Origin of the sequence: Candidatus Tisiphia endosymbiont of Dioctria linearis, from assembly GCF_964026545.1 — a bacterium.
GTDB lineage: Bacteria > Pseudomonadota > Alphaproteobacteria > Rickettsiales > Rickettsiaceae > Tisiphia.
Genome location: NZ_OZ032156.1, coordinates 576,715 through 634,385, shown reverse-complemented (window position 1 = coordinate 634,385; position 57,671 = coordinate 576,715). Strand labels below are relative to the sequence as shown.

The following is a 57,671-nucleotide window of genomic DNA, read 5'->3' as shown; positions in this document are numbered from 1 at the left end:
ATCTCAATGAAGCGATCACCATCTTGCTCTTGCGTTCCTGGCAACCCGCCTTGTATCTGCTCTCCATGATCATAAAAAATTTCTGAACATGGTCCACAAGGTCCAGTATCTCCCATTGACCAAAAATTATCAGTGGTTTTTATTTTTATAATTCGCTCATCGCTTAAATTAGCAATTTTTTTCCAATATGTAGCTGCTTCTTCATCAGTATGATAAACCGTTACATATAGTTTTTCTTTAGCTATAGCAAATTCCTTGGTTAAAAGATTCCAAGCATGATATATTGCTTCTTCCTTAAAATAATCACCAAAAGAAAAATTGCCCAACATTTCAAAGAATGTATGATGTCTTGCAGTATAACCAACATTCTCAAGATCATTATGCTTGCCACCAGCCCGTAGTGATTTCTGACTAGTAACCGCTCTTTGATAATTTCTATTTTCTTGACCGGTAAAAACGTTTTTAAATTGTACCATCCCAGAATTAACAAACATTAAACTAGGATCATTATGAGGAATAAGAGAACTAGCTGGAACGTGTACATGATTATTTTCAACAAAATAACTTATAAATTTACTTCTAATTTCTTCAGTGGTAAGTTTAGTCATGAGTAAATGATCCTTGGAAAAATATTTTGTCAACAGAACCTAATATATATACTGAAAAATCTGTATTTTTCAAATTATGTGATGTCCTGCATTGTCACATATTAAGTATATCTGTGAGCATTCACGGAAAAAAGTACAAGACGTCATTGCGAGACTACGTAGTAGTCGAAGTAATCCATTCCTGATCATTTTTTGGATTGCCACGTCGTCACAAAGCGACTCCTCGCAATGACACTTGGCAAATAGATTTTTTATTCATCATAAAAAAACAGCAAAAAAACTGTGAATGCTCACGTATATCTTATCTTTTTTAACAATGCTTTCTTCTGAAAAATTATAGGCTACCAGCGTACCTCTGGAGGCAGAGACATTAATATTGCTTCAACATTACCGTCTGTCATTAAACCAAATAATGTACCACGATCATATAGTAAGTTAAACTCAACATATCTACCTCGACGTACTAATTGATAATCTCTTTGTTCCTTGCTCCAGGGTAGAAGCATTTTTGTTCTAACAATTTCAGGATATACTGTTAAAAATGCTTGTCCTACATCTTTAGTAAAAGAAAAATCATTGTTAAAATCTCCGGTATTTAAATAATCATAAAATATACCTCCTACTCCCCTTGGTTCATTCCGATGTTTTAAGTAAAAATATTCATCGCATTGTTTTGTAAATTTAGGATAATAACTTGGATCATATTTATTACAAGCTTGTTTAAAAGCAGTGTGAAATCTTGCCGTCTCATTTTTATCAGGATAAAATGGCGTTAGGTCTCCACCACCGCCAAACCAACGATTAGCAGTTTCAATATAGCGGGTGTTGAAATGTACTGCTGGCACTAATGGAGAAGTAAGGTGAGCAACGATAGAAATACCAGTAGCAAAAAATTTCCTACTATTTTCCGTACCCAGTATATTTTTACTAAATTCTGAAGATAATTCTCCAAAAACTGTAGAAATATTTACCCCAACTTTCTCAAATAAGTTGCCACGCATTATAGACATTACTCCACCACCACCGCTTTTTCTATCCCAGGGGGATTGTATGAATTTTGCGGGTGCTAAACCTCTTGCTTTGCTATACTCAAGCTCAATTTTCTCTAATTCGCTACATACTTGATCACGTAAATTTGTGAACCATATTGCCGCCTTTTTTTTATTAGTTGTCATAATTTTTCAAACCATGTTAGAGTATACTCCAAAAATTTCTTCCACTAAGACTTTTTTAAAAAATAATTTCTTTATATAGCTAACCTATTAATGTTTTAGATATTCCAGGCATCATTGCGAGGAGTCACTTGGCAACAGCTGTCATTGCGAGGAGCTAGCTTAGTAGCGACGAAGCATCCACGAAAGTAACTAGAACTAGATTGCTTCGTCGACCTTACGGTCTCCTCGCAATGACGAGTTATAGATGTATACGTCATTGCGAGCGAACGTACGTGAGTGCGGCAATCCATGAAACTTATCCTATAGATTATTTCGTCGTGCGGTTTTCACACTCCTCTCTAATAGATGCCTTATACTTTTATGCAATTTTTAAATATCTCTCTTGTAGCTATTAGCCTTAATTAATCGTCTTATTTCATTCCTCATAAAATAAATGATAACTAAAAATATACTATAAATAGTTATAATATAAAAGGCAGGAGCATAAAACAAGCCTGTTTCTTCAACAAGCCAACGCGAAATAACACTAGAAGTGCCACCAAACATGGCAATACCCAAATTGTAACTAAAAGCTACCCCAGAAAATTTTTGTTCAGGAGAAAATAACACTATAATGACACTATAGGCTGTTCCAGCTATTGACCCACCAAGAATACCCCAGATAGTTAGAGCAAAAATTTGTTGCCATATGGACGGTAATGACATAGATAATAGAGTAGGTAAAATTAGTATTAAGCCTGCTATACTTACTAAAACTAGCACCTTAATTTTTCCCATAATATCAGTTAATCCACCAAATAATGGCATAGATATCATTGCTATAAAGTTGGCATATAATAAATAAATAAGGGCAGTTGTATTATCAAAATGCATAACATCGCGGTAATACACATTGGTATAAGTTTTTATTAAATATGTGATACTACTAGCAACTGCCCCAATACAAAATGTTAAAAACATTGCCTTCCAAGCTGTCCTTACTACGTTGATAAAAGGAGCTTTTAAAGTTTTTTTCTGTTCAGCTAACATTTTAAAAATGGGAGTCTCTGATACACGAAGGCGTAAATAAAAGCCAACTAACCCCAGAACTCCACCTAATAAAAACGCGAAACGCCAGGCAAAGTCAAGATGATGAAAATATTGCTCAATAATAATTCCTACAAGAGTAGCAATTAATGTACCAGCAATGTTTGAACCATTTACTAAACCAGCCGTAAAACCTGGGCGTAAATTTTGATGATGCTCTAGAATAAAAATAGCCGTTCCAGCACCTTCGCCACTAATACATAAACCTTGTAAGAGACGCATTATAATCAATATTATAGGTGCACAAATTCCTATACTAGAATAAGAAGGGATTAACCCCATAGTGAATGTTGGTATAGTCATACCAAGCATAGAAATAATCAAGGAGATACGACGACCATATTTATCTGCAACATAACCAAAAAATATGCCACCTATTGGTCTAGTAACAAATCCTACTGCGAATACACAGAGACTTAACATTATTTGTATAAATTCTGAATTTCCAGGAAAAAACGTACGACCAATCGTTAGTGAGAATACTGAGTATACTGTAAAATCGTAATATTCTAGTATATTTCCTGAAATTGCTGATAAAAAAACGGACTTAGGTTTGCTCATCTATATCTTATCAATAAATTTAATTAAATCGGATTATAGACAACTTAACAAACTTATAAAGCGTAAAATAATTTTATTTTCTTGTGGTAAGTATCTTTAAAAAAATCTACACAACCAATTATATCATAACCTTATTTACCATATTATTGCAGTTTTGTCAACCTTTAGTTTCGTAGTAACGTAATTGTTACTATATAATTAATTTTTATCTAATAATTAGCAACTTATTTTATCTATTGCTTGATCTTTTTTTGTAAAATCATTACTATAAATCTAAGTAAAATCTAGTATTCTATGTAATCTATATAACATATGGAGTTATTTTATGGTTAAAAAAAGTTCTATAACCAAAGAGGCAGAGAGTCATTTGCCTTCTTCTACGAATTCTGTAGGCACGATGCTTGCTCTCTCAGGTGGTGGGGTCAAGGGAGTTATGCAGTTGGAGATGCTTGCAGAAATGGAAAGCCAAACGGGTATGCCTGTATCTAAAATGTTTCAAACTTCTACTGGTACTAGTGTTGGTGGATTAATTGCAGTCTTATTAGCAATCCCTAAAGAACCTGGATCAACAGAACCGCGTTTTTCAGCGGCAGAAGCTTTAGAACTATTTGAAAATACTACCACTGATATTTTCCCTCAACACTGGTATCATGTAGGAAAAATGGGGCAAATATTTAGTCATAAATATAGCCAAAAACCTCTTAAGGCACTATTGGACAAATATTTAGGTGATATGAAGCTTGAGGATCTTCTAGGTCGTGTTCTTATAACGACTTTTGACTTAAATGCAAAAGAATCTATTAAGATTTTTGATAGTCATAATGCTCCTGGTGTTAAAGCAAAAGATGTAATCCTCGCTACTACAGCAGCTCCTAGCTATTTTAAAAGTGTGAAGTTTGACGATGAGAACGGTGTAAGTCGTGTTCTTGTTGATGGGGGGGTAGGTTATAATCGTCCAGCGGCAGAAGCTATAAAATATCTTAAAACTGGGTTAAATCGTGATCAACAAGGAGAGATGTTAGATGACATGACGCTTGTTGCCCTTAACTTTAAATCACCCAATGAAAAAAAAGATCCTCTACCACCTCACCTTGATGGTCTATTACCTCAGATGGCTAATGGGCTAGTGGGTGACATAATGAAAGCTGCTCAAGACGCTGCTACAGCAGAAGTTAAACGAGACTTAGCAGAAGATGGGCAATTTACAGAATTTTTACTTCCTGTACCAAAAGGGTCTACGAAATTAGATAATTCTAAACCAGAGAATATGGCTAAATTAAAAAAGGCTGCTGAGAAATATGTAGAAGATAATAAAGAATTGATTGAAAAACTATGCACAACATTGGTTAAGAATGTTCAAGCTAGAGAGGAAAACTTAAAACTTCATGATGCACAAAGTGTTGAGGAGTCTAGTGTTCTTAGCGAGGATAAAAAGAGCGATAATATTGACAAAAAAGGACAAGATAAGGATACTGTTAATACTCACGTAATATCAGAAGAATTTGAAGCAAAATTAGCGATAAACTTAACTGAGAAGCAAGTTGATTCTTTAAAAGAAGGCTTGATGAAATTATCACCCAAAGAATATGATGTTCTGCAAGTATTCTTAAAAGGATTAAATGATGTACAGCTTGTATCTTTGTCCAAGCATCTTCCTTTCATTGCTGATGGTAATTTTGCAAATACCAATATATCTGAGTTTACCACTTTTCAGAATAAATTTCTTAAATTTTTTAGCTCAATGTTTGAGCATGAAGATAATATTATTAATGATACTATTCTCAGCTGTACTCAAGAATACCATAATGAAGTAGCTTGTGATGGAAGGGGGTCAGAGGTAGCACATTATGTTGATATGGTGTATTAATTGAGCTGTAAGTGGGTTGTAGTAAAGTACGATATCTCATAGCACCATACATTAACCCTCAACCGTCATTGCGAGGAGGCGTGAGCAGACGGAGCAATCCAATAAATGTGGGTTGCCACGACCTACTTGCGTGGTCTCGCAATGACACATATAGAGATTATGTTTAACAAAATAACCACTGGGGAAATATTAACTATAGGAAGTCAACAGCAACATTGAGTCAATTATGAGTACATTAGTTCAAGAAAATACCAGGATTATTCCTAACCGGCAAATCAACCTTACAAAAGAACAAAAAGAAGCAGTTGGGCTGCTGTCAATAGGAACGTTACTTGAATATTTTGACTTGATGCTCTACATTCATATGGCAGTATTGTTGAATGAGTTATTTTTTCCAAAAACTGATCCGCACACTGCTACTCTGTTGTCGGCTTTTGCTTTCTGTGCTACTTTTGTTTTTCGACCAATTGGTGCTTTGCTATTTGGTTGGATGGGTGATAAAGTAGGTCGTAAAGCTACACTAGTTGTCACAACTTTCATGATGGCATGTTCTTGTTTGATGATGTTTATTTTGCCGACTTATGCCCAAATTGGCATTACCGCTTCGGTATTAATCACCATTTGTCGGATATTTCAAGGTATATCATCCTTGGGAGAAGTAATAGGGGCAGAATTATATTTAACGGAAATGACTAAACCACCTTTACAATACCCTGTTGTTGGTGTCATTTCAATATTTGCTGATCTAGGTGGAGTATTTGCTATAGGTATCGCAGCACTGATTACTGCATATAGCTTTAATTGGCGATATGCTTTTTTATTTGGTGTAGTGATTGCCTTGGTGGGAGGTATAGCAAGAACACGACTGAGAGAAACACCAGAATTTGCTGATGCAACCAGAAGGCTAGTAAATAAACTTAAAACTTTTGGTCTAGAAAAAAAAGATATTACTAATCAAGAAATGTTAAATGAGAAAGTTAGCATAAAAACTATATTAGCTTATTTGTCAATTGAATCGACTGGACCAATTTGGTTTTATTTCGTATATATGCATTGTGCTACTATACTGAAAATCACCTTCAATTATAGTGCTGAACAAATTATTAGCCACAATTTCATTGTTGTAGTAGCGAGATTCATTACTGCTATTCTATATGCTTATTTGAGTTATAAAATATGTCCACTAAAAATTTTAAAAATGAAATTAGTAATTTGTGCTAGTATTATTATATTTGTGCCATATATATTAACTAGCATCCCATCGCCTTTTTATTTATTATTATTGCAGTTTTTTATATTGCTATTTAAAACTGGAATATTTCCAGCTGCTCCAATAATTTATAAACAGTTTCCTGTATTTAAACGTTTTAGATGTGTTAGTATCTCATTTGCTGTGATACGGGCAACAATGTATATTGTTACGTCTTTTGGGCTAATCTATTTGATAGATTCTTTTGGTAATTGGGGCATAGTAATATTATTTGTACCCTTCCTTGTGGCATATGGATTTGCCTTGCGTCATTTTGAAATATTGGAGAAGTTACGCAATGTTTAATAATTTAATAAGTAATTTCTAGCTTATTTGTTATATTCTCTACATATAGAATTATAGCATAATTCATACAAATGGTTCTCCAATTTTATATAGCCAAAATAAGTGCATACTGCTAGAAAACTCTGTACTGTTTCACCAACTATCTTCTTAATCTTCTCAGGAGATTTTGCACCAATAGTTTGCATATTATGAATTCGATCAAATAGTTTTATTATTAAGATATCTTTCTTATTTTGAGAATATAATATACTCATTGTCTCTGCCGCACTAATCTTCCCATAAGATTTTACCCGAGTCAAATCTACCACTTGATTAGCAATTTGCTCACCAAAATCCCTAGCAATCATATCTTCGGTAAGAGTTGTGTCTTCAATAGTATCGTGCAGTAAACTAGTAATAATCATGTCAGTTCTGTAATATTTTGGCATATTTAGTGCGCTATATTCGGCAACCATGTACGCTACCTCTATTGGATGGGAGTAATATGGAACGCCGGATTGTCGCATTTGGCTGCCATGATATTATTTGGCATAATAGATACCTTTTTTAACCTCATCCATATTTACTGGTATAGTTACTTGTTGGTTCAGTTCGGATAATTTATTTACTAACCTCTCAGAATATTTACAATTTACATACTTTGTTTCCCAATTATTAATATCTTCCATTTTAATACCTATGTTATTTTAATTATAAAGTATACTAAACTAAAAATTAAAATACTAGCAAATAATATATTATATGCTTCTTAAAATAATAAGTATTCTGTTATATTTAAGTTACATCCTTCTATATTGAGACCGTGATATTGTTACAACTAGACATTTGTTATTTCAGCTTAATCTATAATTATTTTTTTAGATCACTTAGTGAAACCATAAAATATTATATACTAAGCATATTAATGTAAAATGTAAGTAAGTTTAGTACGATTAAGTCAACTATGAATAAATTAGTTCAAGAAAACACCAGGAGCAGGGTAAGAAAAAATGAAGATGCTAAATTCTGGGTGCAAGTAGTTACTGAGTTAAAAAATCGAGGAGTAGAACAAATATATGTTGCTTGTGTTGATGGGTTAAAGGGCTTTCCAGAAGTAATAAGCAGCATATTTCCAAACACTATAGTGCAGTTATGTATAGTTCATAGCAGAAGAGTATACCGTTTACACTCCATGACGTTGTATTATTTGGCTTTTTATTTCTGCAATAGCTTTAGCTGGATTTAAACCTTTTGGACAAGTTTTGGTACAGTTCATAATTGTATGACAACGATATAGCTTAAACGGATCTTCTAAAGCATCTAAACGCTCTCCAGTATACTCATCCCTAGAATCAGCAATCCACCGATAAGCTTGTAGTAAAATTGCAGGACCTAAATATTTATCACCATTCCACCAATAGCTTGGGCAGGAGGTGGAACAACATGCACATAATATACATTCATATAGCCCATCTAATTTTTCTCTATCCTTAAGCGACTGTAATCTTTCACTATTGGAAGGAGGAAGAGTATCAGTTTTTAACCAAGGTTCTATCGATTCATATTGAGCATAAAAATGCGACATATCAGGTACTAAATCTTTTACTACTTTCATATGTGGTAAGGGATATATCTTAATATCACCACAAATTTCTTCAATAGGCTTAATGCAGGCAAGTGTATTAGTTCCATCTATATTCATTGCACAACTACCACAAATCCCCTCACGACAAGAGCGTCTGAAAGTCAAAGTAGAATCTATTTCATTTTTTATTTTAATTAAGGCATCTAGAACCATGGGGCCTGTTTTGTCTAGATCTAACTCGTAAATATCAATTCTAGGGTTTTCCTCAGAATCTGGATCATATCTATAAATCCTAACATTACGTAACTTAGCCGATTTCCCAGAATATTTATGTACTATACCTTTACCGACTTTAGAATTAGGTGGTAATCTAAGTTCTGCCATATCTATTCCCCACTCTACAAGTCTTTTTTCCGGCTTGGTTTTTTAATTTTTATAGTACCATTATCATCATTGCTCATTGGAAATAAATTTGCCTCTTCTGAATTCATAGCTCTGCCACTAAGCAAGTTTTTAATCTGTTGCCCTGACAATGTTTCATGCTCAATTAATATTTTGGCTAATAGATGGAGTTCACTAATATGCTCAGTTAGTATATTTTTTGCTAAATCGTAACCTTTCTCAACAAAATTTTTCACTTCCCTATCAATTAATTCTGCGGTATGTACAGAAGTATGACCTTCCCCCCTACCACTAGCATACATATCTTCATTGCTCGAGCCATGATATACAGGTCCTATTGCATCACTTAGCCCCCAATCGGTTACCATAGCTCTAGCCATTCTGGTTGCCATTTTAATATCAGAAGAAGCACCAGAAGTAACTTTGTCTTTACCAAAAATAAGCTCTTCAGCTACTCTGCCTGCCATTGCTACCGCTATGTCAGCTTCCATTTTATCACGCTGTATAGAAAACCGATCATTTTCAGGTAATCTCATTACCATACCAAGTGCTTTACCTCTTGGAATAATAGTTGCTTTATGAATTGGATCAGAAGCTGGGCAGTAAAGCCCAACTAATGCATGCCCACCTTCATGATAGGCAGTTAGTTTTTTCTGCTCATCTGACATAATCATAGAACGTCTTTCCACGCCCATTAACACCTTATCTTTTGCTTCCTCTAACTCCAGCATATTAACTTCTTTCTTGCCTTTACGAGCAGCAATTAATGCCGATTCGTTGACAAGATTAGCAAGCTCTGCCCCTGAGAATCCAGGAGTTCCTCTAGCTATGGTTCTAGGTATTATATTCTTAGCACATTTTATCTTCTTCAAATGTACTTGTAAAATTTGTTCTCTACCATCAATATCTGGATTAGGTACAGTAATTTGACGATCAAACCTTCCGGGTCTTAGTAAGGCAGTGTCAAGTACATCAGGTCTGTTAGTTGCCGCAATAATCACTACTCCTTCATTATCTTCAAACCCATCCATTTCAACTAACATCTGATTCAATGTTTGTTCACGCTCATCGTTACCACCTCCCATGCCAATACCTCTGTGACGACCTACAGCATCTATTTCGTCAATAAAGATTATGCAAGGGGCATTACGCTTTCCTTGTTCGAACATATCACGTACACGGCTTGCCCCCACACCAACAAACATTTCAACAAAATCAGAACCAGAAATACTAAAGAACGGAACATTTGCCTCACCTGCTATAGCTCTTGCTAACAGAGTTTTACCTGTTCCAGGTGATCCTATTAACAAACAGCCTTTGGGGATTTTACCACCAAGTTTCTGGAATTTGCTTGGATCTCTAAGAAAATCAACAATTTCAGTTAATTCTTCTTTAGCTTCATCAATACCAGCAACATCTTTAAAAGTAACTTTTGGCCCCTTATCTGAAACTAGCTTGGCTTTAGATTTGCCAAAGCCCATAGCTTTTCCACCGCCTTGCATTTGACGCATGAAAAATATCCAGCCACCTATCAACAAAATCATTGGAAACCACGAAATGAATATGCTAAACAACAGGTTCATTTTGGTATCAGGAGGTATTACTTCAATATATACACCGTTACTACTTAGGCGATTTATTAAATCTGGATAGTCAGGAGCATAAGTTGAAAAAGCTGTTCCATCACTTAGATTTCCATCGATTATTCTACCCTGAATTTTAACAGAACTAACTGCTTTTTCATCAATTTTGGTTAAAAAATCTGAGAAAGAAATATTACTCTTTCCTCCAATAAAACCATCATTTTGAAATGCATGAAAAACAAGTACCATTAAAACAAAAATCGATACCCAAATTAGAACATTCTTACCTTGATTATTCATCTACAACTCACCTAACAGAAATGCGTAAAACGCGATACAAAATTTGGAGAAAAAGAAACATCAAGCCCCTTACTCAACTCCTCATCATTATAGTAGGATATATGGGGTATGGCTATAACTTTTTCAAGTATCTTGACTACTGGTAGAGTGAATAAAATAGCAACATGGTTATTGAAACTTGTCTCTTTTAGTATTGTTAAATCTAAATCTTTTCTTATTTTACTATAATCTTTGATCGTTAAATTACTTACTAAGTAGCCTGAATTATTTGCAAAGCTTCCTGTAAAACGGAATCTACCATCCCAAATATCTATATTGTTAAGTTTAATGTCCATCGGCAAACTTCTGCCAAATTCCCGGCAAATTATTAAATTATTATTAATTTTTTTTATCACACAACCATGTAATGTTTTAGTAAAATTCATTTGTTGTTGTAATAATGTCACTATTATCCTTATTGACTCTGATCTACTACTACGATTTTTACCACTAATAATGATAAGGACAAAACTAATTAACTGTAGTATTATTTCGCTAGCAAATCCTGTAATCTGTAATAAATTTATAGTAGCAAAACCGAATTGATAAATTTTTACTGATTCGGCAATGCAAGCGATTAATTCAGGTTGCAATTTTTCTTCTACTAATTGGTTAATTGTAGATTGCTGGGAAATTATTTGATTTTTTACATATTCTCCTTCTTGAGCTAGTTTTTTTCTAATAATATTTCGTTGGTATTTGTCGGATTTATTCGATTCATCTTCAAACCATTTTATATTATTGGCAATTAAATACGTTACTAACCGTTGTTTTGGTATGTTAAACAATGGTCTCACTATTTTAACATTATTATACCAATTAATAGGGCTACCACTAAGTCCAAATATGCTACTTTTTTTTTCTAATCTCAGACAATAATTTTCTATATAATCATCCAAATGATGGGCTGTCAAAATTGTCAATATATCTAATTTTTTACATAAATCGGTCATTAATTGATAACGCCCTTCTCTTGCCCTTGCTTGTAAATTAGAAAAATTATTTTGGTGATCGAAGTGAAGTAGATGGTAGTCATACCCCAATTTACGGCTTAAATCCCGAACATACTCATGCTCTAGCTTAGATTGTTCCCGCAAATGATGGTCAACTAACATCACAACCATACTAATATTTTCATTAATACTATTAGTGCTGACCCATTTATGTGTTAACATTAAAAGGGCTATGGAATCAGCCCCCCCAGAAACAGCTAAGGCAACAGACCTCTGATGAGGTCTATTGCCAATTAGCTGCTCAATATTCTGCTGAAATTGTTGATAAAGCATTATTTTTTTTCAGTAGAGCTAGGATTTTCTTGATCTTTTTTCAAATCTGAAATTCTTTTTTTATATTCTCGTTCTTTAGCAAGATATTTTTGAGCTTCTTGTGAGATTTTTTTATATAATTCGCGTTTATGACTGTTAATTTTAGCAACTTCTATTCGATATTGTTTTATTTCTTCCCTCAATTCTGCTGAAATTCCTGCAGCATAAGAACCGAACTCATCAATAATTTTTTGTAATTCATTATCGCTATTAACCATAGTTTTACTGGAATTTGACGTTACAGGTGGTGTGGTATTTGCTATACTATTTGAACTTAATAACAGCAGCCCTATTATAGTAGTAATTAATCTCTTTTTTTTTTATCATTTATACACTCCTAAAATATTTTTATATAACTTTTAAAATTTAATTGCTAAATGTGAAAACTAGCAAAATAAATATACATTATTATCTTTCTTAACACTAATCATAAATTATATGATATACAAAAAGAATTAATCTATTTTATTTGACTTTTTGTACATAAACCTATATAAGTGCACTGATTATATAATGATAATAAAGCAGTATGGATAAGGTAAAAAATAATAGTTATTTCTCAGAAATAAGAAGAGTGGTTTGGTCAATTGAAGGGCATGAAAATAAGAAGTTTCTGCCTATGGCAGCTATGATGTTTTGCATTTTGCTCAACTATTCCACCCTTAGGTCGATAAAAGATGGATTTGTCGTAACAGCTATTGGTCCTGAATCAATAAGTTTTGTAAAAACCTATGTCGTTTTACCAATGGCAATACTATTTATGGTTGCTTATGTAAAGCTTTGTGACTTTTTAAAACAAGAAAATGTTTTTTACGCTGTAACCAGTTTCTTTCTGGCATATTTTATATTATTTACTTTCGTATTATACCCATATCCAGAGTTGGTGCATCCTAATCCTGAAACAATTGAGACATTAAGTAATGCGTATCCCAATTTTAAGTGGTTTATTAGGGTAGTTGGTAAGTGGAGTTTTGCAGTCTTCTATGCTATATCAGAACTTTGGGGAAGTATGATGCTTAGCTTATTATTTTGGCAATTTGCTAACCAAATTACTAAGACTGAAGAGGCAAAACGCTTTTATTCTATGTTTGGTATGCTAGCAAATTTATCTTTACCAGTTACTGCCATAATACTTTGCTATTTTTTAAGCACAGAAACTCAAATAGTTGCAGAACATCTGAAATATACTCCACTATTTGTTATTATGATGGGTAGTGCTGTAGTTATCATGTTATTGTATAGATGGATGAATCAGCATGTTTTAACCGATCCTACTTTATATGACGCAACGAGTAAAGTAAGCAAGAAAGGTAAGGTTAAGCTATCTCTTATAGAAAGCTTTAAAATGATTTTTAGTTCAAAATATTTAGGGCTTATTGCTTTACTAATTATATGTTATGGTGTGTCAGTAAATCTTGTAGAAGGTGTATGGAAGTCAAAGATTCAGCAACTATATCCAAACAAAGAAGACTATACCATGTATATGGGACAATTTCAGGCTTGGCAAGGTGTGACAGCTATATTATTCATGGTTGTTGGCTCTAATATCTTAAGAAGGGTTTCTTGGTTTACCGCCGCGATGATTACTCCTATGATGATGTTAATTACTGGAATTGCTTTTTTTGCCTTCATTTTCTTTGATAGTACTATTGCGATGTATGTTACTGGTCTATTCGCTTCTGGACCTTTAGCAGTAGCAGTGATGATAGGAATGATTCAAAATATTTTAAGTAAAGCAACAAAATACTCATTATTTGACGCTACCAAAAATATGGCATATATTCCTATTGATAAGGATCTTAGAACAAAAGGACAAGCGGCAGTAGAAGTGATAGGTGGTAGGTTCGGTAAATCTGGTGGTGGTATTATCCAGTCAACATTCTTTATCTTGCTTCCTACTTTTACCTTCGTTGAAGCTACACCTTATTTTGCTGCTATATTTTTTGTTATCGTAATATTGTGGCTATATACGATAAAAGCACTTAATAAGGAGTATCAAGCTCAGCTATCTGATATAGTCAATTGATGCGAGTTACTCGTCGTTCGCCTTTCCATATAGGCTTTGCTCCATCGCTCCTAAGCACCAAATTCTCCTGAATTAACTATATTTATCTATTAGAAGATGTTTTAGCTATGGCTCCCACCTACGTGGGTGCTATGACTAGAAAGGGTTCGGTCTATTTTGAGATGGGAAATTACCAAGAAGCAGTTAGAAATTATGACAAAGCAATACAATTAGGTGAAAATGATTCTAAAGTAATCATCCCAGAAGGTAATAAAAGATATCTTGCTAAAATATCACATGACATTAAGTGGGTATTAACCATCAAAACCATATCCTATGCGAGTAAAATATTAGATATTGTTCTAATAGAAAAATAACTAATTTTTCCCATTAAATAAGTTGACTTCTAATTTAAAATCGATTCTAATGATAATTAAAGTGATTGCAAAAAGGTAAAAATAATTAAGGTTATTGCATGAAAGATATTAACTGTTGGGATAATTCAAAATACAGGTCTTGTACTTACGCTGAACGGTTACTTACTAAACTTGAACAGCTAAATAAACAAGTAGTTACGCCGGTGGATATTGATGAAGTCAAAAAAGGCATTTATTACGCTAAAGAATGTCATGGCAGTCAAATGAGGCAGTCAGGCGGACCGTATTACTCACATCCGATTGAAGTGGCTTATATGGTTGCTGAATATACCGCTCTAACAGTTCCAAAATTGTTTAGAACCGACATGATTGTTACTGCATTACTACACGATACCATTGAAGATACAGAACTTACCGAAAAGATGATTGCTTACATCTTTGGCAGCAAGGTTGCTAGTCAAGTAGAAGACTTAACTAGGGTCAAGCCTCATGGCAAGATTAGCTCTGCAGAAACACTAAATATATTATTTCAGCAAAAAAAATATGATGTGGCATTGATTAAAATTTTTGATAGAATTCATAATCTAAAAACTGTTGGTGTAAAATCCCCTGAAAAAATTAAGAAGATTATAGAGGAGACGGTAATACATTTTGTAACTTTATCTATGCATTTAAAAATACCAACAGTAACAAAACAAATTATTGAATTATGTTGTCGGCATTTAGCTATACCACATTCTGTTCACCATGATCTACATAGGACTTTTGTGGATAATTCCCAGCCTCTTTCTCCAATTTTTCAAAATGAAATAGTCCGAATGCAAAACCTATGCAAACTGGGAACAATATCATCATTATCCCCCAATGATGCCAATATTCAGTTAAGTAAACAATTGCAAAAGAAGTAACTAAATACATCAAGGCACGAGATATAGCAAATGTAAGACTAGCACAGCTAAACCTTTTAAAGACAGGAAAATATCTATAAAAGATTGGCTCTCCTAGACCAGGACCGGTAGGTCCAAATAATACAACGAATAATTGAATTAAAAAACATCAAGTGAGCTATTAATATTATTTAATAAATAAGGACAAGCTAAAACAAATACACAAAATATCAATAATAAGGTTTTTATAATCTTTAACGGATATATTCTGTAACTCAAATATGTTAATACTAAACTGCTTAAGAAGGCACATATTGAGATAATAAAATTTTGATGAATAACCTGTGCAGTACTGTAGTCAAAAGAAGTTTTTAAAAGATTTCCGCAATAAATATAAGCAAAATAAAAGAGTACAGGACACATGCATTCTATTAGAAACAAGGCTATTACTGTTATTTTATTAACTTTTTCCTTCCATATTGGATTATTTTCTAGCTTTTTTAGATCTATGCTGGCAACATTTGAAGTCTGCTGAAAAGTTTTTTTTAGCTGACGTTTGGCATCAGCAAATTCTGGCGTTTCCCTAAGACTCCTTCTGGCTACTGTACCAACCAGTGCTACGCCTGTTCCTATCCAAAATGCTAGACGCCAATTAAATCCATAAGAGGTCACTAACGATGCTATTCCTAAAGCGACAACTCCTCCTAAAGTACCAAAAATCGCAACTGATGAAACAGCTGGATATTGGATTGGTGGATTTATAAGTTCAGTTAAATAAAGTTTTGCTCCTACTGCCTCTCCCATAGAGGATATTCCTTGCATTATACGGCATATTGTAACCAACCAGGAAGCTGTAATGCCTATTTGAGCATAGGTAGGCAGATTAGCCATAGTAAGACATGATAAAAGTCGTTATGACAACGGTAGTCTTACGCCCCATATTATCACCTAACCATCCAAATATTACTGCCCCAATAGGTCTAAAAACAAAGGTAGAGCAAAAAGCTGTAGCTGAATAAATAGCGGTAGTATGAGGATCAGCTTTTGGGAAAAACAATTCATTAAGAAATACAGCCATATGTACATAAAGCATCAGGTCAAAATACTCTAAGAATGTTCCAACGGACAGTAACCCTACTGCTTGTTTTTGCTCTTTAGTTAGGCTTCTTTGTTCTTGCTGATATCCTATCATTAATTCACCTTAATATTTAATTAACACTAATAATATAGTGATGATTTGATTAATTAATAGCAAGAGAAAAATAGTATCGAAAATTGAAATAATAAATTTTGGTTGTAACAATATCACAATTCTATAAACTAAATTAGAAGGGGAAAAAGAAGCACACCTAGCCAATGCAATGCGAGAGCAAGAGCTAAGCTTACAGGGAGTGTATGAAAAAACTAGAAAGGTGGAGGAAAGCGAGGAATATAAGACTGACTCTAAATTCAGAGATGCAGTAACAGCGGATCAGCCAAATGAAGCATGGTCATTTTTTTAGTGAGGCAGCACGTAATAACGCCACTTTATCTAATTGTTCCCAAGTAAATCCTTGATCTTCTCTACCGAAATGCCCATATACCGCTGTTTTTTGATAACAAGCAGTTTGCAATTTGAGTTGTTTTATAATTCTACCTGGTCTTAGATCAAAATGCTCATTTACTAATTCCACTATTTCATTATCAGTTAGTTTACCAGTACCAAAAGTGTCAACTAAAATAGATACAGGAGCTGCCACTCCAATTGCATAGGATATTTGTATTTCACAACGATCCGCTATCTCAGCTCCTACAATATTCTTAGCAATATAGCGAGCCATGTAAGCGGTAGAACGATCTATTTTTGTTGGATCTTTACCAGAAAAACAACCACCACCATGCCTAGCCATTCCCCCATAAGTATCTACTATAATTTTTCTACCAGTAAGCCCACAATCTCCTACAGGTCCACCAATAACAAATCTACCAGTGGGGTTAATTAAATATTTTGTATCTTTACTAATCCATTCTGCTGGTAGCTCTGGTTTAATAATTTCATCCATTACCGCTTCTACTAGTTGGCTATGAGTTACATGGCTATAATGCTGAGTTGATAATACAACCGTATCAACACCAATCGGCTTATTGCCTTGATATCGTAAAGTAATTTGTGATTTTGCATCTGGACCAAGCCATGGCAAAATTCCTTGCTTACGTAATTTAGCTTGCCTCTTAACTAATTTATGAGCATAATATATTGGAGCTGGCATCAGAACTTCTGTTTCATTACAGGCGTAACCAAATACCATTCCTTGATCACCAGCACCAATCATATCCTCATCTTGGTTATCCACACCAATAGCTATATCTACTGATTGTTTGGTAATACCGGATATAACAGCACAAGAATCTGCATCAAATCCAAGACTAGGGTTATTATAACCAATTTCTCTTACTGTATCACGTGCTATTTGCTCTATATCAACCCAAGAATTTGTAGTAATCTCTCCACTTACTAAAATCATACCAGTTTTCACTAAAGTCTCACATGCAACACGGCATTTAGGATCTTGAGTGATAATTGCATCTAAAATCGCATCAGAAATTTGGTCGGCAATTTTATCTGGGTGCCCTTCAGAAACCGATTCAGAGGTGAAGATTCTATTTTTTATCATAAAAATACTCTTGGATTAACAGAAATAATTTGTGTTTATATTTATTCAACAATGGGTCTCAGTAATAAAACCTAATTCAAATAGCTTTCTCCACATTAACTATTATAAGAGGCGATTTATTCATTTCATGTTTTAATATTTTGCGAATAGCTGACCTTACAGCATTTTCGACCTGCTCATCGAGGAGATTACCTTTTGATTTTCTCTGAATTTCTACTGTTTCAGTAATATTATCTTTGATTAGATTAATTAGCTGGGCATCATCATTAGAGTCAAGAAGTCCTGGCATAGATAAAATAGGTCTACAAGTAAGTTCGCCCTTCTTATTTATTATCAGAGAAGCAACTACTATACCATCATCATGCATACGTCTACGAGTTCTAAAAATTGGTGATTCCGCTGGTAAAAGATAATTGCCATCAACAGCCAAATAACCCGTTGTTACTTTAGTTAAAATACGTGGATTATGAGGATCAAGTAATACTAGGCTACCATTTTCTACTTCAACAGCATGCTTTATACCATTTTTACGAGCTAATTTTGCTTGTTCATGTATGTGTACCGGCTCACCATGTACTGGCACGCAAATCTGAGGTCTAATTAAGGCGTACATTTGCTTAAGTTCGTCAATTGATGGATGTCCAGAAACATGAACAAAATGATCTCGTTCAGTTACCACTTCAATTCCTGCTCTTACAAAAATATTAAACATACGGAAAATTTTCTTTTCATTGCCAGGAATAATTTTTGAAGAGAATATAACTGTATCTTTAGGAGCTAACTTGATACTAGGGTGACTATTATTTGCCATTTTAGCAGTAGCTGCTAGTGGTTCACCTTGACAGCCAGTAGCAATAATTAGAAGATCTTGCCTTTTAAATCTTGCAACATCCTGCTCATCAATTAAAGGGGCAATATCTTTCATATAACCACTTTCCTGAGCTGCGAGCAAAATTCTATGCAAACTTCTTCCTGATAGCACTACTTTTCTTCCTGCCATCTGACCTGCATGAATTATAGTTTCAAGCCGTGCCAAATTTGAAGCAAAGGTTGTTACCACAATCATTTGGGGGCAACCTGCTATAATATCTATTAAACTTTTACGCACTTCTCCTTCCGAGCCAGAAGTTCCCGCATTAAATACATTAGTTGAATCACAAACTAGAGCTAAAACCCCTTCATCACCATAGGATTTTAGTAAATCTTTGTTAGCTTTTTCACCGAGTAAAGGATCATGGTCAAACTTCCAATCTCCAGTATGAAAAACATTGCCAGCTTCTGTGCGTATCATAATTGCTTGCATTTCTGGAGCTGAATGGGTAAGCGGTACCATTTCTAATTGGAATGGATCAAGATTTATTTTTGCCGAAGGTTTTACTTCATGAATTTTTATAGTTTTAGCAAAATCATATTCAGCTAATCTAAGTTTCAGAAAATTTGCAGTAAAGGTAGTGGCATATATTGGGCATTTTAGACTGCTCCACAAATATTGGATTGCTCCCAAATGATCTTCATGTGCGTGAGTTAGGACTAAAGCTAACAAATCTTTTTTATATTGTTCGATAAAGCTAATATCAGCAATTATCATATCAACACCTGGTAAATAGTTATCAGCAAAGCCGCTACCGCAATCAACCATCAACCACTTTCCCTTATAATGATATAGATTGACGTTTATGCCGATTTCATTTGACCCGCCAAGTGGTAAGAATAGTAAAGCATTTTTATGGTTTTTAATGTTGAATGGCATGTTAACTTCTATATTATGTATGGTTTGAGTATATTTTTATACTTTATTTTCGGCTTTTAGTCTATGATTAATACTAATTTAGTTTATGCGAACATATTTGCCTTTGGTATAGTCTTATTATTGATCGTACTATTTCCTAATTTTGATATAGATTTCTCAAAATTATTCTACGACAGTAAAGATGGATTTATCTACCGTAACAATAGCATTGTCCAATTATTGTTTGAAATTATTCCAATATTAACTAAACTACTACTTACAGTAACATTATTATACTTAATTTACTTAATTGTTAAGCATAAAACTTTTAATAGACTTATTATTTCTGGGAGCTTTTATATAATTTTATCTACAGCAATAGGTCCTGGATTATTGGTGAATCATCTATTTAAAGAACATTTTGGTAGGGCTCGTCCTGTGCAAATTAAAAATTTTAATGGTTCCAAAAATTTTACTCGAGCTTTTTCAATTTCTAATGAATGTGTACATAACTGCTCATTTTCATCAGGACATGCAGCTATGGGATATAGTTTAACTAGCCTTGCGTATATTGCTCCTGTTATATATTTCTCAAGAATCTACAGTATCACCTTAATTTTTGGCTCATTAATTGGGTTAAGTCGCATATTAATGGGGGGGCATTTTTTAAGTGATGTACTAGCCTCATGTTTTTTTGTATTAATAATTAACCATATATTGTATTTATGTTGGCAAAAACTAAAATTAATGTAAATAAAATGGCGATTATTTATAACAATTCCACGAAGTCGTTAGAACTAGTTAACCAGCTTGAACTATTTTATCAATTCTGTAAAGTAGAAAAAGCAGAAGTAATTATTGTAGTTGGCGGAGATGGCGAATTATTACATGCGATACATCGTTATATGCACCTGAACGTTCCTTTTTATGGAATTAATTCTGGCAATATTGGGTTTTTAATGAATTCAATTATTATAGAAAAATTAATAGATAATTTACAAGAATCAATAGTTTCTCATTTATACCCTTTAGAGACGCAAGTAGAAACTGTAGATAGTAAAACCTATACCGCCCTAGCTATTAATGAAGTCTCGATATTTCGTAAAACCAACCAAGCAGCTAAATTTAAGATTGAAATTGATCAAGTTGAACGTATGAGTGAATTAGTAGCTGATGGGGCAATGGTTGCGACTCCAGCTGGTAGCAGTGCTTACAACTTATCTGCCGGAGGGCCTATTTTGCCACTTGAGTCAAACGTATTATGTCTAACACCAATTTGTCCTTTTCGTCCAAGACGTTGGCATGGTGCATTACTACCATTTTCCACTACTATAAAATTTGAAATTTTAGAAAGTAATAAAAGACCAGTAAATGCAGCTGCCGATTTTCAAGAATTTGATGATATTAAGTCAGTATTAATTAAATCAGCAAAAAACAAGATGATCAAATTACTATTTGATAAAAGAAATAGCCTTGAAAATCGAATTATTAAAGAGCAATTTAATGAGCAATAAGACAAAAAGACTAACTGTTAATAGTGTATTTCCTAGTAATGCACCTATAACATTAGTTCGTCCTTTAGCCCCCCAATCTTGCTAACCAAAACATCTTTATCCTTTTACAGCATAACCATGAGTACGAGGCATATCATGAGCAAAACCACTTTCATCTAAATATACAATAGGTTTCCCATCTTTTCTATACTCACTAATTTTATTATGAAAAAATTAATTTCTCTTCTTCTTTGGCTTTGGGATGATTTATAGTTTTTTTCTACGTTGTCCATAAATTAAAAATTCCTGGTTGCCTTTTGCTCCTAGAATAGGGCTGGGTATTACCCCAAATATGTTAAAATTATAATTTGATTCTAGCCATTGTTGAATTTTATCACATACTCTTTGATGTAAGAGTTGGCTTCTAACAATACCACCATCCCCGACCTCATTCTTGGACACTTCAAATTGCGGCTTAATTAAGGCAACTAGACGGCAATTATCTTTTGCTAAACCAAATGCAGTGGGTAATATGGTAGTAAGGCTAATGAAGCTGGCGTCACAAACGATAATATCTGGTGGTGCACTAATTTGCTCAATTGTTAAATATCGGGCATTAGTTCTTTCAATTACTGAAATTGTAGGGTTATTACACAGTTTATGATGTAGTTCGCCATATCCGACATCTACTGCAAAAATCTTTTCAGCCTTTCTACGAAGCAAAACCTCAGTAAAACCACCAGTACTAGAGCCTATATCTAGACAAATCAGCCCTTGTGGATCAATATTGAAATGGTCTAGAGCGGCAATTAATTTTAACGCCCCTCGTGATACATAATCATGTATCGGGCGTTTTATAATAATATCACGAGTATCAATTGATATTCCCGTACCTGGTTTAGTATTTTGCTGCTGATTAACATATACTTTGCCTTGGATTATTAAGCTTCGTGCGATGTTAATATCATCAACTAATTGGCATTCTACTAAATGCTGGTCAAGCCTTATTTTTTTCATCAATCAAATTTATAGTATCTTGAATACCAAAAAGTTTAAAAAAAGATCCAAGCCTTGGTCCTTCAGTTTGACCAAGTAATATTTGATATAATTCTTTAAAATAATCTCGCAAATTATGATAACCATGATTATTACCTATATCATAAATTTTCTCCTGAATCTGTTCGGAAGTACTATCTACTGGTAAAGTAGATAACATAGTGCTAATTTCTTGTAAGATAACTTTTTGCTGAACATTAGGCGTTAAATAGCACTTATTCGCTTTAATAAAGTCATTATAATAACCAATGGCAAAATCTGTTAAATGATCAAGGTACGGAGCATTTTTCGACGTCGCATCTGGAGCGTACTGACTGATGAATCCCCAAAGTACCGATTTATCTTCCGGATTACAAACTGATGCTAGATTGAGCAATAAGCTAAAACTAATGCCAAAAGTTTCGATAATAGGCACATTCCCATGATGAATATGGTGTACTGGATTAGCAAAACGCTTTACTTGATCAGTTTCTAAATGATATTTTTTATTAAACGTAATATATTCATCAACATTTTTAGGTATTACATCAAAATGTAAACGTTTGGCTCTTGTTGGATTCTGATACATAAATAGTGCCATACTTTCCATAGGGGCATATTGTAGCCATTGATCAACTGTAATACCGTTGCCTGTAGATTTAGAGATTTTCTCTCCATCTTCATTAAGAAATAATTCATAAAAAAATTGTACTGGTTCAATGCCACCCAAAATTCGACAAATCTCTGAATATAATTTAGCATTATTCATATGCTCTTTGCCATACATTTCATAGTCAACTTGTAGCGAAGCCCAACGCATACCAAAATCAGGTTTCCATTGTAGTTTGCAATGCCCCTTGGTCACAGGAACTTCAACCAATTTTCCTTCTTCGTCTTGATAGCTAATAGTGCCGTTTAAACGATCAACCTTGCTAATAGGTACTTGCAGGACAATACCGGTTTTTGGACAAATTGGCATGAAAGGCGAATAGGTTGCTTTTCTTTCGGCTCGAAAGGTTGGTAACATTAGAGCCATTATCTCATCATATTTGTCTATGACTTTTAGCATCATCTGATCAAATAAACCGGATTTATAACATTCTGTACTACTAACAAATTGATATTTAAAGCCAAATTTATCTAAGAATGAGCGAAGTTTGGCGTTCATGTAATGCCCATAACTTTCACACTCACCAAAAGGATCTGGCACAGATGTTAGAGGTCTGCCAATATGCAATGCCACCATATCAGGATTGGGGATATTATTTGGAACTTTACGCAGACCATCCATATCATCAGAAAAACAGAACATCTTAGTTGGAATATTCGATAGCTGTTTAAACGCTTCTTGCACCATTATAGATCTAGCAACCTCTGCAAATGTACCAATATGCGGTAACCCTGACGGTCCATAGCCCGTTTCAAATAATACATAGCCTTTAGCTGGGGTTTTGCCGCCCAATTGATCTAATATTCTTTTTGCTTCTAAAAAAGTCCAAGCATTTGATTTAACAGCATCTTCTAAAATTTCTAATTCTGACATCTATAATATCCATATTATTGAGATTATTAAGTATACATGTTTTTTCTGTAAATTTATAAACATATCTCTTGAGTTTTTTACAATATTCTTAGACAATAGCCGATTAAAAATTATTATTCACTTATGACCATTCCTTCTATTATACATTTTTTTCGTAAAGATAGCTTTAGAATTTTACATATAACCCTAATTTGCATATGCATCTTTGCCTTATCTTTAGCTTATTTTGTTGAATATATACTACATTTTGCCCCTTGTCCTTTATGTATTTATCAAAGATTCCCGTATTTATTTATCATCAAGATTTCAGTTGTAGCACTAATTATTAAAAAAATAAGCAAATATACTTTATTTTTTATCGTGCTAAACTTATTAGGTGCTTGCATATTGGCAGGTTATCATAGTATGGTGGAAAGAGGAATAGTTGAGCCAAGTACTCTTTGTACAACTTTAATCCATATTCCCAAACACTTATCCATCCAAGATATTAAAGAGATATTTTATAGCCAACCGATCACGAGTTGTACCAAATCAACAGTTAAATTATTTGGCATATCCATGACAGAATGGAATTTGTTACTAAATCTCTCTTTATTATTTGGCGTACTCCTTACTTGGTTTTATCCTAATAATACTAAATCTGAAAACAATATCACTATACAATAAAAATGATTATTTTTCTCATAATATGCTCTTGTGCTATTAGTGCTAACTAATTATATGATATAATAGTTATTTTCAACCTAGAAAAGTAATGAGCTTACTTATTTAATGAGGTTGCCTTAAAAATAAAACAAATTAGTTGCTTTAAAGAAGAATATTATTTAGCATCAAATAATTAATTAGAATTTAAGAATGGGGTGGGGACAATGGGTAAAGAAATGAGTAAACAAGAAAATCCTAGAGAATATTTTGAATATTATGGAGATTTTCTTACAGAAGTAAATAGAAGTAGAGAAGAAACAAATGTTGAAGAAGCTGAGCCTATAGCTCAATCTTTGTTTGAAATTGTAAAGAGAACCTTAGAAACCAGTGCAGCTAGTTCTGTAGAAAAAAAATCTATATTAAATGGATTTGCTGAAACAATTAGAAATAATATAGAAGAACTACACGAGTTGCCAGAATCTGACAAAATAGAAACACCATCCATAGTGTTCGATAAATTTGCTGAAAAATTGGCAGGATACATACAGGATGATAAAACACCTACTAAAATTTTTCAAGAATATGTGGAACAATTGCAGATAATCGTGGCTGCTACCAAACCCCAAGAACTTGCTCAGGACGTCATTTTCTTGTCAGAATCAGAAGTGGAAAAGTCGTCTATAGAATTAGATGAATCTTCTCTTGATGTTGACACTCCTGCCTTTTCTGCTGCTGATCGAGCTATTGATCCTATAACCCAAGCAATTAGAAGCCAGATATTAACCAAGCAGAGGGAGCTAATAGTTACAGCTTTGGTAAATAGTGGTACAGTAGAAAAAGAAAAAATTGACGATATAAATAAGTTTCGTGCATACTTTGAAAATGAACAAAATAAAGAAACAATTAGTGGACTTCTAAAAGAAGATCAAAATTTAAAGCATGCTTTAGAGCAAGTCGAAATTATCGGCTATCAAAAAGTCCATACGGAGTTTGCTGGTATATTCACTACTATGGAATGGAAGGATGGAGCTGTAGAAAATGATAGTGGTATTACTACTAGGAAACAGGTAGTACGAGATGCAAACGGTATCGAAATTGCAACATTAGCAGAAGCAACCCATAAAATAAATCCTCCTCATACAGTACAAAAGAGTGATGGTACTAACGTTACAATTAACAATTATAGGACGATAGATTTTCCGATAACACTTGATAATAATGGTCCGATGCATTTATCGTTAGCTGTCAAGGATCAGAATGGCAAAAATATTGCGGCAAGTAAGGCTGTATATTTTACTGCTCACTATGATGATGATGGTAAGCTTGTCGAGGTCAGCTCACCACATCCAGTGAAGTTCAGTGGAGATAGCCCTGACGCAGTTGGCTATATAGAGCATGGCGGACAGATATATACCTTGCCAGTAACGCAACAGAAATATAAAGAAATGATGCAAGAAGTTGCCAAAAACCTAGGGCATGGTGTGGATATTTCACAATCTATCGAACCATTATCTGTGGATCTTATGATAACCTCTAGAAAAGATAGCCCTGATATAGTTGGTCATATAAAGTCTGGTGAACAAATGCCAGTAACGCAAGAAGAACATAAAGCAACGATGCAAGAAAATCTAGAACAGAAGGTGGATATTTCACAATCTATCGATGCACCGGATCTCATGGTAATATCTAGACAAGATATTGAAGAAGCACAACTGTATAAAGTGCAAGAAAATATGGTGCCTACTGATATAGTTAAAAGGGAGGAAGTGGTATTAGAGATAGAAGAAAAAACAGTAGAACAGCAGCTATATCCCCCTAAAATCTCTCAAACTTTGTCAATAAATAGTGATGATAGAGATAAGGCTGAAAATATCAGAGCGAGTTTATTAAAATCACAACATATACGTCCTCCAGCTCGGAAAAGTGAGGAGGATATTACAAAATTGGTAGGAAAGCTGTCTAAAAGTTTGGAAGGTAAAGAACTTGGAGATCAAAAGAAAGATATTGATAAAGAGTTGAAAAATTTATCAACCCCTCAAGAAAAAATAAAGTTGTTGCAGGGGTTATCAAAGTCTGTAGCGGAGAAAAGATGGGAAGAGCTTGAGAAAGTTGATGAAAACAAGAGAGAAATAGAAGGTAGGATAGTAGATGGAGAAGGAGCCCCAAAAATAGGACATACACAATGGAAAGCAGAATATGCTAATGTTAAAGGTAATATACAGTTACAAACATTCCTACTAGATAAAATTAATGAAGTATCCAAGAAGAATATTACTGTTAGACCTCGAGGTACCTATAGTTTGTGAGCGTTCACGAAAAAAAAGTTAAAGTACACGACGTATATTAGCGAGAAGGCGTAAGCCTAGAAGCAATCTAACCTCACAACCGTATTAGCGAGGAGCGGAGCTACTTTAGTAGCATTGATGCAATCCAGGAAAGTAATTAGAAAGGATTGCTTTGACCATTATATCTCCCCATTCTTCAAATCTTAAATGAGTTGTTATAATCAGTGAGGACTGTTCATATAATGTAATTTTGAACAAAGAAAAAGGGTCAAATATTGGAAAAATAGAAAAAGACATAAAGTCTTAGAAAACAAGCTTTATAAGAAAAACTAGTTCGTATAATGAACGCACTATGGTGATTTATCTTACCTATCACACCTGTAGACCAATATCAACCATGCTTTATTTTGTGGTATATTATTTAAATTGATGCTCCTGTTTCTATAATTTCATCAAGAATTGCTGACTTTTTGCTATATTATAGACAACTATTTTACACTATAATATACTTGTATAAATTAAATCATAGGTAAATAAAATGTCATTACCAGAACCTACAGAAATTTTATCCAAAATAGACCAATTTCAAGCAGAAATAACAAATGAACAAAATATATTTGATGAAGCTAATAGAGTCCGTAAATTACTGCAAGAAGATATAGAAAAAAAGCAAATAGAATTAGAAAGTTTAAAAGAGCATTGGCAAGAACAAGATAATGATGAATTAAAATCGTTGACAAAACTTTGGCAGCAGCAGGAAGGAATTAAAAGACAGTTGTCTGATTGGTCAGAAAATGGAATAAAAAAAGCCATCGAAGAGCAGACTACCACGCTAAAGACACAATTGAATGAAATTGAATCAAAATGTAAAGGTATTAGAACAGAGATTGGTGCAAGAGAAAAGTTCAATTTGTTTTTACATGGGAACATTGGTTCGATGGATCAAGGTACAATAGCTGCATTTTCTCAACTGGTTGGAGAAGGTGATAAACAAGAATTACTCAAAGAAAATTCTCAAGATATTGCAGATTTAAATGCTATGATAACAGACCTAGAGAAGGAACATGAAAGTTTAACAAAGCAAGAACAGAAGTTAAAGGACTACTCTTTAGCTGATAATTTAGCATATGATACCGGATTACAAAAATTATTCGAGGAACGACAAACAGATATAACAAAAAAAATAGATAATATTGTATCGCAGCAAGATGATAGTGAGCTAAAGAAGCAATATGAAAATGTCAAACTCCAGGAAGAAGAAATAAAATTAATCCAGAATCAAATAGAAGAAAAGAATCAAATTATTAAACAAACCAAGCAGAAAGAAGAAGAGTTGTTTGCCAAATTAGAGCAATTGCAACAAGAGTCTTCAATTCCCCAGTTTAGTTCAAAACAAGAGAGAGAAGAAATAGTCAATCAATATCCTATATTACAAGAAAGGGCTAATGATATTGCCGCATCGATTGAACGTCAAATTGAGCTTAATAAATTGAATGATCTGATAAAACAGCAAGGAGACAAGATTAATATTGAAAAAGATAGAGCAGATAGTTTAGCTCAGCAATTAGAGAAATTAACATTATCTACAAATAAGGAAATAGAAGGTAATCTAATAGTAATAAAAGAACTCCAGGAAAATATAAAGAGATTGGAGAAAAAAGAGCGACAATTTATAATACCTCAAGGTTCTAGCTGGGCAGATGAACTAAAAGAGGGAGGTGAGCCAAGTGAGTTTGTACAACTAGAAGATCAGATAGGTGAGTTAACCAAAAAAAATGATGATTTAAAAGCTAATTTAGAAGCATTAGAAACACTTAGTGCAGAAAAAGATGAGAAGTTAAAGGTAGCAGAAGAAGGGTATAAAAAGGAACTTAGTGAACAATCAGAGCAAATCACAGCAGGCGTAGTAGAGCTACAAGAGGCAAGTGAGAAATTATTGCAGTTGGAAACCCAACTAACATCAGAGCAGCAAAAAAGACAGGAAGAGCTAGAGGGAAAGCAACAAGAGTTAAACAAATCCCAAGAAGAATTACTAGGTGCTATAGAAGAACTAAATAAAACCAAAAAATTATATGAAGAAAAAAGTAATCAGGCTGAAAATTTACAAACTCAAATGGGCGAGTTAACCAAGGTTTATGGTGACTTGAAAAATGAGATAAAGGTAGAAAAAGAAAAGCATAAAGAGGAACTTAATAGGCAATTAGCAGAGCTGCAAGCGGCAAAAGAGGAATTATTGAATCTGCAAACTCAACTAAGATTAGAGCAACAAGGAAGGAGGAGCTAGAGAAACAGCAAAAAATAGTAGAAGAACTTAAAAAAAGCTTATCGACAGAGCAACAAAAGTTTGCAGAAAAAGGTGAGGAGTTAAATGCAGCAGAAGAAGGGTATAAAAAGAAACTTAGTGAGCAATTACAGCAAGCCGAAGCAAAGCTACAAGAAGTAAATAATAAATTATTAAATCTGGAAACTCAACTAAAATCACAACAGCAAGAAAAACAGAAAGAGCTAGAGGGAAAGCAAAAAATAGTAGAAAGACTTCAAGAAAGCTTATCAGTAGAGCAACAAAAGTTTGTAGAAAAAAGTAATCAGGCTGAAAATTTACAAACTCAAGTGGGAGAGTTAATTAATGCTCAGAAACAGTTCGCGACTAAATTAGAAGAAGCAAAAAATCAGCTAGAGACACTTAGTGCAGAGAAAGATTTAGTGTATAATGAGTTAAAGGCAAAAAAAGACAGTCTTGAAAATGAGCTTGATAAACAACCTGAGGTTGCTGCTGAACAGGCTCAAGAGAACCGAAAGAATGCAAGTAGGATAACAGGGCTTGAATCCCAAAATGCTGCACTTTTAGCTCAGTTAGCAAGTTTAAATGTTAAGGTGGAGACAAGTGCAGTTGGAATACAAACGGATGAGGTTCTTAGCAATACTATGAAGTTAGTAGGTACGGGAACAGAGCCGGTTATGGGTAGTGGTGTTTCAACTAAGGAAGCTATGACTAATACGACAGAGGTAATTATTCAGCAACAAACAGTATCTCCTTTAATTGAAAGACAAACTATAGATAGAGTGTTAGTTCACGATAATGATGATGATAAAATATTGTGGGCTTTTAAAAAATTGTCAAGAGAGCAAGTCCAGCCGATTATTGATAAATGTGGGTTGGAATCTGGCAGCAATTTTGCTAAATTTGCCAAAGAAGATTTCAAAAAATTATCTGAGGTATTTCAGGATACACAAATATTACTAGATATAGAAAATATTGAACAAAAAAGTTATGCGGATATTCATAAAGAATTTGCATCTGAGTATAAAGATATTATATGGCAAGGTAAAGATGCAGAGAAAAGCTTTAGTTTACAACAAAATGGTAACGATGTTGCTATAATAAGTGAGAGAAAATTGAGTTATGATAACGATGTTGAATATAAAACTAGTGATGGAGAATCAATTAAAAATGCTCGTACGGTAGATGTACCGTTATCTATAGATATTAAGGGATCGTGCCATATGTCTTTTGCCGTACAAGATACAAATGGACGTAATATTAGTAAAGAAAATGCTGTATATTTAACTGCTCACTATAATAATGGTAAATTAGTGCATCTAACCAAGCCTACAGAAATATTTGCTTGTTCTGATGATAAGAATTCACCTTTATATTTAAAACGTGATGGTAAGATATATACTTTACCAGTAAATAAATATGCCCTTGAGCAGCTTGAGAAAGAAGTTCTTAAAAACAAAGGAGAATATGTAGGAATAGTTAAAAATGCTTCTGGTGATATTATTAGTATAAATTCAGGTACTTCTCAAGAGGGACGATCTGAGAGGTTAAAAGATGATGCTAGTTTTAAGATAGCATCTCAAGTATTACATGCTAATGCTACCCATACCACCAATAGTCCTATAGATAGGAAAGTTTTGCATAAAAAACATAGCCAATATACTAGTAGAAGCGTTTAGTGTCAGGGGGTGTAACGGGAATAATGGTTTGTAGGAGTGGCTTTGTACAAAAATATTACTGCAATTTACATTTTGAATTTATAATTATGGGTAATTTATAAAAATACTTGCTTTTTGATGTTTTTTTTATTAGTCTGTGCAATCTTCACAGAATCTACGTGAATTTGGAATAGCAGATTATTTCAAATAGACTTCCTGCATAAGTCAAAAAAGCCCTCGGGATTTTTAGGAGAAACGAAGCCGAGTACCGCAGCGTACATAGACGATTGTTACGGAGTGGAGGCAAGTTTCGACGACAAAATCACCAACTGGATTGGCTTATGCAGGAGGTCTAATGTGGTTAGCTGTGTAAGTAGTCAGGATTGAACTAACTTACTGCCCGCGTGATGGAATGGTAGACATAACGGACTTAAAATCCGGGGGGTGCAAGCCCTTGCCAGTTCAAGTCTGGCCGCGGGTACCATTTATTTTTTATCAAGGAAGATGTATATGTTTATTCAAACTGAAATTACTCCTAATCCTAATGCGATAAAATTTTTCCCTAATATACCTGTTAGCCCTAATCAACCAATGCATTTTAGTAATCTTGATGAGGCAAAAGGTAAAAGCAGTCTAGTAGTTCAATTATTCAGTGTAAATAACATAAAATCTGTATTTCTTGGTAGTGACTTTATTACTATTACTAAGGAGGAAGAAAGTGATTGGCTGGTTTTAAAACCTGAGATTTTGATGACTATTATGGATCATTTTACTTCTGGCTTTGCTGTTTTTGATGTGCAAAATAATATATCTACTGATAAATCTACCATAAATAATTTTGACGAGATGTCTGAGATAGAACAACAGATTGTAGAAATTATTGAAACACGTGTACGTCCTTCGGTTGCCATGGATGGAGGAGATATAATATATCGAGGGTTTGAAAATGGAGTGGTAAAATTAGAGCTTCGTGGAGCTTGCCATGGTTGTCCTAGCTCAACTATTACTTTAAAAAATGGTATTGAATCAATGCTTAAACACTTCGTTCCTGAGGTAGAATCTGTTGAAGCTGTAGAAGATTAAGATATTAGTTACGCAGTATAGAGATAAGTAATTAATCAGTTATAGTCAATTGATGAGAAGTTGGTGACGTCGTCGCTCAATGCTCGCCTATTACTTATAGGCGTCGCTCCATCGTTCCTAGCACCAAATTCTCCTGAATTAACTATATCGCAGGCAGTTTCCTAGCGTCATTGCGAGAAGGCGTGAGCCAAGAAGCAATCCATTCCTGGTCATTTTTTGGATTGCTTCGTCGACCTTACGATCTCCTTGCAATGACGTTTGGTGACCAGATTTTTTATTCATCATAAGAAAATAGTAAAAAAAATGTAGGGTACTAATCTTATTAATGAGGTTAAATAAAACAATATTGCCGCAGCATTTGAAACATTCAGGCTTTCTACCTTACTGGAAATTGGGATTTTAACCAGATAATCGCATTGTTCTTTAACTAGCCGTCTTATTCCTTTATCTTCAGACCCAAGTATTATTGCCATTTTATCTGAAAATATTTTGCTATCTAAGGATTGTGTTGCTTTACCATCCAGACCAATAATCCAAAATCCATGTTTCTTTAGATATTCTATTGACCGCCTTAAATTAGTTACCTTAACCATTTGTACTAGTTCCAAAGCTCCAGAAGCTGTTTTTGCTATAGTAGCATTTTCATCTGGGGCATTATCGGCGGGTAATATTATGGCTGTGATGCCAAAAGAAGCCGCACTACGAATAATAGCACCAATATTTTGTGGATCGGTTACTTGATCTAAAATAGCTACTTTACAATTAGCAGTAGTTATGTCAATATCTTCAATATGATTAGAGAAAATGCTTTTAACGTTAGCGGCTATTCCCTGATGATTATGATTTGGACCAAGAAGACGTGTTAAGGAATCTGTGTTGGTAATTTCATATTGATGATTAGATATTAAATTTTTGTTCAAATTAAAAATATCTTCTGTACATAAAACTCTTTGAATATGACGTTTTGGATTACTTAGTGCTGCAAATACTGGATGTTTGCCATATATGTAGTAGAAATCTTAGATTTATTTCTCATCTTATTAGAACCTGCAGTAATTTATTCTTGACACAAACTACTATTTATTATAGAAAGTTACAACTAGATAAACGTTCTAAGTTGTTGTGAATAAAATTTTAATAGAAATTATTAGTATAGATTTTAGCTATAGTTTTATTATTTGTTGATTTTCATCGAGTATATATAAGTTTAATATTAGCTTATTAGAAGACTCAAGAAAAGGGCGAAGAAGATTTATTGGCATTTACACTAATTTATATTGTGCTTTACTTTTAATTAGGCTATTTAATGCTTGCGTGAATTCTTTGGAGGAGTGGTCGAGTGGTCAATGGCAGCGGACTGTAAATCCGCCCGCGTGAGCGTACGAAGGTTCGAATCCTTCTTCCTCCACCACAGATTGGTTAGGTGAAATACGCGGGTGTAGCTCAATGGTAGAGCTCCAGCCTTCCAAGCTGGCCACGTGGGTTCGATTCCCATCACCCGCTCCAAAACTATTGGTGATAATTGGAAATTGGATAAATTTGTTATTTTTATTGTTAAATTTGTATTAAATCTTAAATTGTGGAGAATGAATTATGGCAAAGGTAAAATTTGAGAGGGATCTGCCCCATTGTAATGTAGGTACTATAGGACACGTAGATCATGGAAAAACTTCTTTAACAGCTGCAATAACTTTAGTATTGTCAAAAGAAGGTGGTGCGAAGGCTACTAACTATGATGAAATTGATGCTGCTCCTGAAGAGAAGACAAGGGGTATAACTATTGCTACTGCCCATGTTGAATATAAAACTAAAAAAAGGCATTATGCTCACGTTGACTGTCCTGGTCACGCAGATTATGTGAAAAATATGATAACCGGTGCCTCTCAGACGGATGGTGCTATATTAGTGGTATCTGCTTGTGATGGTCCAATGCCTCAAACAAGGGAGCACATAGTGCTTGCTAAGCAAGTAGGTGTGCCTACAATGGTTGTTTTCTTGAATAAAGTTGATATGGTTGACGATCCGGAGTTAGTTGACTTAGTAGAAATGGAAGTCAGAGAGCTTCTTTCAATGTATGGTTTTCCTGGAGATGAGATACCAGTTATCAGGGGGTCAGCTTTGCAGGCTTTAGAAGGGAAACCTGAAGGTGAAGCTGCGATCAGAGAATTGATGAATGCTATTGATGAATATATACCTCAACCTAAGAGAGATACAGATAAACCATTATTAATGCCAATAGAAGATGTATTTTCTATTGCTGGAAGAGGGACTGTTGTTACTGGTAGAATTGAAAAAGGTGTAATAAAAGTTGGTGAAGAAGTGGAGATTGTCGGTATAAGGGATACTCAAAAAACTACTTGTACTGGTGTGGAAATGTTTAAGAAAATGTTGGATCAAGGTGAAGCTGGTGACAATGTTGGTATATTGCTACGTGGAACCAAAAGAGAAGAGGTGTGTAGAGGACAGGTATTATCTAAACCTGGAACCATAACTCCGCATACTGAATTTGAAGCTGAGGTTTACGTGCTTACCACTAAAGAAGGTGGTCGTCATACAGCGTTTACCGATAAATATCGTCCACAGTTTTATTTTAGAACTACTGACGTGACTGGGGAGATTGCTTTAAAAGATGGTAAAACGATGGTTATGCCTGGTGATAATGCGAATTTGCATATTACATTGATTTCTCCGATAGCTATGGAAGAAGGCGTACGTTTTGCTATCCGTGAAGGTGGTAAGACAGTAGGAGCTGGGGTAGTATCAAAAATTATAAAATAACATAGAAATAATCATTCTGAAATAATTTAGGATGATTATTTTTTAATGGCTAGGCAAAATGCTTTTAATTGAACTTGCCTCAAGTTATGTTTACAAAAAATTTGAGCAAGTCTGTTAAAAAAGCGTATTTTGGATGGTCGGGCTGTTTATAAAAAGGTTTAGTTAATGAAAAATAATCAAAAAATTAAAATTCGTCTAAAGTCATTTGATCACCGTTCGCTTGAGCAAGGTACTAGAGAGATAGTAGGGGCTGTTAAAAGAACTGGTGCAGATATAATTGGTCCAATTCCGCTTCCAAGGACAATTGAAAGATTTACCGTTAATAGGTCTCCACATGTCAATAAAAAATCAAGGGAGCAATTTGAGATTAGAATTCAGAAAAGGCTTTTAATAATAAGTTATCCAACCCCTCAGACTGTTGATGCTTTAAAGAAAGTTGATTTGCCTGCTGGTGTTGATGTTGAGATTAAGTTAGAGAGTATTGAGTGATGAGAACCGGTTTAATCGCTAAAAAAATTGGCATGAGTTCAATTTTTAATGAAAAGGGAGAGAGAACTACAGTTACTTTTCTGCAAGTTGAAGATTGTCAAGTAGTGGGACAAAAGACCCAAGAAAGGGATGGTTATAACGCCTTGGTTGTTGGGGTAAAGGATAAGAAATTATCTAAAGTAACAAAGCCAATGAGGCAAGTATTTGCTAATGCTAACGTTGCACCAAAACAAAAATTGAAGGAATTCAGAATTTCTGCTTCTTTTTTCATTGATATAGGTTCTACATTGCGTGTTGATCATTTTGTTGTTGGGCAGTTTGTAGATGTTGTAGGTACTACTATTGGTAAAGGTTTTGCTGGTAGTATGAAAAGGCACAATTTTAGAGGGCTTGAAGCTTCACATGGTGTATCTGTGTCTCATCGTTCACATGGTTCTACTGGTGGTAGACAAGACCCTGGTAAAGTATTTAAGAATAAGAAAATGGCTGGACACATGGGGAGTACAAGAGTTACTATTCAGAACTTGAAGATAGTTGATACTAATATAGAAAAAGGTATAATCATAGTTAGTGGTAATGTCCCAGGCTCGAAAGGATCTTATGTCTACATTAAGGATGCTATTAAGAAAACCATTACAGCTGCAGGATAAACTATATGAAAGCTAAATTATTAAATCTTGAAAATGAAGTTGTTGGTGAGGTTGATTTAGATCATGAAGTATTTGCCATAGACTTTGTTAGACAAGATATTATCAAGCTTGTTGTTGATTGGCAAAGAGCGAAAGCTATGGCTGGTACACATCAAACGAAGACAGTATCGCAAGTATCTGGTACTACAAAAAAACCTTTTAAACAAAAAGGTACCGGTAATGCAAGGCAGGGGTCTTTAAGGTCTGTACAAATGAGGGGCGGTGGAGTTTCTCACGGTCCAGTAGTAAGGAGTCATGCTACAAAATTACCAAAGAAAGTTAGAAAACTTGGTTTAAAACATGCATTGTCAGAAAAATTGACAGAAGGGAAATTGTTAATATTAGATTCTTTAAAATTAGATGAATCAAAAACTTCTAATCTTGCAAAATTATTAAATAATTTTCATGGTAAGAGTTATTTTATTGTTAGTGGTAATGAGGTTGATAGCAATTTTTCTTTGGCGGTACAAAATATTCCAAATACTATTTCGGTACCACAGATTGGTACAAATGTTTATGATATAATACGCCATGATTATGTTTTGTTATCAAGAGAAGCTGTAGATGCTTTAGAAAAGAGGTTGAAGTGAAATCTTATAAACATTATGATCTTATTAGGAATCCTGTGGTCACTGAGAAGAGCAATATTTTATCTGAACAAAATAAGTTTACTTTTCACGTTGCTGATAGTGCTGAGAAGGCTTCTATCAAGATGGCTATTGAGAAAATTTTTGAAGTTAAGGTTAAAAAGGTTAACATCATGAATGTCAAAGGTAAGAAGAAAAGATTCAAGGGTGTCAATGGTAGACAGTCAGATAAAAAGAAAGCCATTGTAACGCTAGAAAAAGATTATACTATTGATTTTACTGGGGGTATAAAATAAGATGGCTTTAAAAAAGTTTAATCCAGTTACTCCATCTCTTAGAGAATTGATACAGGTTGACAAATCTGAACTTTGGAAGGGCAAGCCTCATAAACCTTTAACTAAAGGTCTATGTAAGACTGGTGGTAGAAATAATCTTGGTAGAACCACTTCTTGGCATAGAGGAGGGGGGCATAAAAGACTTTATCGTATAATTGATTTTAAAAGAAATAAACAAGATGTATTCGCTACTGTTGAAAGAATAGAGTATGATCCTAATAGAACTTCCTTCATTGCTTTGATTAAATTTGATGATGGTGAGTATTCTTACATTATAGCACCACAAAAGCTTGTTGTAGGAGACAGAATAGTGTCAAGTGATAATGCTGACATAAAAGTTGGAAATTGTTTATCTTTGAAATCTATCCCTATTGGGACTACTTTGCATAATGTGGAAATGAAAATTGGCAAAGGTGGTCAGATTGCAAGATCTGCGGGGACTTCGGTTAATTTAGTAGGTAAGGATTCGGGTTATGCTCAGATCAAGCTTCGGTCTGGAGAATTTAGGTTGGTGCCGTTAGATTGTAAAGCTACGGTAGGTGTTGTCTCAAATCCTGATCAAAAAAATACAAATTTGGGTAAGGCTGGAAGAAATAGATGGTTAGGTTGGAGACCACATGTTCGTGGTGTTGCAATGAACCCAGTTGATCACCCACATGGTGGTGGAGAGGGAAAAACTTCTGGTGGTCGTCATCCGGTGACTCCATGGGGCTTCCCAACTAAGGGTAAGAAAACCCGTAAGAATAAGTCTACATCAAAGTTTATTATTAAGAGAAGAAAATAATTAGGTAGTAATTATGGCGCGTTCAGTTTGGAAAGGACCTTTTGTAGATGGTTATCTGATAAAAAAAGTACAAAAGTTGATTGACTCGGGTAAATCAGAAATGATTCAGACTTGGTCTAGGAGGTCAACAATTCTACCATTTTTTGTTGGAATAACATTTGCTGTGCATAATGGAAATAAATTTATACCTGTTACTGTAAGCGAAGAAATGGTTGGCAAAAAATTAGGTGCATTTTCTCCAACTAGAACTTTCCATGGTCATGGTGCAGATAAAAAAGTTAAGAGAAAATAAATATGGTAAAGGTGAATAAAGGTTCGACTACAGCAATTGCTAAGTCTCTTAGAGTGAGTCCAAGAAAATTGAATTTGGTTGCAACTTCTATTAGGAATATGAAAGTATCGGAAGCTATGGTTCAGCTTACCTTTTCCCCGAAAAGAATTGCTCAAGATGTAAAAAAATGTTTACAGTCTGCTGTTGCTAATGCTGAGAATAACTTTGGTCTAGATATTGATGCGTTATTTGTTACTTCTGCAACGGTAGGTAAGGCATTGGTAATGAAAAGAATTATGCCAAGAGCTAAAGGAAGAGCAGCAAGGATTAATAAATTTTTTAGTAATTTATATATTACAGTTACTGAAGTTGAGGGGAAGTAAAATATGGGGCAAAAAGTTAATCCGCATGGCTTTAGAGTTGGTCCAACATTAATTAAAGGTTGGGACTCGGTGTTATATGCTGAAAAGCAGTATAAAGTTCTTTTTATTCAAGATTTAGAGGTTAGAAATCTGATTAATAAAAACTATATGCAAGCACAAGTTAGTAGAGTATTAATAGAAAGACCTTCTAATAAAAGTGTTATAATTAATATTTTTGCTAAAAAGCCTGGTGTTATTATAGGTAAAAGTGGTAACGACATTGATAAATTAAAAAAACATGTCCAGAAAATTACTGGTTTAGAAGAAATATATATTAACATACATGAAGTAAAGAAACCTAATATAGACGCTGGTATTATTGCTCAAACGATTGCTGTGCAGCTTGAAAAAAGAGTGTCTTTTAGAAAAGCTATGAAAACCGCTATCCAAGCTTGCTTTAAGCAAGGGGGGTTAGGTATAAAAGTGGCTTGTTCTGGTCGTTTGGCTGGAGCTGAAATAGCAAGAACAGAGTGGTATAGAGAAGGTAGAGTGCCTTTGCATACTTTGAGAGCTGATATTGACTATGCAACTGCTGAAGCTATGACAACTTATGGAGTTATAGGTATAAAGGTTTGGGTCTATAGGGGTGATCATGTGGAAAATAGAAAGAAACATAATTAATTTTGAAGTAAGATAATGTTAGCTCCAAAAAAACAAAAATTTAGAAAAGCCCATAAGGGGAGGGTCTCCTCAAAGGCAAAATCTGGTACCATGCTAGCTTTTGGTTCTTTTGGCTTGAAATCGTTAGATGGTTTAAGGGTTACTGCAAGGCAAATAGAGGCAGCAAGAAAGGCAGCTGTTCGTTGTATGAAAAGACAGGGGAGGTTATGGATTAAAATTTTTCCTGATTTACCTGTATCAAAAAAGCCTGCAGAAGTTAGAATGGGTAAAGGGAAAGGCTCTACTGAATTTTTTGCAGTAAGGGTATCGCCTGGCAGAATTATGTTTGAAGTTGAAGGGGTTACAGATGATGTAGCTACTAGGGCACTTGAGCTTGCCAGTGCCAAATTGCCTGTAAGAACAAGGATAGTGAGGCGTTATGAGTAATTTGGGGCTATCAGCAAAGGAGTTAGTTGGGCAAACTATGGAAGAACTTCACAAAAAGAGAATTTTGTTTAAAAAAGAGCTTTTTAATCTAAGGTTTCAAAGGACGTTAGGTGAACTAGAAAATACGAGTAGGTTTTCTTTTGTAAAAAAAACAATAGCTCGTATTAATACAGAGCTAACTATAAGATCAAAAACTGGAGAATAGAAAAATGCCGAGAAGAGTGTTGCAGGGCGTTGTTGTGAGTTCAAAAACCGATAAAACTATTACAGTTAAAGTGGAACGTAGGTTTAAGCATCCTATGTATAAAAAAATTGTAAAAGTTTCTAAGAAATACGCTGCTCATGATCCAGAAAATATGTATAAGGATGGTGATAAAGTTAGTATAGTTGAAAGTCGCCCTATATCTAAGACTAAGTCTTGGGTGGTGTTAGGGGATGTTAATGTATCACTTTAATGATAGATTTTACCGTGCAGTTTTTTGTCTGTTGCGGTTTTTTCTTAGTAGAAATGTTGTAAACCTACTTATTAGAAACTATACTAAAATGATTTGAAGAATTGCTTTTTGGAAATATCAAGGACTCGCATATTCACGTATCTCATGTACGTTGTGTGTGTTCACTTCTCATTTTCAAATCCAATTTTCCAGATCATTTAAGTATATTCTGGTACAAGTTGGAGAATGATGAGTTTTATTCTTTGACTTTGTTATTTAGGTTGTTTATTTTGTTGCGTTATTAAATTCTCAAGTGGAAGTAAGTTATGATTCAGATGCAGAGCATCTTAGATGTTGCGGATAACTCTGGTGCTAAAAAAATTATGTGTATCAAAGTGCTTGGTGGTTCACATCACATGATAGCAGCCCTTGGGGATGTTATTGTAGTATCTATAAAAGAGGCGTTGCCAAGCGGAAAAGTAAAAAAAGGTGACGTACATAGAGCTCTAATTGTTAGAACAAAAAAGGGTGTTAGAAGGGCAGATGGTAGTACAATTAAGTTTGATTCCAATGCAGCAGTGCTTTTAAATAAGCAGGGAGATCCAATAGGTACGAGGGTTTTTGGTCCTGTAACTAGAGAATTAAGGGCAAAAAAATTCGTTAAGATTATGTCGCTGGCAGAGGAGGTGTTGTAATGGTTAAGTTAAAAATCAAGAAAGGTGATGAAGTTATTGTTATCACCGGAAAAAATAAGGGAAAAAAGGGTAAAGTGTTAAAAGTTTTCCCAGAACAGAATAGAGCCATTGTTTCAGGGGTAAATATTGCTCGCAAGCATGTTAAGCCAAGTAAAACAAGTGAAGGTGGCATAGTGTCAAAGGAATTATCAATACATATATCCAATGTTGCTCATGTAGACCCTAAGACAGGTACTGGTACAAAAATTGCTTTTAAATTTCTAGATGATGGTTCTAAAGTAAGAGTAGCTAAGAAGTCTGGTGAAATTATCAGTAAGGAAGGTAAGTAATGTTGTTCAGGTTTAAAGATTTATACGGTAAAGAGATTATCCCAAGCTTACAAAAAAAGTTTGCCTATGATAATAAACATCAGATACCTAAGGTTATAAAAATTGTTGTTAATATGGGAGTTGGTGAAACGGTTGCTGATTCTAAGATAATTAATCATGCTGTTAATGATCTAACTTTAATTTCAGGGCAAAAGCCTTTGGTAACTGAGGCAAAGAAGTCTATTGCTACTTTTAAACTTCGTGAAGGTATGAAAGTTGGTTGCAAAGTTACTTTGCGTAAAGATAGAATGTATGATTTTCTCGAAAGGCTAGTACTTGTTGCTCTACCACGTATAAAAGAGTTTAGAGGCTTTTCAAGTAAAAGTTTTGATGGTAGAGGTAATTTTACTTTTGGTATAAAAGAACAGATTGTTTTTCCAGAGATTAATTACGATAAGATAGATGTAATTCGTGGTATGGATATCACGATTGTTACAAGTGCTACGAATAATGAAGAAGGTAAATTATTACTTTCAGGCTTTAATTTGCCTTTTTATAATTAATTTTTGAAGAAAGAAGATGGCTAAAGTAAGTTCTATAAAAAAGAATAATAGAAGAAGAAAGATGGCACAAAGTTTGTATAATAAGCGTGCTAAGTTAAAAGACAAGATTTACGACAAAACTTTATCTTTAGAAGAGAGATTTTCGCTAGTGATGATTCTGGCTAAGTTACCTAGGAATTCAGCTATGAGTAGAGTTCGAAATAGGTGTGAACTGACTGGGCGTCCAAGAGGAGTGTATAGTAAATTTGGTTTATCACGAAATAAGCTGAGAGAGCTTGGTAGTAAAGGATTGGTTCCTGGTTTAATTAAAGCAAGTTGGTAAAATAATAGGTTTATCGTATGTCAATGACAGATAATATAGCAGATATGTTGACTAGAATTAGAAATGGTCAAAAAAGTAAATTGATGAGTATATCTCTACCTTCTTCAAAAATAAAATGTGCCATTTTGGATGTTTTAAAAAAAGAAGGTTATATCAAAGAATATGTAGTTGTTAAGAATGATAATATAAGTCACATTGAGGTGGATTTAAAATATTCTGTTAATGGAAAACCTGCTATATGTGAAATAAATAGAGTTTCAAAACCAGGTAAGAGGATTTATTCTTCCATTGATAAATTAAAAGGATATTATAACAATATGGGTATTTATATTCTTTCTACTTCTAGAGGCGTGTTATCTGATAGAGAAGCACATAGCCAAAAGATTGGCGGTGAAGTAATTTGTAAAGTGTTTTAAGGTATAAAAATGTCACGTGTTGGAAAATTGCCAGTCCCTATACCTGAAGGGGTAAAAGTTGAGCTTGATGGGTTGAAAGTCAATGTTGTCGGTCCTAAGGGAGAATTATCAAAGACTTTTGCAGGGAGTATAGCAATTTCATTGCAAGATAATCAGCTTGTTGTTAAACCATTAGCAGAGACTAAAAGTGCTAGGTCTATGTGGGGTACGGCACGAAGTATAATAAATGGTATGATGAAAGGTGTTAGTGAAGGTTTTACAGAAGAGTTGGAAGTAAATGGTGTTGGTTATAAGGCTTTGGTAAAGGATAAATATTTAAACTTGATGCTTGCTAAAAGTCATAATACTAAAATAGAAATACCTCAAAATATAAAAGTTACCGCTCCTAAACAAAATCAGATTATATTAGAAAGTGTTGATAAAGAAAAATTGGGGCAGTTTATCTCAATTATTATAAAACAGAGACCGCCTGAGCCATATAAGGGCAAAGGTATTAAGCGTAAAGGTCAATATGTTCAAAGGAAAGAAGGGAAGAAAAACTAAAATTTAAGAGTTAATATGCGTAGTTCAAAATTAAAGTTTGATATAAGAAAGGCTAGAGTAAGGTCTAAAATATCAAAGGTATCAAACAGAATCAGGTTGTCTATTTTTAAATCTGGAAAGCATATATATGCACAAGTTATAGATGATAAACAGTCAATAACTATTGCTTCTGCTTCAACCTTGGATAAAGAAATTAGACAGTTAAAAAAATCCAACTGTAATGTTGGTATAGCCACAAAAGTAGGTGAGTTGATAGGGGAAAGAGCCTCGCTTAAAGGAGTACAAGAAGTTGTATTTGATAAGGGTGGTTATAAATATCATGGTGTTGTTAAGGCATTGGCTGATGCAGCAAGAAAAAAAATGAATTTCTAATTTTAGGTTTAAGAAATGGCTAAAGCTAAAAAAAATATGGGTGAAGCATTAACCGAAACTTTGGTGGATGTAAACAGAGTTACTAAAGTAGTAAAAGGTGGAAGAAAATTCTCTTTTTCTGCTTGTATTGTAGCTGGTGACAAATCCGGTAAGGTCGGTTATGGTCATGGTAAGGCGAAAGAGGTAACAGAGGCTAGAGCTAAGGCTACCCAAGAAGCAAGGAAAGATATGATTAGGGTTCCTCTTTATCAGAGTAGAACCATTCACCATGATGTTATTGGTAAAAGTGGAGCAGCAAAAGTCATTTTAAGAAGAGCCAAGGCGGGTACTGGCGTTATTGCTGGTGGTGCTATGAGGGCTATTTTTGATTCTTTAGGAGTTCATGATATTGTTGCTAAATCTTTAGGGTCTAGTAATGTATATGCAATGATTGCTGCGACTTTTGATGCGTTATCTCAACTTTCTTCTCCCAAGAATATTGCTGAAAGGAGAGGGAAGAACTTAAATGAGATATCGACTCAGTCTATAAAAGGGCAACAAGAAGTAATATCAGAATAATTTGAGCTATATTCTTTAGGGGGCTGATAAAAAGATATCGCCATTGTGAAAGACCAGTGAAATCTGGGATGAGGCGAATCAAACTGGGCTATTAGTGAGGAGTCACTTAGAGTGAGTTATTTTAGTGGCAGGAAGCATTAGACCTCCTGCGAAACTCTATGCCTAAAGTAATAGGTGAGCGGTGAGTGATGACGTCACCAATTTTCCATCAATTGACTATAGCTATAGTTTCTTGTTAAAGTAATGTTATAAGTAATAATTGGGTTGTAGAAATCTATGAATAGTGATAAAGAAAAAATGAATGATGCAAAAGTTAAAGTTACCCAAATTGGTAGTATTATAGGTCGTAAATATGATCAAGAAGAAACCTTGATAGGCTTGGGTTTAAATAAAATGCATAAATCTGTTATTTTAAAAGATACAAGCTCTATTAGAGGGATGATCAGAAAGGTACAACATTTATTAAAAGTAGAAAATATAAATTAGAGTTTATAAAATGAAGTTAAATGAGTTATCTAACAATTTTGGTGCCAAGAGAGATAAAAAAAGGGTAGGACGCGGTATTGGGTGCGGTAAAGGCAAAACATGCGGTAGAGGTGTTAAGGGTCAAAAATCTAGATCTGGTGTAGCTATCAAGGGTTTTGAAGGCGGGCAGATGCCAATGATTAAAAGATTGCCAAAGAGAGGGTTTAATTGTCCTAGTTCTAAGAAATATAATGTAGTGAATATTGCTGATATAGAATTTTTAATATCAGAAAGTCATTTGAATTCAACGGAAGTTATCACAAAAGATAAGTTAGTTGAAGTAGGGTTAATTAAGAATAGTAAGTTGTTGGTTAAATTATTATCTGTTAGCAGCAGTGAATTTAATAGTCCCTTATCGTTTCAATTAGATGCTTATTCGGCATCTGCTAAAAAGATAATTGAGCAAGTTGGTGGTCAAATATTGTAATTTATGAGCTTAAAATCCACACAAAAATCTAATAAAGACTTAGCTAATAGAGTTATTTTTACTATTCTAGCTCTTATAATATGTAGATTTGGTTCATTTATTCCTATAGCGGGTATTGATTCGGTTGCGTTGAGCAGTGTGGCTGAACAAAATCAATCTGGTTTACTTGGTATGTTTAACATGCTATCTGGTGGTTCTTTAAGTAGGATGTCTATTTTTGCTTTAGCCATTATGCCATATATAACTGCATCAATTGTTATTCAATTGATGTCAATAATTTATAAGCCGTTAGAGAATTTAAAAAAAGAAGGTGAGGCTGGTAAAAGAAAAATCAATCAGTTATCTAGATATTTAACTGTTTTATTAGCTTCTTTTCAGGCGTATGGTGTGGCAATAAGTTTGGAACATGTTGTAACTAATGTTGGACCTGTAGTGATTATACCTGGGCTTTTTTTCAAGGTTACTACTGTTATCACCTTAGTTGTAGGTACTATGTTCTTAATGTGGCTTGGTGAACAGATTACTGGTAGAGGTATTGGTAATGGCTCCTCATTGATTATATTTATAGGTATAGTATCTGGAGTACCAAGTGCTATTATAAGTATGTTTGAGTTGTCAAGAAGTGGAGGATTGTCTCCTATCGTGGTGATGGCTATTTGTTTAGGAGTTATTTTAATTATAGCCATGATAGTTTTCTTTGAGAAGGCTCAAAGGAAAGTTTTGGTACAATATCCAAAAAGACAGGTTGGTAATAAGATTTATGGTGGTGATTCAACTCATATGCCCCTTAAGCTTAATACTGCTGGGGTAATACCGCCAATATTTGCTAGTACAATTTTATTGTTTCCGGTAACAATAGCTAATTTTTCTAGCAATAATTCGGAAATTATGAATTTAGTAACTTTCCATTTAGGGCATGGAAAACCTCTATATATTTTGCTGTATGTTGCATTGATAATGTTTTTTAGCTTTTTTTATACAGCAATAGTTTTTAATTCAGAAGAAACAGCAAATAATTTGAGGAAATATGGGGCATATATTCCTGGAAAAAGACCTGGTAAAAATACTTCGGAATATTTTGATTATTTGCTAACTAGATTAACTGTCATAGGTGGTATATATCTAAGTTTTATATGTATAGTTCCTGAAATGTTAATGAATAAATATTCTGTATCTTTTTCTTTAGGGGGAACAAGTTTTTTAATTGTTGTTAATGTTGTTCTAGATACATTTGCCCAAATTCAAACTCATTTATTTAGCAGTAGATATGAGGGGTTAATAAAAAAAATGAAATTAAAAAACTAGGTTGTAGTTATTAGCTATACTTAGGTGAATATTCTAGAATTTTTGTAGCTAATTTTTAAAATAATGTGTTTTTATAGCTTAGTGGTAAGTATATATTATGTTAATATGGGTTTAAAGTGATTATAGTGCTTATAGGACCTCCTGGTTCAGGGAAGGGAACTCAAGGAAAGTTATTAGCAGAAAAGTTAAACTTACCTCATGTGTCTACTGGTGATATATTTAGACAAATGACAGAGGTAAATAACGAAGAGGGGCTGTTAATTCAAGAATATATGGCACAAGGAAAACTTGTCCCTCATAAATTGGTAAATAATGTAGTTAAAAAGTTTTTAACTCGAGAGATATATAAAAATGGTTATGTTCTAGATGGTTATCCTCGTAATTTGGAGCAAGCTAGCTTTCTTAGAGAATTTGCTAATCAAAAGATTAAAGTGGTATTTTTTGAGATAGACGATCAGGTGATTATTAAAAGGATTCTAGGTAGATTTAGTTGTGCAAATTGTAAACAAATTTATAATAGTTATTTTATTAAGCCTAAGGTTGATGATGTTTGTGATGTTTGTGGATCAGATAAATTTATTCACCGGCAATATGATGATGAACAGACTATTAAACATAGAATAGAAGAATATAAGATAGAAACTTATCCATTACTTAGCTATTATAGAGATAATAGTGATTTCTATGTTGTTGATGCGAGTAAGGATAAGCAAGAAGTAGAATGCGTTTTAGATAAAATGTTAGAAATTATTTGACTTTAAGGGATATTTTTATATTATTCCTTTTTGGTTGTTATCAAAATTTTGGAGATTATTTGTGGCAAGAATAGCGGGTGTTAACATTCCAGCAAACAAAAGATTAGTAGTGAGTTTAACATATATTTATGGGCTTGGTTTTTCTGCTGCAGAAAAGATTTGTCAAAAAACTGGAATATCTGAAAGTAAAAGGGTTAAAGAGTTAACTGATCAAGAATTAATTATTTTACGTAATATTATTGAAAAAGAATATAGAGTAGAAGGTGATTTAAGAAGAGAAGTAACTCTTAACATCAAGAAGAAAAAAGATATTAGAAGTTACCAAGGTCTCAGGCATATAAGAAAGTTGCCTGTGCGAGGACAAAATACTCATTCTAATGCTAGAACAAGAAAAGGCAAAGCTGTTGCAATTGCCGGTAAGAAAAAAGTTACAAAGTAATATGGTATAATAATGAGTCAGGCTAATACTAAGATCAAGAAAAAAAGAAAAAATATCACTCTTGGTGTTGTTCATATAAAAACAACTTTTAATAATACTATTGTGACTTTTACAGATGTGCAAGGCAATGCTATAGCGTTCTCAACAGCCGGTACACATGGTTTTAAAGGGGCTAGAAAAGCTACTCCTTATGCCGCTCAAATAACTGTTGATAAAGCCTCAGAAGCAGCAAAAGAGCATGGTCTTAAAACTGTTTCAATTAGAGTGCAAGGGGCAGGGGCACAAAGAGAATCGGCTATGCGGGCAGTGTTTAGTCAAAATTTTATAGTTACCTCAATTTTGGATGTTTCAGCCATTGCTCATAACGGTGTTAGATCGCCAAAGAGAAGAAGAGTATAGAGAGATAGGTAGTAAATAATGTTATCATTAAATAAAAACTGGAACTCACTGATCAAGCCTTCGAAGATCGTGTATGACAGTCCTGATAAGAATGCTAATATAGTAAAGATTGTAGTTGAGCCTTTAGAGAGAGGGTTTGGTTTAACAGTAGGTAATGCTATGAGGAGGATTTTGCTTTCTTCTCTTCAGGGTGCTGCAATAACTTCGATAAAGATACCAGGGGTGGTGCATGAATTTTCTGCTATACCTGGTGTTAAAGAAGATTTAGTTGATGTAGTTTTAAATCTTAAGTCCTTAGCCATTAAGATGCATTCTTCCGAAAAAAAGATTGTAAGATTAAGTGCTACTGGTCCTTGCGTGGTAACTGCCGGTATGATTGGAGCAGGTCATGATGTAGAGATATTAACTCCTAATCATATGATTTGTACCTTGGCAAAAGGAGTTCAACTTGAAATGGAACTAGTGTGTGAGACGGGAAAAGGTTATGTTCCTGCTGTGAGTAATGTTGATTCAGAATCAGCTATTGGGGTAATCCCAATAGATGCATTATTTAGTCCTGTAAGGAAGGTTACCTATAAAGTTGATAATACACGTGTTGGTCAAGTTACAGATTATGACAAGCTAATTATGACCGTTGAAACTAATGGTAGTATCTCTCCTGAGATGGCTATAGCCCTTGCTGCTAGGATTTTGCAAGATCAGTTACAATTATTTATTACATTTGAAGAGCAAGTAGAAGATAAACAAGATAAATTGGAAGAATTATCATTTAATCCAGCCTTGTTGAAAAAAGTTGAGGAATTAGAATTATCTGTCAGATCTCAAAATTGTTTGAAAAATGATAATATAATTTATATAGGAGATCTTGTTATCAAGACAGAAGGAGAAATGCTGAGAACTCAAAATTTTGGTAGAAAATCTCTTAATGAGATCAAGGATATATTAGCCACTTTTGGCTTGAAATTTGGTATGGACGTAGCAGGCTGGCCTCCAGAAAATATTCAGGATATATCTAAGCGTTACGAAGATCCATATTAATTTAAGGTAACAATATGCGACATAAAATTAAGGGTAGAAAACTCAACAGAACAAGTAGTCATAGGCAGGCGATGTTTGCTAATATGGCTGTGGCACTTGTGATGAATGAGCAAATAAAGACAACTTTACCTAAAGCTAAAGAGCTTAGACCATATATTGAGGTGCTAGTAACTAAAGCTAAGAAATCTGATTTAGCAACTAGAAGAATGGTACTTGCTAAAATCAAAGATAAAGTGGCAACTGAAAAACTTATTAGCGTTTTAGGTAAAAGATATAGTGAACGTCCAGGTGGATATACTAGGATAATAAAGGCTGGTTCTCGCTATGGCGATATGGCACCACTGGCTTATATTGAGTTCGTTGATAGAGATGTAAATAGTAAAGGCTGTATGACTCCACAAGCAGAAAGTCATAATCATGAAGAACAAAATTAATGAATCTGTAGGAAAATAATAAATATGGCTAATCATTCATCAGCAAAAAAGGCAATAAGACAAACAATCAAAAAAACTTTAATAAATAAGAATAGATCGAGTAGAATTAAAACATATTTAAAAAAAGTTTTGCAAGAAGTTGCTAGCGGTTCAAAAGAATCGGCCAGATTAGCGTTGATTGTTGCGCAATCTGAAATAATGAAAGGCGTAACAAAGAATATTATCAAGTTAAATACCGCCTCACGTAAAATCAGTAAATTATCTCAAAAAATTAAAAACATGAATTAGCCTCTATAGTTTCAAACCGATTAGCAGCACTTCGTCTATTAGTGAGGAAGACCATAGGTCGACGAAGCAATCTATCAATACTACAGTTGTAAATTAATTTATGCTGAGGAATTTGAAGTGGACACGACTTATCTTCCAGATGGAGAGGAGCAAAAATTATGCTACGAGACGGGATTAGTATGCGGCACAATGTCTAAAAAATTAAATTTTCTTTACTGACTATATGTTATCATTTGCAGATTTTGTCATTTGGGGCATTTTGAGATCAAATAAATTGAACAAATCTTGCTGAGACTGTGTTAATTTTGGTAATCTTGCAACGACGCAACCTTTTATATTGTAATATACATGAAAGAGATTATATCTCTGGAATCTGATAATATCAAACAAAAAATATCATTTACATGACTACAAATCCTATAACAAAATCCCTACAAACCTCTTTACCTTCACATTCTTAGCACTTTTCTATCTCTAAGATAAGACGATGACGTTTATAGTTTTACTCCTTATATTTTAACTCTACAGAATAAGGGGCAACCTTTGAAAATATTTTACCAATTATTGGTATTTTAGTGATAATGGTACTAGCAAAAAAGAAAGAAGGTATCACATTACCTTTAAGCTTTATTTGGTGTTTATTAGTATCAATTGTACCTTTCATGGTAAAATCAAAGAATGGTCCAGTAGCTGATGTATTAGCAATACTTACGGTATTACCTATATAACTAAAGCTACCTGTCATATTATTAAACAAGATATCCTTATTATTTAATATAAAACTCATAAAACCTGGAAACGAAACAAATGATACCATCCTAGTTAAAAAAGACATATCGGTAGTAACAAAACGTTTTATGTCAAATGTACCATCTAAGATTGGTATTATTTCACCCTTCTTAACCTCATGTCTTTTTGTATCAAGTGTTAGATTTATAATACCAGACTTCATGTTACTATACATGCCAATACCTCTAAATAAAGCTCCAGCATTATCACAGGTAACTATCCATTGTTCCATATCTTTTTTTTCTGTAAGTAGCATTTTAAAAGATCTAGTGCCAATTTTTGAATCTAAAGAACCAGAAAAGCATTTTATTTTATTACAATCAATTTGTAAATTAAGCTTATCAAGCATTATATTATTTTTTAACCTTACTTTATCTACATCAACTTTTAAATGAATGTTTTGTGGCTCTCCTTCTTTTTCTAAGAATTGCATCATATTAGACTTAGACAAATCTAGTTGTTTGCCCTGAATTTCAGCACTCAAGCTATCTTTACCTAAAAGTAACTTTCCTATCAGATCAGTAGTACCATAAGCAATAATCGGTAAAGTAACATCATATTTATCATCTTGTGTTGTAACCTTGCCAACTATTTTTAAGTTATTTTCTCCCGAAAGGGCAAAATTAATATCACCTTTTTGGTCATCATATAACTTACCAGTTAACACCAGTTTAGCTTCATTAGAAAGCTTTTTATGTATAGATATTTTATCAATATAAAATTCCAAATTTTTGAGATTAGCATTGGCTTTAATGAAGCCGGTATTAGATTGACCTCTGTTATTTTGTTGCTCTTTATATTCAAAATCTAGGATACTACTACCTGAAATTAACTTGAATATACCAAGTTTCTGGTTATTACCGACAATAGTAGTTTTTACTTTTAATAGATGCTGATAATCATCATGGTTATTATTATCAATATTATATTGATAGGTAAAATTACTGTCATAGTCATTAATTTTACCTGTACCTATTAAGTTTAGCTTATCACCATTAAATGTTCCGGTTATTTTTGCATTCTTTAGTATGATATTGTCACTAAATGCTTTAGCATTTACTCCAGTTATTATCGTAGAGATGTCATAGGTATTTTTTATAACTGGACTAATCGGTATTATTATGCCAATTTTTGAATTAGCGGTTCCAGTAATTTTTCTAAGGTCGATTCCTTGTTTTTTTACTTGGTTATAATCCTCATTTGAGATAAAATTAATTAGATCGATACTCGGTCCCTTAGCTATGGCACTAACGATAAAATTAGACTTATCCATCCCTTGCCACTCAAAGGTTATTACTCCATTGGAAATAAGGCTGTTACCGCTATATGCACGATTCAGTATAAACTTAACCGAGGCTCCAGATATAGTAATATCTATATCAATTTTTCTTAAAGATGGAAAATCTACATCGTATTTATATTCAAGGTCTACGACATGCAGCTTGGCTTTTACTAGAGCAATATTGTTTTCTAAAGAATTTTTATCAAAATTAACATCAAATTCTCCATTTCTGATATAACCATCTTTAATATATTCCTGTAAAAATAAAATTACTTGATTATCAGGGATAATTTTCTCAATAATTTGATAAATCATTATAGGAATATTTTCAACATTACCATTAGCTTGAATTATGCTACCATCCAAGATACTATTGAATGATAGATATGCTTGATCACCAAATGTTAACTTGCAATTGATTAACTTCTTCAAAGTTGTAGAAATTTTACTTTCATAAGAACAAAGCCCTTCCCCCTTAGGTAATTTCTTACCATAACTATCGAGTAGAGTAATATTTTTTATAGGACTTAGGTTTAACTGTGTTTCAATCTTATTTTCAAAAAAATCTACAATATACTTAGCAGATATTTTAGTATCTATTATAGGTTGATTATCTTTAGAAATTAAGGAAAAGCTATCTATATCAACAATACTAAGAAGCAATGGTTTGCTTCTTATATCATCAATAAAAAAACTGATTTTGAAATCGCTAATCTCACTTTTGGTGTTATGTGCTAAATCCATAAAGATTTTATCGATTGACAAAATGTTATTTCTTATTTGTAAATTACCAATTCGTATTTTCGTATTTTTTTTATCGAGGTAAAATTCTATTGCCATCTTAATAGGCTTATCTAAATACCCTTTACTCCCGCTTAATATTAATAAACTTAAAGTTACTACAACTATACAAACTATTACGCTTAGGCTGATGAAAAATCTTTTAATGAGCATCATTTTATTATTTAGTATTTGGTCAATTAATATATACTTTACAGCAGCATAGCATAACAAAGTTGTTGCACTAAGTATATAAGGATAATTAATGAATATTAAACTTCATGTTATAGGTACTGGTTACGTTGGGCTAGTATCTGGCGTAATGATGAGTTACCTAGGACACGACGTTACTTGTTTAGATAGTGATATTTCTAAGATCGACCAATTAAAAAAAAATATTTTACCAATTTATGAACCAAAATTAGCTGAATATTTACCGCCATTAGTAAAATCTGGTAAGTTACAATTTACAGCTAGCTATTCGGCTGAATTACAAAATTCACAAGCGGTATTTATTACGGTAGGAACACCGTCTCTACCTTCAGGAGAGGCGGATTTACAATATATATTTACTGCTATCGATAATTTATGCCCATGGATTAAAGACGATTGTTTGATTATTATAAAATCGACTGTACCTCCAACAACATGTAACCAAATTATTGATTATTTAAATAACAAGAATTTTAAATTTTCCGTTGCTTCAAATCCTGAATTTCTTAGAGAAGGTACTGCTATAGAGGATTTTTTAAACCCTGATAGAATATTAATTGGCACCAATAATAAACAGGCAGAAGATTTACTAAAAGAGATATATCGACCTTTGATTACCAAGAATATACCTATGGTAAGTACTGATTTGGTTACTGCAGAACTTACTAAATATGTCTCAAACGCTTTCTTAGCGACCAAAATTGCTTTTATTAATGAGATGGCAAATTTATGCGAGAAAATGGGGGCAAATACTAAGGATCTGTCTTGTGGGGTTGGATTAGATAAGAGAATAGGTAAAGAATTTTTAAATGTCGGTCCTGGATTTGGTGGCTCATGTTTTCCTAAGGATATGTTAGCACTTGGACAAATAGCTAAACATTATCAATGTAATTTTCAAATAGTTAATTCTGTTATAAATAGTAATTATCAGAGACCATATGATATGGTGGATAAAATTCATGATATCATAGGCAACGATTTACATAATAAAGTTATTAGTGTATTGGGTCTGACTTTTAAGGCTGGTACGGATGATGTTAGAAATAGTCCAGCTATTAAAATCATCGAAATACTAGTTGATAAAGGAGCAAATATTAGAGTCTTCGATCCGGTAGGTATGAATAATGCTAAAAAAGAAGTAAAAAATGTATTTTTTGCTGATTCAGCACTTAGTGCATGCAAAAATAGTGATATAATTATAGTGGCTACCGAATGGTCGGAGTTTAAAGATTTAGATTGGTCGCTTATTCGCCATAAAGTTAAATCTCCTATAATTCTTGATCTCAGGCATATTCTTGATGGGGATATGCTAAAGGCTCTTGGATTTAAATATTATCTTATTGGTATAAAAGATGCAGTTTGATTTCATTCACTTAAGAGTACAAAGCTCATATTCATTTCTTGAGAGTGCTTTAACAATTGATCGTATAATGGAATTAGCTAGATTGCATAAAATACCAGCAATTTGTTTAGCCGATAGGGGGAATTTATTTGGCTCGTTAGAATTTGCTCTAGCTAGCTGTAAAGCAGGAATACAACCTATAAATGCGGCAATTGTAAATATTGCTTTTACCGAGAATAGTTTTTGTGAAATTGTGCTTATTGCCAAGGATGAAATTGGTTACAAGAATCTACTAAAGGCGGTTAGTGATAGTTTTACTAAAAATGATCGTAAAATTTGTAATCATATTACTTTTGATGATTTAGTTAAGTACCAGGAAGGGCTGATTATTTTATCCGGTTATACTGATGGTATAATTGGTAAAAGTCTTATTGCTAAGGATGAAGAATTAGCCATTTTTTGGGCAACTAAGCTACAAAGCATTTTTGCTGATCGTTTTTATTTTGAGATTATGCGGCATAATCTAGCAGTAGAACAATCTATAGAAGAAAGTTATATAAAAATAGCCAGTAATCTTGGTATTCCACTAGTTGCTACCAATAAAGTATTGTTTAGTGATGTTAATATGCATGATGCCCATGACGTATTATTATGTATATCTACTGGGGTTAGTAAAGAAGTAGAGGATCGTAAAAAGGTAAGTAACGAATGTTATTTTAAATCACCAAAAGAAATGCTAGAACTTTTTAGTGATTTACCTAATGCTGTACAAAATACGGTACATTTAGCCCAAAGATGCTATTTTATGGCACATGCTAATCCACCAATGTTACCAAATTTCTCTAGTCTAAATATTAATGAAGTAGACATAATTAAAAAAGAATCGACAGCCGGATTACTATTAAGACTTGATACAAAATTTAAACGAGAAAATATTGCCATAGATGAGCAGGAAGATGTTAAACAGCAATATTTAACTCGTCTTAATTATGAACTAGATATTATTTGTCGAATGGATTTTTCTGGCTATTTCCTAATAGTTTCTGATTTTATAAAATGGAGCAAGCAACAAGGTATTATGGTAGGTCCTGGTAGAGGTTCTGGGGTAGGATCAGTAGTTGCGTGGAGTCTTTTAATCACTGATCTTGATCCTCTTAAATTTGGTCTATTATTTGAGCGTTTTCTTAACCCAGAACGTATATCAATGCCAGATTTTGATATTGACTTTTGTCAAGAGCGACGAGGGGAAGTTATAAATTACGTATGTTCTAAATATGGGGATAACAAAGTTGGACAAATCATCACTTTTGGTAAGATGCAAGCAAAAGCTGTGATCAAAGATGTCTCACGAGTTCTTGGTTTACCTTATAAATATGCTGAATATTTAACTGAGCTTGTACCATTTAATGCTGTTTCTCCTGTTACACTAAATCAGGCTATTAAGGAAATAAAGGAGTTAAACATAGCAGCACGTGGTGAAGGTTTGTATAATTTAGATGGTCAAGAGGAGCTGATCAAACAAGTTCTGGACACATCTTTAGTACTTGAGGGGCTTAATAGACATGCTTCTACTCATGCAGCAGGAATTGTAATAGCTGGCAAAGATTTAGTAGAAATATTACCGGTTTATAAAGACCTAAACTCGGACATGTTGGTAGTACAATATTCGATGAAATATGCTGAGATTGCTGGTTTAATTAAATTTGATTTTTTAGGACTGCAAACTCTAACTGTCATTACTAAATGTTTAGAACTGCTAAAAGATCAGGGCATAAATATTGATTTTACTAATATGCTATTTGATGATCAGAAAACTTATGAAATGCTATGTAGTGGTCGAGCTATTGGGGTGTTCCAATTTGAAAGCAACGGAATGCAGGATAGTTTAAGGCGTCTTAAACCTGACTCCATTCAAGATATAATAGCGTTAGGAGCATTATACCGTCCTGGTCCGATGGAGAACATCCCAACTTATATTGCTTGTAAACATGGTTTGCAACAACCGGATTACTTGCATGAGATGCTTAAACCAATTCTAGAAGAAACTTATGGAGTTATTATCTATCAGGAACAGGTCTTAGAAATTGCCAAAGAAATGGCAGGCTATAGTTTAGGTGGAGCAGATATACTTCGTAAAGCCATGGGAAAAAAAATAAAATCCGAAATGGCAGAACAAGAAGAAAGTTTTGTAAAAGGGGCAATAGCCAAAGGCATCTCACGTCAGCAAGCCCAATCCATTTTTGCAACGGTAGCTAAATTTGCTAGCTATGGTTTTAATAAAGCCCACGCATCAGCTTATGGAGTAATATCTTATCAAACAGCCTATCTGAAAGCTAATTTCCCAGCTGAATTCTTGGTAGTGTGCTTAAATCTTGAACTAAATAACCATGATAAAATCAATCTATTCATTCAAGAAGCCAAAAATAATAACATTGCTATTATCCCTCCTAATATCAATCTTTCCTCTGGTTATTTTAGTACTATAGCTACATCACAAGAAGCTGAAGAGTATGTCAAAAAGCCTAAATCGATAATTTATGCCCTAGCTGCTATTAAAAGTGTTACGGTTGATTTTGGTAGAATATTAGTAGAAGAACGAGTTAAAAATGGTAAATTTAAAAATATTATAGATGTTATTGAAAGGCTACCGCTTAAATCAATTAATCGAAAATTATTAGAAAATATTATTAAAGCTGGATGTTTTGATACGCTACATTCTAATCGTAATCAGTTATTATTAAGTATCTCTAAACTTCTAGCTTATGCTTCTTCCTATCATGCCGAAAAAATTTCTGATCAATTTAGTCTGATTAAGGTAAGTTCCATAAATCAGCAAGTTTTAATTGACGCAGAACCACTGGATAATAATACTGCATCTTGTTATGAATTTGAGGTATTAGGGCTGTTTATTACATTACATCCATTATCAAAACATCAAGATTTGCTATCCCGGCTTAATATTTCGACTTCAATTAACCTACAAAATGACTTTCTAGATGGTTCAAGTCAGATAAGGATAGCTGGTGTAATACAAAAAAAAGATTCACGTATGTCATCTCGCGGCAGGTTTATCACTTTACAACTATCTGATCAATTTGGCATTTTTGAACTGACTATTTATAGTGAAGAAATATTAAAGAATTTCGTTCATTTACTCGATGTTCAAAGTTTAGTGGTAGTGAGTTGTGATTTGTTTAAAGACGCTGGAGGAATAAGACTAATTGCTAAAAGTTTCGCAACTATTGATGATATAATAAATGAAGAACGATTAGAGATAAAACTGTACCCACAAAATCATTCTGAATTATGTCAAATAGTCGATTTGCTGAAAAAACGTATTAACCCTGAACGTAATAATATCAGAATAATTTTATTGCTTAAGGTTAGTATAGATAATAACTTTACAGCTAAAATATGTTTACCAGAGATTTTGTCTCTAGAAACTGAAGATTTTGAATTTCTCAATCAATTTACGTCATGTTCTGCAAAGCTATGAAGCTGTTGGAGATAGCATTAATTGCTCTATGTTGCATCTGGAAGATCTGCAAGTGCTGAATTAAACAATATAGAAAGATTTTTCCTATCCACTTTGTTATTATCAGAGAAATTTTCAATAGTGGTGTCAATCATATCTTTAGAAAGAGATACTGAATGTGTCCATAGTACTCTACCAGTTAATGAATCAAGAATCGCTAATCTAACTATTGAAAATTCTGATGGATCACTTGAATCGATTCTACCAGTGAGAACTCCCTTCAAAATCTCTGTACAAAAATCCTTAGTCACAGCACCAGATGTTTTGCTTTCACCATAGAAATTCATTACAACTAACAAATCAGCACCTGTCCTTTTACCAAGTTCAATTGCAGAAGGAATTTTTTGATCGATAGAGTATGCCACATCTTCTTTCCAAGCTCCACCAGCATAGAGTATCCCCAGAATTTCATCAAAATTATCTTTAACATCAACAACGTCCTTGGATAATTTGTTAGTGCCAATTTCTGTTCTAGAGAAAAGTTTAATATTATACCCTTTATCCTGCATTTTGGTTATGAATACATCGATAATATTCTCTTCAAGTCTATCTTCGTACTCATAAACTCTGGTTTTTTTGTTAAAAGCATCAACTTGATTTATTTCAACTTTTGGTGGCAAAAGCAATGCGATTTTGGATTTAACTAGCGATTGTGAATAATCAGGTGCGGATCTAATAAAAGTAGTTTTAGTACAAGCTGATGTAGAAATAAGTAATAAAATTATAAAGAAAATTCTGACCATGGTAATAATCTATTATTATTAATC

At 33.6% G+C, this 57,671-nt stretch carries 61 protein-coding genes, 3 tRNA genes and 1 pseudogene (1 of these 65 running past the window's edge); 47 read left to right on the top strand and 18 right to left on the bottom strand.

The window, feature by feature from the left end:
- The 3 genes from alaS to AAGD42_RS03100 all read right to left on the bottom strand — a co-directional run.
- Positions 1 to 608: the 5' end (the start) of an alanine--tRNA ligase gene (alaS, locus tag AAGD42_RS03110; protein WP_341753206.1), read on the bottom strand. Its footprint begins 2,182 nt before the window's first position; 608 of the gene's 2,790 nt are visible here — the first part of the coding sequence; the start codon lies at positions 606 to 608; its stop codon lies beyond the left edge, outside the window.
- A gap of 341 nt (positions 609 to 949) precedes the next feature.
- Positions 950 to 1,783 (bottom strand): oxygen-dependent coproporphyrinogen oxidase, encoded by an 834-nt coding sequence (gene hemF, locus AAGD42_RS03105; RefSeq protein WP_410520946.1) that lies wholly within the window; start codon positions 1,781 to 1,783, stop codon positions 950 to 952.
- Positions 1,784 to 2,152: 369 nt separating this feature from the next.
- The gene (locus AAGD42_RS03100) at positions 2,153 to 3,430 is read right to left on the bottom strand and encodes an MFS transporter (RefSeq protein ID WP_341750533.1); all 1,278 of its coding nucleotides are present in this window, start codon (positions 3,428 to 3,430) and stop codon (positions 2,153 to 2,155) included.
- Between the two features lie 325 nt (positions 3,431 to 3,755).
- On the opposite strand from AAGD42_RS03100, the gene AAGD42_RS03095 reads away from it, so the two are divergent.
- Both AAGD42_RS03095 and AAGD42_RS03090 read left to right on the top strand, forming a co-directional pair.
- A complete protein-coding gene (locus tag AAGD42_RS03095) occupies positions 3,756 to 5,297 on the top strand; it encodes a patatin-like phospholipase family protein (protein ID WP_341753205.1) in 1,542 nt (513 codons plus the stop codon).
- Between the two features lie 226 nt (positions 5,298 to 5,523).
- On the top strand, positions 5,524 to 6,852 hold the full coding sequence (locus tag AAGD42_RS03090; protein WP_341753204.1) for an MFS transporter: 1,329 nt from the start codon (positions 5,524 to 5,526) through the stop codon (positions 6,850 to 6,852).
- Positions 6,853 to 6,875: 23 nt separating this feature from the next.
- On the opposite strand, the gene AAGD42_RS03085 is transcribed toward AAGD42_RS03090, so the two are convergent.
- Both AAGD42_RS03085 and AAGD42_RS03080 read right to left on the bottom strand, forming a co-directional pair.
- Positions 6,876 to 7,358: an HD domain-containing protein gene (locus AAGD42_RS03085; protein WP_341753203.1), complete on the bottom strand. Its 483-nt coding sequence runs from the start codon at positions 7,356 to 7,358 to the stop codon at positions 6,876 to 6,878.
- 15 nt (positions 7,359 to 7,373) lie between these two features.
- Complete coding sequence (locus AAGD42_RS03080; RefSeq protein WP_341753202.1) at positions 7,374 to 7,520, bottom strand: guanosine polyphosphate pyrophosphohydrolase; 147 nt, start codon at positions 7,518 to 7,520, stop codon at positions 7,374 to 7,376.
- Positions 7,521 to 7,831: 311 nt separating this feature from the next.
- On the opposite strand from AAGD42_RS03080, the pseudogene AAGD42_RS03075 reads away from it, so the two are divergent.
- Positions 7,832 to 8,005: pseudogene (locus AAGD42_RS03075) on the top strand (transposase); the annotation flags it as partial.
- A 9-nt stretch (positions 8,006 to 8,014) separates the two neighbouring features.
- Here the strand turns inward: AAGD42_RS03075 and AAGD42_RS03070 are convergent.
- From AAGD42_RS03070 to AAGD42_RS03055, 4 genes are read right to left on the bottom strand one after another with little or no spacing between them, the layout of a single operon-like run.
- Positions 8,015 to 8,800, bottom strand: a complete 786-nt coding sequence (locus tag AAGD42_RS03070) for a succinate dehydrogenase iron-sulfur subunit (protein WP_341753201.1) — start codon at positions 8,798 to 8,800, stop codon at positions 8,015 to 8,017.
- Positions 8,801 to 8,814: 14 nt separating this feature from the next.
- Entirely contained in the window at positions 8,815 to 10,701 is a 1,887-nt protein-coding gene (gene ftsH, locus AAGD42_RS03065) for an ATP-dependent zinc metalloprotease FtsH (RefSeq protein ID WP_250312078.1), read from the bottom strand.
- A gap of 11 nt (positions 10,702 to 10,712) precedes the next feature.
- On the bottom strand, positions 10,713 to 12,026 hold the full coding sequence (tilS, locus tag AAGD42_RS03060; RefSeq protein WP_341753200.1) for a tRNA lysidine(34) synthetase TilS: 1,314 nt from the start codon (positions 12,024 to 12,026) through the stop codon (positions 10,713 to 10,715).
- Entirely contained in the window at positions 12,026 to 12,283 is a 258-nt protein-coding gene (locus AAGD42_RS03055; RefSeq protein ID WP_341753199.1) for a hypothetical protein, read from the bottom strand. Before AAGD42_RS03055 ends, tilS begins: the two co-directional genes overlap by 1 nt.
- A 311-nt stretch (positions 12,284 to 12,594) precedes the next feature.
- Between AAGD42_RS03055 and AAGD42_RS03050 the strand changes: the two genes are divergently transcribed.
- The 3 genes from AAGD42_RS03050 (at position 12,595) to AAGD42_RS03040 (ending at position 15,355) form a co-directional block, all read left to right on the top strand.
- Positions 12,595 to 14,091 carry an Npt1/Npt2 family nucleotide transporter gene (locus AAGD42_RS03050; protein WP_341753198.1) on the top strand — a complete coding sequence of 499 codons (1,497 nt, stop codon included), beginning with the start codon at positions 12,595 to 12,597 and terminating at the stop codon, positions 14,089 to 14,091.
- Between the two features lie 131 nt (positions 14,092 to 14,222).
- Positions 14,223 to 14,447, top strand: coding sequence for a tetratricopeptide repeat protein (locus AAGD42_RS03045; protein WP_341753197.1), 225 nt, complete (start codon positions 14,223 to 14,225; stop codon positions 14,445 to 14,447).
- A 98-nt stretch (positions 14,448 to 14,545) separates the two neighbouring features.
- Positions 14,546 to 15,355 (top strand): HD domain-containing protein, encoded by an 810-nt coding sequence (locus AAGD42_RS03040; protein WP_341753196.1) that lies wholly within the window; start codon positions 14,546 to 14,548, stop codon positions 15,353 to 15,355.
- A gap of 138 nt (positions 15,356 to 15,493) precedes the next feature.
- Here AAGD42_RS03040 and AAGD42_RS03035 read toward each other — a convergent pair whose 3' ends face one another.
- From AAGD42_RS03035 to AAGD42_RS03020, 4 genes are all read right to left on the bottom strand, one after another.
- Positions 15,494 to 16,225 carry an MFS transporter gene (locus AAGD42_RS03035; protein WP_341753195.1) on the bottom strand — a complete coding sequence of 244 codons (732 nt, stop codon included), beginning with the start codon at positions 16,223 to 16,225 and terminating at the stop codon, positions 15,494 to 15,496.
- A complete protein-coding gene (locus tag AAGD42_RS03030; protein ID WP_341753194.1) occupies positions 16,218 to 16,526 on the bottom strand; it encodes an MFS transporter in 309 nt (102 codons plus the stop codon). Before AAGD42_RS03030 ends, AAGD42_RS03035 begins: the two co-directional genes overlap by 8 nt.
- Positions 16,527 to 16,824: 298 nt before the next feature.
- Complete coding sequence (gene metK / locus AAGD42_RS03025) at positions 16,825 to 17,985, bottom strand: methionine adenosyltransferase (RefSeq protein WP_341753376.1); 1,161 nt, start codon at positions 17,983 to 17,985, stop codon at positions 16,825 to 16,827.
- 79 nt (positions 17,986 to 18,064) lie between these two features.
- Positions 18,065 to 19,738, bottom strand: a complete 1,674-nt coding sequence (locus AAGD42_RS03020) for a ribonuclease J (RefSeq protein ID WP_341760765.1) — start codon at positions 19,736 to 19,738, stop codon at positions 18,065 to 18,067.
- A gap of 63 nt (positions 19,739 to 19,801) precedes the next feature.
- Here AAGD42_RS03020 and AAGD42_RS03015 point away from each other — a divergent pair, with 63 nt between their 5' ends.
- Positions 19,802 to 20,470 carry a phosphatase PAP2 family protein gene (locus tag AAGD42_RS03015; protein ID WP_341753192.1) on the top strand — a complete coding sequence of 223 codons (669 nt, stop codon included), beginning with the start codon at positions 19,802 to 19,804 and terminating at the stop codon, positions 20,468 to 20,470.
- The gene (locus AAGD42_RS03010) at positions 20,461 to 21,231 is read left to right on the top strand and encodes an NAD kinase (protein WP_341753375.1); all 771 of its coding nucleotides are present in this window, start codon (positions 20,461 to 20,463) and stop codon (positions 21,229 to 21,231) included. The genes AAGD42_RS03015 and AAGD42_RS03010 overlap by 10 nt, the downstream gene beginning before the upstream one ends.
- A gap of 246 nt (positions 21,232 to 21,477) precedes the next feature.
- Here the strand turns inward: AAGD42_RS03010 and AAGD42_RS03005 are convergent, their stop codons facing one another.
- Together AAGD42_RS03005 and AAGD42_RS03000 are read right to left on the bottom strand one after the other, a co-directional pair.
- Entirely contained in the window at positions 21,478 to 22,227 is a 750-nt protein-coding gene (locus AAGD42_RS03005; RefSeq protein WP_341753191.1) for a TlyA family RNA methyltransferase, read from the bottom strand.
- Positions 22,208 to 23,788, bottom strand: coding sequence for a lysine--tRNA ligase (locus AAGD42_RS03000; protein WP_341753190.1), 1,581 nt, complete (start codon positions 23,786 to 23,788; stop codon positions 22,208 to 22,210). Before AAGD42_RS03000 ends, AAGD42_RS03005 begins: the two co-directional genes overlap by 20 nt.
- 123 nt (positions 23,789 to 23,911) lie before the next feature.
- Here AAGD42_RS03000 and AAGD42_RS02995 point away from each other — a divergent pair, with 123 nt between their 5' ends.
- The 6 genes from AAGD42_RS02995 (at position 23,912) to AAGD42_RS02970 (ending at position 31,740) form a co-directional block, all read left to right on the top strand.
- Positions 23,912 to 24,454, top strand: a complete 543-nt coding sequence (locus tag AAGD42_RS02995; RefSeq protein ID WP_341753189.1) for a disulfide bond formation protein B — start codon at positions 23,912 to 23,914, stop codon at positions 24,452 to 24,454.
- Positions 24,455 to 24,669: 215 nt separating this feature from the next.
- Positions 24,670 to 26,739 (top strand): Sca4 family protein, encoded by a 2,070-nt coding sequence (locus AAGD42_RS02990; protein WP_341760764.1) that lies wholly within the window; start codon positions 24,670 to 24,672, stop codon positions 26,737 to 26,739.
- A gap of 517 nt (positions 26,740 to 27,256) precedes the next feature.
- Positions 27,257 to 29,002, top strand: coding sequence for a hypothetical protein (locus AAGD42_RS02985; protein WP_341753187.1), 1,746 nt, complete (start codon positions 27,257 to 27,259; stop codon positions 29,000 to 29,002).
- A 326-nt stretch (positions 29,003 to 29,328) separates the two neighbouring features.
- Positions 29,329 to 30,678, top strand: a complete 1,350-nt coding sequence (locus AAGD42_RS02980; RefSeq protein ID WP_341753186.1) for a Sca4 family protein — start codon at positions 29,329 to 29,331, stop codon at positions 30,676 to 30,678.
- A gap of 377 nt (positions 30,679 to 31,055) precedes the next feature.
- Positions 31,056 to 31,141 (top strand) — tRNA-Leu (locus AAGD42_RS02975).
- 26 nt (positions 31,142 to 31,167) lie between these two features.
- Positions 31,168 to 31,740 (top strand): NifU family protein, encoded by a 573-nt coding sequence (locus AAGD42_RS02970; protein WP_341750553.1) that lies wholly within the window; start codon positions 31,168 to 31,170, stop codon positions 31,738 to 31,740.
- Positions 31,741 to 32,021: 281 nt separating this feature from the next.
- Here AAGD42_RS02970 and rlmB read toward each other — a convergent pair whose 3' ends face one another.
- On the bottom strand, positions 32,022 to 32,747 hold the full coding sequence (gene rlmB, locus AAGD42_RS02960; RefSeq protein WP_341753373.1) for a 23S rRNA (guanosine(2251)-2'-O)-methyltransferase RlmB: 726 nt from the start codon (positions 32,745 to 32,747) through the stop codon (positions 32,022 to 32,024).
- Positions 32,748 to 33,065: 318 nt separating this feature from the next.
- Here rlmB and AAGD42_RS02955 point away from each other — a divergent pair.
- The 31 genes from AAGD42_RS02955 to rpsT all read left to right on the top strand — a co-directional run bounded on the left by AAGD42_RS02955 (position 33,066) and on the right by rpsT (position 48,963).
- Positions 33,066 to 33,151: transfer RNA gene (locus AAGD42_RS02955), tRNA-Tyr, on the top strand.
- Between the two features lie 21 nt (positions 33,152 to 33,172).
- Positions 33,173 to 33,246 (top strand) — tRNA-Gly (locus tag AAGD42_RS02950).
- A gap of 87 nt (positions 33,247 to 33,333) precedes the next feature.
- Positions 33,334 to 34,518 (top strand): elongation factor Tu, encoded by a 1,185-nt coding sequence (gene tuf / locus AAGD42_RS02945; protein WP_341750556.1) that lies wholly within the window; start codon positions 33,334 to 33,336, stop codon positions 34,516 to 34,518.
- A 165-nt stretch (positions 34,519 to 34,683) separates the two neighbouring features.
- Positions 34,684 to 35,007, top strand: a complete 324-nt coding sequence (gene rpsJ, locus AAGD42_RS02940; RefSeq protein ID WP_094648885.1) for a 30S ribosomal protein S10 — start codon at positions 34,684 to 34,686, stop codon at positions 35,005 to 35,007.
- Positions 35,007 to 35,657: a 50S ribosomal protein L3 gene (gene rplC, locus AAGD42_RS02935; protein ID WP_341749202.1), complete on the top strand. Its 651-nt coding sequence runs from the start codon at positions 35,007 to 35,009 to the stop codon at positions 35,655 to 35,657. Before rpsJ ends, rplC begins: the two co-directional genes overlap by 1 nt.
- A 5-nt stretch (positions 35,658 to 35,662) precedes the next feature.
- Positions 35,663 to 36,286 carry a 50S ribosomal protein L4 gene (gene rplD, locus AAGD42_RS02930; RefSeq protein WP_341753185.1) on the top strand — a complete coding sequence of 208 codons (624 nt, stop codon included), beginning with the start codon at positions 35,663 to 35,665 and terminating at the stop codon, positions 36,284 to 36,286.
- Complete coding sequence (locus tag AAGD42_RS02925) at positions 36,283 to 36,579, top strand: 50S ribosomal protein L23 (protein WP_341750558.1); 297 nt, start codon at positions 36,283 to 36,285, stop codon at positions 36,577 to 36,579. Before rplD ends, AAGD42_RS02925 begins: the two co-directional genes overlap by 4 nt.
- A gap of 1 nt (position 36,580) precedes the next feature.
- Complete coding sequence (rplB, locus tag AAGD42_RS02920) at positions 36,581 to 37,402, top strand: 50S ribosomal protein L2 (RefSeq protein ID WP_341750559.1); 822 nt, start codon at positions 36,581 to 36,583, stop codon at positions 37,400 to 37,402.
- Positions 37,403 to 37,415: 13 nt separating this feature from the next.
- Positions 37,416 to 37,694 (top strand): 30S ribosomal protein S19, encoded by a 279-nt coding sequence (gene rpsS, locus AAGD42_RS02915; protein ID WP_341750560.1) that lies wholly within the window; start codon positions 37,416 to 37,418, stop codon positions 37,692 to 37,694.
- A gap of 2 nt (positions 37,695 to 37,696) precedes the next feature.
- Positions 37,697 to 38,056, top strand: coding sequence for a 50S ribosomal protein L22 (gene rplV, locus AAGD42_RS02910; protein WP_341753184.1), 360 nt, complete (start codon positions 37,697 to 37,699; stop codon positions 38,054 to 38,056).
- Between the two features lie 3 nt (positions 38,057 to 38,059).
- Positions 38,060 to 38,716 (top strand): 30S ribosomal protein S3, encoded by a 657-nt coding sequence (gene rpsC / locus AAGD42_RS02905; protein WP_341750562.1) that lies wholly within the window; start codon positions 38,060 to 38,062, stop codon positions 38,714 to 38,716.
- A gap of 15 nt (positions 38,717 to 38,731) precedes the next feature.
- Positions 38,732 to 39,142 (top strand): 50S ribosomal protein L16, encoded by a 411-nt coding sequence (gene rplP, locus AAGD42_RS02900; RefSeq protein WP_341750563.1) that lies wholly within the window; start codon positions 38,732 to 38,734, stop codon positions 39,140 to 39,142.
- Positions 39,135 to 39,347, top strand: coding sequence for a 50S ribosomal protein L29 (gene rpmC, locus AAGD42_RS02895; protein WP_341750564.1), 213 nt, complete (start codon positions 39,135 to 39,137; stop codon positions 39,345 to 39,347). Before rplP ends, rpmC begins: the two co-directional genes overlap by 8 nt.
- 4 nt (positions 39,348 to 39,351) lie before the next feature.
- The gene (gene rpsQ / locus AAGD42_RS02890) at positions 39,352 to 39,597 is read left to right on the top strand and encodes a 30S ribosomal protein S17 (RefSeq protein WP_341753183.1); all 246 of its coding nucleotides are present in this window, start codon (positions 39,352 to 39,354) and stop codon (positions 39,595 to 39,597) included.
- A 305-nt stretch (positions 39,598 to 39,902) separates the two neighbouring features.
- On the top strand, positions 39,903 to 40,271 hold the full coding sequence (rplN, locus tag AAGD42_RS02885) for a 50S ribosomal protein L14 (RefSeq protein WP_341753182.1): 369 nt from the start codon (positions 39,903 to 39,905) through the stop codon (positions 40,269 to 40,271).
- Complete coding sequence (gene rplX, locus AAGD42_RS02880) at positions 40,271 to 40,600, top strand: 50S ribosomal protein L24 (RefSeq protein WP_250310941.1); 330 nt, start codon at positions 40,271 to 40,273, stop codon at positions 40,598 to 40,600. Before rplN ends, rplX begins: the two co-directional genes overlap by 1 nt.
- Before the next feature lie 2 nt (positions 40,601 to 40,602).
- Positions 40,603 to 41,142: a 50S ribosomal protein L5 gene (gene rplE / locus AAGD42_RS02875; RefSeq protein ID WP_341751007.1), complete on the top strand. Its 540-nt coding sequence runs from the start codon at positions 40,603 to 40,605 to the stop codon at positions 41,140 to 41,142.
- Positions 41,143 to 41,158: 16 nt separating this feature from the next.
- On the top strand, positions 41,159 to 41,464 hold the full coding sequence (rpsN, locus tag AAGD42_RS02870; protein ID WP_341753181.1) for a 30S ribosomal protein S14: 306 nt from the start codon (positions 41,159 to 41,161) through the stop codon (positions 41,462 to 41,464).
- Between the two features lie 17 nt (positions 41,465 to 41,481).
- Complete coding sequence (gene rpsH, locus AAGD42_RS02865) at positions 41,482 to 41,880, top strand: 30S ribosomal protein S8 (RefSeq protein WP_341750568.1); 399 nt, start codon at positions 41,482 to 41,484, stop codon at positions 41,878 to 41,880.
- 9 nt (positions 41,881 to 41,889) lie between these two features.
- The gene (rplF, locus tag AAGD42_RS02860; RefSeq protein ID WP_341750569.1) at positions 41,890 to 42,423 is read left to right on the top strand and encodes a 50S ribosomal protein L6; all 534 of its coding nucleotides are present in this window, start codon (positions 41,890 to 41,892) and stop codon (positions 42,421 to 42,423) included.
- A 15-nt stretch (positions 42,424 to 42,438) separates the two neighbouring features.
- The gene (gene rplR / locus AAGD42_RS02855) at positions 42,439 to 42,795 is read left to right on the top strand and encodes a 50S ribosomal protein L18 (RefSeq protein ID WP_341750570.1); all 357 of its coding nucleotides are present in this window, start codon (positions 42,439 to 42,441) and stop codon (positions 42,793 to 42,795) included.
- Between the two features lie 15 nt (positions 42,796 to 42,810).
- Entirely contained in the window at positions 42,811 to 43,353 is a 543-nt protein-coding gene (rpsE, locus tag AAGD42_RS02850) for a 30S ribosomal protein S5 (RefSeq protein WP_094648902.1), read from the top strand.
- A gap of 297 nt (positions 43,354 to 43,650) precedes the next feature.
- Positions 43,651 to 43,839 (top strand): 50S ribosomal protein L30, encoded by a 189-nt coding sequence (gene rpmD / locus AAGD42_RS02845; protein ID WP_410520958.1) that lies wholly within the window; start codon positions 43,651 to 43,653, stop codon positions 43,837 to 43,839.
- Positions 43,840 to 43,849: 10 nt separating this feature from the next.
- A complete protein-coding gene (rplO, locus tag AAGD42_RS02840; protein ID WP_341753180.1) occupies positions 43,850 to 44,305 on the top strand; it encodes a 50S ribosomal protein L15 in 456 nt (151 codons plus the stop codon).
- A gap of 3 nt (positions 44,306 to 44,308) precedes the next feature.
- Positions 44,309 to 45,610, top strand: coding sequence for a preprotein translocase subunit SecY (gene secY, locus AAGD42_RS02835; protein ID WP_341753179.1), 1,302 nt, complete (start codon positions 44,309 to 44,311; stop codon positions 45,608 to 45,610).
- Positions 45,611 to 45,726: 116 nt separating this feature from the next.
- Positions 45,727 to 46,365, top strand: a complete 639-nt coding sequence (locus AAGD42_RS02830; RefSeq protein WP_341753178.1) for an adenylate kinase — start codon at positions 45,727 to 45,729, stop codon at positions 46,363 to 46,365.
- Positions 46,366 to 46,426: 61 nt separating this feature from the next.
- Positions 46,427 to 46,804 (top strand): 30S ribosomal protein S13, encoded by a 378-nt coding sequence (gene rpsM, locus AAGD42_RS02825; protein ID WP_341753177.1) that lies wholly within the window; start codon positions 46,427 to 46,429, stop codon positions 46,802 to 46,804.
- Between the two features lie 12 nt (positions 46,805 to 46,816).
- On the top strand, positions 46,817 to 47,203 hold the full coding sequence (gene rpsK, locus AAGD42_RS02820) for a 30S ribosomal protein S11 (RefSeq protein ID WP_341753176.1): 387 nt from the start codon (positions 46,817 to 46,819) through the stop codon (positions 47,201 to 47,203).
- An 18-nt stretch (positions 47,204 to 47,221) separates the two neighbouring features.
- Complete coding sequence (locus AAGD42_RS02815) at positions 47,222 to 48,241, top strand: DNA-directed RNA polymerase subunit alpha (protein WP_341750575.1); 1,020 nt, start codon at positions 47,222 to 47,224, stop codon at positions 48,239 to 48,241.
- 14 nt (positions 48,242 to 48,255) lie between these two features.
- Positions 48,256 to 48,675 (top strand): 50S ribosomal protein L17, encoded by a 420-nt coding sequence (gene rplQ / locus AAGD42_RS02810; protein ID WP_094648910.1) that lies wholly within the window; start codon positions 48,256 to 48,258, stop codon positions 48,673 to 48,675.
- A gap of 24 nt (positions 48,676 to 48,699) precedes the next feature.
- On the top strand, positions 48,700 to 48,963 hold the full coding sequence (rpsT, locus tag AAGD42_RS02805; RefSeq protein ID WP_341750577.1) for a 30S ribosomal protein S20: 264 nt from the start codon (positions 48,700 to 48,702) through the stop codon (positions 48,961 to 48,963).
- Between the two features lie 502 nt (positions 48,964 to 49,465).
- Here rpsT and AAGD42_RS02800 read toward each other — a convergent pair.
- Positions 49,466 to 51,991: a DUF3971 domain-containing protein gene (locus AAGD42_RS02800; protein WP_341753175.1), complete on the bottom strand. Its 2,526-nt coding sequence runs from the start codon at positions 51,989 to 51,991 to the stop codon at positions 49,466 to 49,468.
- 94 nt (positions 51,992 to 52,085) lie between these two features.
- Between AAGD42_RS02800 and AAGD42_RS02795 the strand changes: the two genes are divergently transcribed.
- Both AAGD42_RS02795 and dnaE read left to right on the top strand, forming a co-directional pair.
- Positions 52,086 to 53,390 (top strand): UDP-glucose dehydrogenase family protein, encoded by a 1,305-nt coding sequence (locus AAGD42_RS02795; protein WP_410520957.1) that lies wholly within the window; start codon positions 52,086 to 52,088, stop codon positions 53,388 to 53,390.
- Positions 53,380 to 56,865, top strand: coding sequence for a DNA polymerase III subunit alpha (gene dnaE, locus AAGD42_RS02790; RefSeq protein ID WP_341753173.1), 3,486 nt, complete (start codon positions 53,380 to 53,382; stop codon positions 56,863 to 56,865). Before AAGD42_RS02795 ends, dnaE begins: the two co-directional genes overlap by 11 nt.
- Positions 56,866 to 56,891: 26 nt before the next feature.
- On the opposite strand, the gene AAGD42_RS02785 is transcribed toward dnaE, so the two are convergent.
- A complete protein-coding gene (locus tag AAGD42_RS02785; RefSeq protein WP_341760763.1) occupies positions 56,892 to 57,647 on the bottom strand; it encodes a hypothetical protein in 756 nt (251 codons plus the stop codon).
- Positions 57,648 to 57,671: the final 24 nt, after the last annotated feature.

Coding starts and splice junctions, on each gene's coding strand:
- AAGD42_RS02970 (WP_341750553.1), top strand. CDS start 31,168: ATGTTTATTCAAACTGAAATTACTCCTAATCCTAATGCGATAAAATTT.
- tuf (WP_341750556.1), top strand. CDS start 33,334: ATGGCAAAGGTAAAATTTGAGAGGGATCTGCCCCATTGTAATGTAGGT.
- rpsQ (WP_341753183.1), top strand. CDS start 39,352: ATGCCGAGAAGAGTGTTGCAGGGCGTTGTTGTGAGTTCAAAAACCGAT.
- rplR (WP_341750570.1), top strand. CDS start 42,439: ATGCGTAGTTCAAAATTAAAGTTTGATATAAGAAAGGCTAGAGTAAGG.
- AAGD42_RS02995 (WP_341753189.1), top strand. CDS start 23,912: ATGACCATTCCTTCTATTATACATTTTTTTCGTAAAGATAGCTTTAGA.
- rplP (WP_341750563.1), top strand. CDS start 38,732: ATGTTAGCTCCAAAAAAACAAAAATTTAGAAAAGCCCATAAGGGGAGG.
- AAGD42_RS03040 (WP_341753196.1), top strand. CDS start 14,546: ATGAAAGATATTAACTGTTGGGATAATTCAAAATACAGGTCTTGTACT.
- AAGD42_RS03035 (WP_341753195.1), bottom strand. CDS start 16,225: ATGGCTAATCTGCCTACCTATGCTCAAATAGGCATTACAGCTTCCTGG.
- AAGD42_RS03055 (WP_341753199.1), bottom strand. CDS start 12,283: ATGGTTAATAGCGATAATGAATTACAAAAAATTATTGATGAGTTCGGT.
- AAGD42_RS03015 (WP_341753192.1), top strand. CDS start 19,802: ATGATTAATACTAATTTAGTTTATGCGAACATATTTGCCTTTGGTATA.
- AAGD42_RS03020 (WP_341760765.1), bottom strand. CDS start 19,738: ATGCCATTCAACATTAAAAACCATAAAAATGCTTTACTATTCTTACCA.
- AAGD42_RS02985 (WP_341753187.1), top strand. CDS start 27,257: ATGTCATTACCAGAACCTACAGAAATTTTATCCAAAATAGACCAATTT.
- rplV (WP_341753184.1), top strand. CDS start 37,697: ATGGTAAAGGTGAATAAAGGTTCGACTACAGCAATTGCTAAGTCTCTT.
- AAGD42_RS03000 (WP_341753190.1), bottom strand. CDS start 23,788: ATGTCAGAATTAGAAATTTTAGAAGATGCTGTTAAATCAAATGCTTGG.
- rplC (WP_341749202.1), top strand. CDS start 35,007: ATGAGAACCGGTTTAATCGCTAAAAAAATTGGCATGAGTTCAATTTTT.
- rpmD (WP_410520958.1), top strand. CDS start 43,651: ATGAATGATGCAAAAGTTAAAGTTACCCAAATTGGTAGTATTATAGGT.
- rplQ (WP_094648910.1), top strand. CDS start 48,256: ATGCGACATAAAATTAAGGGTAGAAAACTCAACAGAACAAGTAGTCAT.
- rpsJ (WP_094648885.1), top strand. CDS start 34,684: ATGAAAAATAATCAAAAAATTAAAATTCGTCTAAAGTCATTTGATCAC.
- AAGD42_RS02990 (WP_341760764.1), top strand. CDS start 24,670: ATGAGTAAACAAGAAAATCCTAGAGAATATTTTGAATATTATGGAGAT.
- AAGD42_RS02785 (WP_341760763.1), bottom strand. CDS start 57,647: ATGGTCAGAATTTTCTTTATAATTTTATTACTTATTTCTACATCAGCT.
- secY (WP_341753179.1), top strand. CDS start 44,309: ATGAGCTTAAAATCCACACAAAAATCTAATAAAGACTTAGCTAATAGA.
- rplN (WP_341753182.1), top strand. CDS start 39,903: ATGATTCAGATGCAGAGCATCTTAGATGTTGCGGATAACTCTGGTGCT.
- dnaE (WP_341753173.1), top strand. CDS start 53,380: ATGCAGTTTGATTTCATTCACTTAAGAGTACAAAGCTCATATTCATTT.
- AAGD42_RS02815 (WP_341750575.1), top strand. CDS start 47,222: ATGTTATCATTAAATAAAAACTGGAACTCACTGATCAAGCCTTCGAAG.
- ftsH (WP_250312078.1), bottom strand. CDS start 10,701: ATGAATAATCAAGGTAAGAATGTTCTAATTTGGGTATCGATTTTTGTT.
- AAGD42_RS03030 (WP_341753194.1), bottom strand. CDS start 16,526: ATGATAGGATATCAGCAAGAACAAAGAAGCCTAACTAAAGAGCAAAAA.
- rpsS (WP_341750560.1), top strand. CDS start 37,416: ATGGCGCGTTCAGTTTGGAAAGGACCTTTTGTAGATGGTTATCTGATA.
- rplO (WP_341753180.1), top strand. CDS start 43,850: ATGAAGTTAAATGAGTTATCTAACAATTTTGGTGCCAAGAGAGATAAA.
- tilS (WP_341753200.1), bottom strand. CDS start 12,026: ATGCTTTATCAACAATTTCAGCAGAATATTGAGCAGCTAATTGGCAAT.
- rpsC (WP_341750562.1), top strand. CDS start 38,060: ATGGGGCAAAAAGTTAATCCGCATGGCTTTAGAGTTGGTCCAACATTA.
- rplD (WP_341753185.1), top strand. CDS start 35,663: ATGAAAGCTAAATTATTAAATCTTGAAAATGAAGTTGTTGGTGAGGTT.
- AAGD42_RS03050 (WP_341753198.1), top strand. CDS start 12,595: ATGGATAAGGTAAAAAATAATAGTTATTTCTCAGAAATAAGAAGAGTG.
- rpsE (WP_094648902.1), top strand. CDS start 42,811: ATGGCTAAAGCTAAAAAAAATATGGGTGAAGCATTAACCGAAACTTTG.
- rpsN (WP_341753181.1), top strand. CDS start 41,159: ATGGCTAAAGTAAGTTCTATAAAAAAGAATAATAGAAGAAGAAAGATG.
- rpmC (WP_341750564.1), top strand. CDS start 39,135: ATGAGTAATTTGGGGCTATCAGCAAAGGAGTTAGTTGGGCAAACTATG.
- AAGD42_RS03085 (WP_341753203.1), bottom strand. CDS start 7,358: ATGCGACAATCCGGCGTTCCATATTACTCCCATCCAATAGAGGTAGCG.
- AAGD42_RS03045 (WP_341753197.1), top strand. CDS start 14,223: ATGACTAGAAAGGGTTCGGTCTATTTTGAGATGGGAAATTACCAAGAA.
- rpsH (WP_341750568.1), top strand. CDS start 41,482: ATGTCAATGACAGATAATATAGCAGATATGTTGACTAGAATTAGAAAT.
- AAGD42_RS03070 (WP_341753201.1), bottom strand. CDS start 8,800: ATGGCAGAACTTAGATTACCACCTAATTCTAAAGTCGGTAAAGGTATA.
- rpsT (WP_341750577.1), top strand. CDS start 48,700: ATGGCTAATCATTCATCAGCAAAAAAGGCAATAAGACAAACAATCAAA.
- rplX (WP_250310941.1), top strand. CDS start 40,271: ATGGTTAAGTTAAAAATCAAGAAAGGTGATGAAGTTATTGTTATCACC.
- AAGD42_RS03100 (WP_341750533.1), bottom strand. CDS start 3,430: ATGAGCAAACCTAAGTCCGTTTTTTTATCAGCAATTTCAGGAAATATA.
- hemF (WP_410520946.1), bottom strand. CDS start 1,783: ATGACAACTAATAAAAAAAAGGCGGCAATATGGTTCACAAATTTACGT.
- rplF (WP_341750569.1), top strand. CDS start 41,890: ATGTCACGTGTTGGAAAATTGCCAGTCCCTATACCTGAAGGGGTAAAA.
- AAGD42_RS03080 (WP_341753202.1), bottom strand. CDS start 7,520: ATGGAAGATATTAATAATTGGGAAACAAAGTATGTAAATTGTAAATAT.
- rplB (WP_341750559.1), top strand. CDS start 36,581: ATGGCTTTAAAAAAGTTTAATCCAGTTACTCCATCTCTTAGAGAATTG.
- AAGD42_RS03005 (WP_341753191.1), bottom strand. CDS start 22,227: ATGAAAAAAATAAGGCTTGACCAGCATTTAGTAGAATGCCAATTAGTT.
- AAGD42_RS02800 (WP_341753175.1), bottom strand. CDS start 51,991: ATGATGCTCATTAAAAGATTTTTCATCAGCCTAAGCGTAATAGTTTGT.
- AAGD42_RS03090 (WP_341753204.1), top strand. CDS start 5,524: ATGAGTACATTAGTTCAAGAAAATACCAGGATTATTCCTAACCGGCAA.
- AAGD42_RS03095 (WP_341753205.1), top strand. CDS start 3,756: ATGGTTAAAAAAAGTTCTATAACCAAAGAGGCAGAGAGTCATTTGCCT.
- rpsK (WP_341753176.1), top strand. CDS start 46,817: ATGAGTCAGGCTAATACTAAGATCAAGAAAAAAAGAAAAAATATCACT.